The 57,671-nt window shown below is 53.0% G+C and carries 45 protein-coding genes and 2 pseudogenes (1 of these 47 only partly in view); 28 read left to right on the top strand and 19 right to left on the bottom strand.

What is annotated here, in order from left to right; all coding sequences use genetic code 11:
- The first annotated feature begins 62 nt into the window (after positions 1-62).
- Positions 63-551 carry a DUF1259 domain-containing protein gene (locus C7820_RS11815; protein WP_116231089.1) on the top strand — a complete coding sequence of 163 codons (489 nt, stop codon included), beginning with the start codon at positions 63-65 and terminating at the stop codon, positions 549-551.
- 10 nt (positions 552-561) lie between these two features.
- Here the strand turns inward: C7820_RS11815 and C7820_RS11810 are convergent, their stop codons facing one another.
- The 5 genes from C7820_RS11810 to C7820_RS11790 form a co-directional block, all read right to left on the bottom strand.
- The gene (locus tag C7820_RS11810) at positions 562-1,461 is read right to left on the bottom strand and encodes a hypothetical protein (RefSeq protein WP_116231088.1); all 900 of its coding nucleotides are present in this window, start codon (positions 1,459-1,461) and stop codon (positions 562-564) included.
- Between the two features lie 170 nt (positions 1,462-1,631).
- Entirely contained in the window at positions 1,632-2,144 is a 513-nt protein-coding gene (locus tag C7820_RS11805; protein ID WP_116231087.1) for a TetR/AcrR family transcriptional regulator, read from the bottom strand.
- Positions 2,145-2,391: 247 nt separating this feature from the next.
- Positions 2,392-3,726: a uracil-xanthine permease family protein gene (locus tag C7820_RS11800; RefSeq protein ID WP_116231743.1), complete on the bottom strand. Its 1,335-nt coding sequence runs from the start codon at positions 3,724-3,726 to the stop codon at positions 2,392-2,394.
- A gap of 127 nt (positions 3,727-3,853) precedes the next feature.
- Positions 3,854-5,218, bottom strand: a complete 1,365-nt coding sequence (gene guaD, locus C7820_RS11795; protein WP_116231086.1) for a guanine deaminase — start codon at positions 5,216-5,218, stop codon at positions 3,854-3,856.
- Between the two features lie 211 nt (positions 5,219-5,429).
- Positions 5,430-6,260, bottom strand: coding sequence for a protein-glutamine gamma-glutamyltransferase (locus C7820_RS11790; RefSeq protein ID WP_258875216.1), 831 nt, complete (start codon positions 6,258-6,260; stop codon positions 5,430-5,432).
- A gap of 216 nt (positions 6,261-6,476) precedes the next feature.
- Between C7820_RS11790 and C7820_RS11785 the strand changes: the two genes are divergently transcribed.
- The 4 genes from C7820_RS11785 to C7820_RS11770 all read left to right on the top strand — a co-directional run bounded on the left by C7820_RS11785 (position 6,477) and on the right by C7820_RS11770 (position 10,564).
- Positions 6,477-7,424, top strand: coding sequence for a radical SAM/SPASM domain-containing protein (locus tag C7820_RS11785; RefSeq protein WP_116231084.1), 948 nt, complete (start codon positions 6,477-6,479; stop codon positions 7,422-7,424).
- Positions 7,421-7,870 (top strand): OsmC family protein, encoded by a 450-nt coding sequence (locus C7820_RS11780; RefSeq protein WP_116231083.1) that lies wholly within the window; start codon positions 7,421-7,423, stop codon positions 7,868-7,870. The genes C7820_RS11785 and C7820_RS11780 overlap by 4 nt, the downstream gene beginning before the upstream one ends.
- Positions 7,871-8,186: 316 nt before the next feature.
- Complete coding sequence (locus C7820_RS11775) at positions 8,187-9,644, top strand: aminotransferase-like domain-containing protein (RefSeq protein WP_116231082.1); 1,458 nt, start codon at positions 8,187-8,189, stop codon at positions 9,642-9,644.
- Positions 9,638-10,564, top strand: a complete 927-nt coding sequence (locus tag C7820_RS11770; protein WP_116231081.1) for a D-alanine--D-alanine ligase — start codon at positions 9,638-9,640, stop codon at positions 10,562-10,564. Before C7820_RS11775 ends, C7820_RS11770 begins: the two co-directional genes overlap by 7 nt.
- Before the next feature lie 151 nt (positions 10,565-10,715).
- On the opposite strand, the gene C7820_RS11765 is transcribed toward C7820_RS11770, so the two are convergent.
- Positions 10,716-11,642, bottom strand: coding sequence for an aldo/keto reductase (locus tag C7820_RS11765; protein ID WP_116231080.1), 927 nt, complete (start codon positions 11,640-11,642; stop codon positions 10,716-10,718).
- Positions 11,643-11,913: 271 nt separating this feature from the next.
- Positions 11,914-13,983, bottom strand: coding sequence for an acyltransferase family protein (locus C7820_RS11760; RefSeq protein WP_258875215.1), 2,070 nt, complete (start codon positions 13,981-13,983; stop codon positions 11,914-11,916).
- Positions 13,984-14,284: 301 nt separating this feature from the next.
- On the opposite strand from C7820_RS11760, the gene C7820_RS11755 reads away from it, so the two are divergent.
- The 9 genes from C7820_RS11755 (at position 14,285) to C7820_RS11715 (ending at position 27,122) form a co-directional block, all read left to right on the top strand.
- Positions 14,285-15,175 (top strand): GNAT family N-acetyltransferase, encoded by an 891-nt coding sequence (locus C7820_RS11755; protein WP_116231078.1) that lies wholly within the window; start codon positions 14,285-14,287, stop codon positions 15,173-15,175.
- A gap of 298 nt (positions 15,176-15,473) precedes the next feature.
- The gene (locus C7820_RS11750) at positions 15,474-16,877 is read left to right on the top strand and encodes an NAD-dependent malic enzyme (protein WP_076167619.1); all 1,404 of its coding nucleotides are present in this window, start codon (positions 15,474-15,476) and stop codon (positions 16,875-16,877) included.
- Between the two features lie 261 nt (positions 16,878-17,138).
- Positions 17,139-18,158, top strand: coding sequence for a glycoside hydrolase family 130 protein (locus tag C7820_RS11745; protein ID WP_116231077.1), 1,020 nt, complete (start codon positions 17,139-17,141; stop codon positions 18,156-18,158).
- Between the two features lie 52 nt (positions 18,159-18,210).
- Positions 18,211-19,515: an ABC transporter substrate-binding protein gene (locus C7820_RS11740; RefSeq protein ID WP_116231076.1), complete on the top strand. Its 1,305-nt coding sequence runs from the start codon at positions 18,211-18,213 to the stop codon at positions 19,513-19,515.
- Positions 19,516-19,632: 117 nt separating this feature from the next.
- Complete coding sequence (locus tag C7820_RS11735; protein ID WP_116231075.1) at positions 19,633-20,508, top strand: carbohydrate ABC transporter permease; 876 nt, start codon at positions 19,633-19,635, stop codon at positions 20,506-20,508.
- A gap of 17 nt (positions 20,509-20,525) precedes the next feature.
- Positions 20,526-21,356, top strand: coding sequence for a carbohydrate ABC transporter permease (locus C7820_RS11730; RefSeq protein WP_116231074.1), 831 nt, complete (start codon positions 20,526-20,528; stop codon positions 21,354-21,356).
- A gap of 30 nt (positions 21,357-21,386) precedes the next feature.
- Positions 21,387-23,195, top strand: coding sequence for a cache domain-containing sensor histidine kinase (locus tag C7820_RS11725; protein WP_116231073.1), 1,809 nt, complete (start codon positions 21,387-21,389; stop codon positions 23,193-23,195).
- Positions 23,185-24,774, top strand: coding sequence for a response regulator (locus C7820_RS11720; RefSeq protein WP_181909004.1), 1,590 nt, complete (start codon positions 23,185-23,187; stop codon positions 24,772-24,774). Before C7820_RS11725 ends, C7820_RS11720 begins: the two co-directional genes overlap by 11 nt.
- 29 nt (positions 24,775-24,803) lie before the next feature.
- Entirely contained in the window at positions 24,804-27,122 is a 2,319-nt protein-coding gene (locus tag C7820_RS11715; protein WP_116231071.1) for a glycoside hydrolase family 3 N-terminal domain-containing protein, read from the top strand.
- Between the two features lie 108 nt (positions 27,123-27,230).
- On the opposite strand, the gene C7820_RS11710 is transcribed toward C7820_RS11715, so the two are convergent.
- The 5 genes from C7820_RS11710 to C7820_RS11690 form a co-directional block, all read right to left on the bottom strand.
- Positions 27,231-28,067 carry a 1,4-dihydroxy-6-naphtoate synthase gene (locus C7820_RS11710; protein ID WP_089546679.1) on the bottom strand — a complete coding sequence of 279 codons (837 nt, stop codon included), beginning with the start codon at positions 28,065-28,067 and terminating at the stop codon, positions 27,231-27,233.
- The gene (locus C7820_RS11705) at positions 28,064-28,732 is read right to left on the bottom strand and encodes a futalosine hydrolase (protein ID WP_116231070.1); all 669 of its coding nucleotides are present in this window, start codon (positions 28,730-28,732) and stop codon (positions 28,064-28,066) included. Before C7820_RS11705 ends, C7820_RS11710 begins: the two co-directional genes overlap by 4 nt.
- Before the next feature lie 179 nt (positions 28,733-28,911).
- Complete coding sequence (locus C7820_RS11700) at positions 28,912-30,054, bottom strand: Ger(x)C family spore germination protein (RefSeq protein ID WP_116231069.1); 1,143 nt, start codon at positions 30,052-30,054, stop codon at positions 28,912-28,914.
- Between the two features lie 3 nt (positions 30,055-30,057).
- Positions 30,058-31,542, bottom strand: a complete 1,485-nt coding sequence (locus C7820_RS11695) for a spore germination protein (protein WP_116231068.1) — start codon at positions 31,540-31,542, stop codon at positions 30,058-30,060.
- A complete protein-coding gene (locus C7820_RS11690) occupies positions 31,532-32,629 on the bottom strand; it encodes an endospore germination permease (RefSeq protein ID WP_116231067.1) in 1,098 nt (365 codons plus the stop codon). The genes C7820_RS11695 and C7820_RS11690 overlap by 11 nt, the downstream gene beginning before the upstream one ends.
- Positions 32,630-32,840: 211 nt before the next feature.
- Between C7820_RS11690 and C7820_RS11685 the strand changes: the two genes are divergently transcribed.
- Positions 32,841-33,863 (top strand): UDP-N-acetylmuramate dehydrogenase, encoded by a 1,023-nt coding sequence (locus C7820_RS11685; protein ID WP_258875214.1) that lies wholly within the window; start codon positions 32,841-32,843, stop codon positions 33,861-33,863.
- 196 nt (positions 33,864-34,059) lie between these two features.
- Positions 34,060-34,660, top strand: a pseudogene (locus C7820_RS11680) (nitroreductase family protein).
- A gap of 77 nt (positions 34,661-34,737) precedes the next feature.
- On the opposite strand, the gene C7820_RS11675 reads toward C7820_RS11680, so the two are convergent.
- The gene (locus C7820_RS11675; RefSeq protein WP_116231741.1) at positions 34,738-35,175 is read right to left on the bottom strand and encodes a MarR family winged helix-turn-helix transcriptional regulator; all 438 of its coding nucleotides are present in this window, start codon (positions 35,173-35,175) and stop codon (positions 34,738-34,740) included.
- A 173-nt stretch (positions 35,176-35,348) separates the two neighbouring features.
- Here C7820_RS11675 and C7820_RS11670 point away from each other — a divergent pair, with 173 nt between their 5' ends.
- Complete coding sequence (locus C7820_RS11670) at positions 35,349-36,893, top strand: MDR family MFS transporter (RefSeq protein WP_116231066.1); 1,545 nt, start codon at positions 35,349-35,351, stop codon at positions 36,891-36,893.
- Positions 36,894-37,017: 124 nt separating this feature from the next.
- On the opposite strand, the gene C7820_RS11665 is transcribed toward C7820_RS11670, so the two are convergent.
- Complete coding sequence (locus C7820_RS11665; RefSeq protein ID WP_116231065.1) at positions 37,018-38,136, bottom strand: sensor histidine kinase; 1,119 nt, start codon at positions 38,134-38,136, stop codon at positions 37,018-37,020.
- Positions 38,133-38,819 (bottom strand): response regulator transcription factor, encoded by a 687-nt coding sequence (locus C7820_RS11660; protein WP_105443474.1) that lies wholly within the window; start codon positions 38,817-38,819, stop codon positions 38,133-38,135. The genes C7820_RS11665 and C7820_RS11660 overlap by 4 nt, the downstream gene beginning before the upstream one ends.
- A gap of 366 nt (positions 38,820-39,185) precedes the next feature.
- Here C7820_RS11660 and C7820_RS11655 point away from each other — a divergent pair, with 366 nt between their 5' ends.
- The 4 genes from C7820_RS11655 to C7820_RS11640 all read left to right on the top strand — a co-directional run bounded on the left by C7820_RS11655 (position 39,186) and on the right by C7820_RS11640 (position 43,405).
- A complete protein-coding gene (locus C7820_RS11655; protein WP_116231064.1) occupies positions 39,186-39,593 on the top strand; it encodes a DUF6223 family protein in 408 nt (135 codons plus the stop codon).
- A 416-nt stretch (positions 39,594-40,009) separates the two neighbouring features.
- A complete protein-coding gene (locus C7820_RS11650) occupies positions 40,010-40,759 on the top strand; it encodes an SDR family NAD(P)-dependent oxidoreductase (RefSeq protein WP_181909003.1) in 750 nt (249 codons plus the stop codon).
- 102 nt (positions 40,760-40,861) lie between these two features.
- Positions 40,862-42,955, top strand: a complete 2,094-nt coding sequence (locus tag C7820_RS11645) for a multicopper oxidase domain-containing protein (protein WP_116231062.1) — start codon at positions 40,862-40,864, stop codon at positions 42,953-42,955.
- Positions 42,956-42,979: 24 nt separating this feature from the next.
- Complete coding sequence (locus tag C7820_RS11640) at positions 42,980-43,405, top strand: SgcJ/EcaC family oxidoreductase (protein WP_116231061.1); 426 nt, start codon at positions 42,980-42,982, stop codon at positions 43,403-43,405.
- Between the two features lie 119 nt (positions 43,406-43,524).
- Here the strand turns inward: C7820_RS11640 and C7820_RS11635 are convergent, their stop codons facing one another.
- Positions 43,525-44,421, bottom strand: coding sequence for an alpha/beta hydrolase (locus tag C7820_RS11635; RefSeq protein WP_116231060.1), 897 nt, complete (start codon positions 44,419-44,421; stop codon positions 43,525-43,527).
- 130 nt (positions 44,422-44,551) lie between these two features.
- Here C7820_RS11635 and C7820_RS11630 point away from each other — a divergent pair, with 130 nt between their 5' ends.
- Complete coding sequence (locus C7820_RS11630) at positions 44,552-45,517, top strand: helix-turn-helix transcriptional regulator (protein ID WP_116231059.1); 966 nt, start codon at positions 44,552-44,554, stop codon at positions 45,515-45,517.
- A gap of 215 nt (positions 45,518-45,732) precedes the next feature.
- On the top strand, positions 45,733-46,329 hold the full coding sequence (locus C7820_RS11625) for a TetR/AcrR family transcriptional regulator (RefSeq protein ID WP_116231058.1): 597 nt from the start codon (positions 45,733-45,735) through the stop codon (positions 46,327-46,329).
- Between the two features lie 201 nt (positions 46,330-46,530).
- On the opposite strand, the pseudogene C7820_RS11620 reads toward C7820_RS11625, so the two are convergent.
- Positions 46,531-46,761 (bottom strand): annotated as a pseudogene (locus C7820_RS11620) (ergot alkaloid biosynthesis protein); the annotation flags it as partial.
- Positions 46,762-46,990: 229 nt separating this feature from the next.
- Between C7820_RS11620 and C7820_RS11615 the strand changes: the two are divergent.
- The 5 genes from C7820_RS11615 (at position 46,991) to map (ending at position 57,159) form a co-directional block, all read left to right on the top strand.
- Positions 46,991-52,456 (top strand): HAMP domain-containing protein, encoded by a 5,466-nt coding sequence (locus C7820_RS11615; RefSeq protein WP_116231057.1) that lies wholly within the window; start codon positions 46,991-46,993, stop codon positions 52,454-52,456.
- 256 nt (positions 52,457-52,712) lie between these two features.
- Positions 52,713-53,051: a protein YmzB gene (gene ymzB, locus C7820_RS11610; protein WP_116231056.1), complete on the top strand. Its 339-nt coding sequence runs from the start codon at positions 52,713-52,715 to the stop codon at positions 53,049-53,051.
- A gap of 122 nt (positions 53,052-53,173) precedes the next feature.
- Positions 53,174-53,755 (top strand): TetR/AcrR family transcriptional regulator, encoded by a 582-nt coding sequence (locus C7820_RS11605; RefSeq protein ID WP_076167551.1) that lies wholly within the window; start codon positions 53,174-53,176, stop codon positions 53,753-53,755.
- 226 nt (positions 53,756-53,981) lie between these two features.
- Positions 53,982-56,246, top strand: a complete 2,265-nt coding sequence (locus tag C7820_RS11600; RefSeq protein WP_116231055.1) for a YhgE/Pip family protein — start codon at positions 53,982-53,984, stop codon at positions 56,244-56,246.
- 166 nt (positions 56,247-56,412) lie between these two features.
- Positions 56,413-57,159 (top strand): type I methionyl aminopeptidase, encoded by a 747-nt coding sequence (gene map / locus C7820_RS11595; protein ID WP_076169476.1) that lies wholly within the window; start codon positions 56,413-56,415, stop codon positions 57,157-57,159.
- Positions 57,160-57,240: 81 nt separating this feature from the next.
- On the opposite strand, the gene C7820_RS11590 is transcribed toward map, so the two are convergent.
- Together C7820_RS11590 and C7820_RS11585 are read right to left on the bottom strand one after the other, a co-directional pair.
- On the bottom strand, positions 57,241-57,441 hold the full coding sequence (locus tag C7820_RS11590; protein ID WP_089546697.1) for a hypothetical protein: 201 nt from the start codon (positions 57,439-57,441) through the stop codon (positions 57,241-57,243).
- A 78-nt stretch (positions 57,442-57,519) separates the two neighbouring features.
- Positions 57,520-57,671, bottom strand: partial view of a Ger(x)C family spore germination protein gene (locus C7820_RS11585; RefSeq protein ID WP_116231054.1) — the end only. Its footprint extends 994 nt past the window's final position; the window shows 152 of its 1,146 coding nt (coding positions 995-1,146); its start codon lies off the right edge, out of view — the gene reads right to left on this strand; it ends in the stop codon at positions 57,520-57,522.

Raw genomic sequence — 57,671 nt, 5'->3', positions numbered from 1 at the left:
TGAAAGTGGTTCCATGAAGCCATAATAAACCAAATAAGTGAATTGTCAGGAGGTAATTACCGATGCGTATAGTGTTGATGATTTGGATGATGGTTCTGGCGGCAGTGGCTGCTCCGGCAGGAGCTGCATCAGCAAAGCCAGCCGATGTTTGCAAAATCGAGAAGAGTCTTTTTAAATCAAACGTCCAACAGGAAGGAAACGTCTGCAACGTGCATATCAAACGCAGCGACCTGAAGGTGTCGCTTATGGGCCGTCACCTGTCGCCGGAGCTGATGGATCTTGCCCTGGGGGCCACTTTCGAGCACACGGACCCCCAAGGGGCAAAGGGAGTTGTGACCGGTGAATTCGCGCTGCTGGAAGACGAAGTCAATCCGGTCATAGATGCACTCCGCAAAGGCAAGATCAACATCTCAGCTGTGCATAATCATTGGATGCAGCAGGAGCCGGAGGTGCTGTACCTTCATTTTCAGGCGGAAGGAGACCTCGCCTCCCTCAGTCATACGGTATACCATGCCATGGAAGCGGTGAAACACCAAGGCACGGTCCATTAAAACTGTTTGTTTACCGCTCCAGATCAGTGAAGGACGGAACGGCAGGGGCGAAGCGCGGCTTTAACAACTCGGTGCCCGCCGCGGCTGCAATTGATGTCAGACAAAGAAGCAATCCGGCGGCCGCCACGACGGGCAGCGCTGACCACTCGAAAATGGTGCGGCCCGCAGCGGTCTGAATAGCGACCGCGGCAACGGATACGATCCATGCGGCGCTGCCTGTATGCAGAAGCAGCTGTGCGCGCCGGGCTTCGGCCCGTGAGCGCTCCAACAACCAGCCGAGCAGCGGCAGAACCTGCAGCGCATGAAAACCAAGGCCGTGCAGGACGATGATATTGCCGCCTGCTCCTGTAAAGCGCCCGTTCAGGGCGATCATCCACAAGCCGGCCGCAAAGCTAAGCGTCACCGACACAAATGAATAGCGGATGCCGAGGATCAGCAGCGGCCGTGCGGCCAAGAGCTTGCGGCGGAAAAAGGCAACGGCAACAACGGTTGTCACGATAATAAGGATGAAGGACGCAAGGCCAAACGCAGTTCCGGCGATCGTATCGATGATTGAACCGGATTGCGAGAACCGCGGGTTCACGCCCCGAAAATGCTGGATCGTCTCTACGGCGTAGGCATAGACGACGATCGGAACAAACACCCGGCGAATGGCCGTCCGCGCCCTTGCTTTAAAGCCGGACAGCGGCAGCAGCATGGCAATCGACAGCATAAATACGCCGATCGCCGCATTGAACGAAAAGGCACTGGCGACATTGCCCTCCGGCGGTACAACCGGGCCGAACATGCCGATATAGGCAGCGATGCCCGCGGCAAGGACAAACCCCACAACACCGAGCCAAGCAAGCAGCTTCTCCTCTGCAAAGAGGCGCCCGGCGCCCCGCAAAGCCATACGAATATAGTTTTCCATCAATCTTCAAACCTCCTGTTTTTTTATTTATTGATAAATAAATATATAGGCTACAAAAAAGGCAGTCCGTAACTGCCTTTTTGTATTCTCTGTTTTGCTCCAGACCAGCTGGAATTTGAACCTGCTAGAATCGTCTAGCGTTTAGTCTCCATGCTCAAATAGGTACCACTCTAACAATCCTTGAAGCAAAGCATCTGCGGTAAATCCAGCACTTCAGCCACCGTAATCAGGTACCCCATGCCCATAAACTGGCTTGCCGCGGCTTCAGGCTCCGGCAAACCGGCGGCGGTAAATTTCTCCAGCACCGAACTGAATATACTGGAAAAAAGCCCGCGCACATGCTCGCGAATCGCCGGTTCCGGGATCGTATGCGCCTGCATGACGAGCAGTGTTTCTGCCCGATAACTGCTCATCACGTCATCAAATACTTGCCCCATCGTTTCCATAAGCTGATCGGCGGGCGCTTCTACCTGTGAAAAAGCATCGGCGATCCGCCCGATAGCCCGGTCGATGACGGCGATAAACAGCTCTTCCTTGTTGCTGAAAAAATGAAACACATACGGCTGCGTAACGCCGGCTTCCTTGGCTACCCGCGCCGTTGTTGCTTTGTAATACCCGAGTTCGGCAAATACGTCGACTGCTTTGGCTAAAATTTGTTCTTTGCGATCCTGCCGGATGACCATCTTCGTTGCTCCCTTATTTATTGATAAATAAATAATAGCTCCACCATCATCCGCTGTCAACATTTTCTATATTCGGCTTGTCCTTGTGGAGTCCGGCCGGCTTTACGTGCGCAGGCCAAGGCGCAGACTGTTTAGCAGCATCCGGTAAAGGAACAGGGCTGACTGGAAGGCGCGCGATTTGCGTCCTTCCGGGTCAGCCCTGTCACGAGTTCCTTGCACTATTTATTGCAACCCGCATCTCCTTACTTTATTTTCTGCCGGGCAGCACCTTATTTAATACGATCGCTGCAATCGATGCAGCCAATATCGGCGATCCCAGCAAATATTGCACGAACGTAGGCAGCGAGTGCAGGAAATCCTGCGGGATCATGACTAAAGCCAAAGTCAGGATCATCGGGATCGCGATAATGTACATTTCTTTTTCGGCGATGCTGACGTTTTTCATCACCTGCACGCCGTTAATGGCGATGATGCCGCAGACGATGGTGAAGACGCCGCCGATGACAGCGGTGGGGATGGAAGAGATCAACGCGGCCAGTTTACCCGAGCAGCCGAAGATGACAAACCATACACCTACGGCCAGGAAGACGCGGCGGCTCGCGATGCCCGTGATGGAAATGATGCCTGCATTGGTGGAATAACCCGTAACCGGCGTCGAACCGAGCAAAGAAGCGATAAGACAGCTGATGCCTTCCCCGATGACACCCCGGTTTAAGTTTTTATCGGTTAACGGTTTATCGATGACGTTGCTGACCGCAAACCATGTGCCTGTCGTTTCGGCCAACAGGACGAAATAAATAATGACCATGGTAATGATCGCCGAAATGTTGAACGAAAAGCCGAAATCGGCAAACGGGAGCTGCGGCATACTGAACCATTTGGCATCGTTCACCGCAGAGAAATGAAGCACACCCATAAAATTCGCCGAAATACATCCGACGACCAACGCGACCATGACCGAAATGATGCGGAAGATGGAGCCTTTACCGCGGAACAAGGAGCCCAGGATGACAAAAATGATGAGTACAGCGCCCGATATGAGGGCCAGCAGCACGTTTTGGTTGATGGTCGCATCTGTCGCACCGTAGATATTATCCCGGATGGCCACAGGCAGTAAAGAAAGACCGACGATAAAAATGATCGTGCCGCCAACGATCGGCGGAATAAACGATTTTACGATTTTATTGAAAATGCCGGTAAAGCCCAAAACAATGACCAAAACCGCGCCAATCAAGCCCGCGCCTAACACGGAGTTCCAGCCTGACTGCCCGCCGCCGCTGGCGGCATAAATGCTGACGATGGCGCCAAGCGGAACGTAGGAAGGGCCTTGGGCGACAGGCAGCTTCATGCAAAAATACGTTTGTACGATCGTAGCCAGACCGGCCGCAATAAAGGTCGCTTGAATCAAAGCGCTGGACTGGCCGGACGATAAGCCGATCAGCATCGCGATCAGAAATGGCACGACGTAGACGTCCATGGCGACGACGTGCTGTAAGCCCAGAATGATCGATTTGTAGACCGGAATTTTATCGTCTGGTGAAACAGTCAATTGTGGAGCTTGTTCTTGAATCTCGGAATGCATAGCTGTTTGTGCCGCTGTTTGTGTGTTCACTCAGGAGTACACCTCGAATTTTTTTGGATTTTTTCTAGGGATAGCGAAATGTTTAAAGCAGAAAAAGAATGCCATTCATGGCACTGGGCTTTTACTTTTAACGGGAATGGACTTTTTCGCCCTGTACCCAAACTTCGCGGATGTTTTCGGGCCTGGTCAGGTACAACATTTTTTGGAACACGTCGTTCAAATCTTCATTCGGATCAAAGATCGGCAGTTTGGCGGATGGCAGCTTCGTATCGATGATCTGCACATCCCAGGCATAGTTTTCCTGGATGCGGCCGACCGGCAAGCTTAAGCTTTCGCCTCCACCGGCTGTAGCGAAGTAAAACGCCTCGTTGACCGTAATGCGCGATCCCGGCACACCGCGGTCTTCGGCAGGTAGGGCGGGGTTCACGCCATCCTCCAGCATTCTGGAGGACATGACGGCCTGTCTGATATTATCGAACAGGCTTGGAGAAAAACCTCCCGAAATGTCGGTCCCCAGGCCGATCTCTACTCCTTTTTCGTGGAGATGGGCGACGGGGATAACGCTGTTGGCAAAATAGGCGTTAGATATCGGGCAGTGGGCGACAGCCGTTCCGGTTTCGGCAAATAAGTCCGCGTCATCGTCACTCAGGAAATTGCAGTGGGCCATGACGGACTTGTCGCGCAGCAGCCCAAACTCATGCAGGGCATAGGCATCGTTTTTCCGGAACCGGTCCCGAACATAACCATGAGCCCAGTCACTTTCGCTGCAGTGCGATTGCACGTACGCGTCGTATTTTTCGGCCAGCTCTCCCAAACCTTGCAGCGCCTCATCCGTGCAGCTTGGAATAAACCTTGGCGTCACGACGGGAAATACGCCTTGTTTTACTGTTTTGGACAATGCTTTGACGGCGAGAATGAACTCTTCCGTGTCTGCAAGGGCCGCCTTGGTGTCCGCGTCGCGGTAATGTTCCGGATTTTGCTCCGGGTCATCCATGACGACTTTTCCGACGAGTCCGCGCTGGCCCCTTTCGGCGCAAATCCGGGCTAACAATAAACTGGATTCTTTATGTATGGTGGCAAAATATAGGGCCGTCGTCGTGCCGTTGGCGAGCAGGGTGCGGACCAAATCGTCGTAGACCTCATAGGCAAAATCGAGATCCGAGAACTTGGATTCCAGCGGGAAAGTATAGGTGTTGAGCCAATCATAGAGCGGGATGTCCAGTGCTGTTCCGGATTGGGCCCATTGCGGAGCGTGAACATGCAGATCGATGAATCCGGGCAGGATGTACTGGCCTTCGGCTAACGAATAAAAGTTGTCTTTTCCTTGATAAGCGTCCAGCAGAACCTGATAATCGGCATCCTCAGGAGCCACGATTTTTTCGATTTTCCCGTCATCATGGATACAAAAGAGATGGTCTTTTAGGATCTCAATTTCTTTGGATGACTTACTGGAAAATGCCGTTCCTCGGAATAATTGCTTATATTTACTCATAGTTACCGCCTTAATGTTCGTTATTTGATGACACTTTTGTTATTATATGCGCTGAAAAATGATTAGTCTATACTAAAAAGCGAATGATTGTGAAAGTATAAAACCGCCTTCTACGGAAGGCGGTTACCCATACTAACCTTAAATCATCATGTTCATGTCTAGACTTGATTCTGCCACAGTAGAGTCCAAGGGCCGTTGCGCCGCTGCAGACTTAATAGCGAAGATAGACCCGGCTGCCGATCCGGGAAGCGGTGATGCCGTTCTCCCTGTAGGGCTGCTGCTGCCAGTTGGCTGGGGCCGGTGGCCCGCCGGCGGCGAATCCCGACAAATACAGAAAATCCGGATGGATGATCTGGTCGGTTAAATAGGCGGAACGGCTGCTGCCCGGAATCCGGTACCGGTTAAGCGTACTGATGATTTCGCCTGAAGTGACAATACCGACTCCGTGACCGTAGTACAGGTCGTCGTCCATTTGGATCGTATTTTCACCCTGCCATTCGATCCGATGGGGATTGACATCCGGATTTTTAAAATACCGGACGTCGCCCGGATAGGAATCCCGGGAACCCGTTTTTTCAATCAATCCCAGGTCGCTGTCGTAATGCCAGTCGTACAGGAGCAGATTCGCGAACAGACGGTTGAAGTCTTCTTCCCGAATACAATCGAGCACACCCTTGTACAACACGATCACGATCCCCGTCGCGCATTCGAAGCCATACGCCCAGCCGTTCACGAAGATGTCCTGGATTCCCTGGGCAGGCGTAACATGGGGTTTGAGCTCGAAGCCGCCGCGCCGGTTCAAGTACCAGTACGCTTCGTTGCAGTGGGAATTTTTGAAGGTTTCAAACTGCACTCCGCTCCGGTTTAAGTCGGCTGCCGCTCTGACGATCGCTTCACGGAGCCTAAGCTCAAAGACCAGATGGGCCGGCGATTCGTAATGATATGCGGTCGTGCTCCTCATCTTCCTGTCGTAAATTTGCCTCCACAATTCCGGCCATCCTGACGGGTTCACCGTTTCCCCGCCGCTTCCAATCGTAATCACCCCGTTCATCCCTCCTTACCGTTTATTAAAGATCGAAAAAGTCCGCGGCATATATCAGCATATGAGCAGGCCGGGCCCGGAAATAACCCCGATTGTCAGATCCAAGCGATTCAGGCTGTCCTTTGTCAAAAATACGGTTTACGTTTGCTTCGGAAGAATGTTCTAATATAATAGGTTGAGAAGGTAACTTTTAAGGATCAGACTGGAGCTTCCATCATGAAAAAATTCAAAAAGTTTTACGTCGAACTGACGAGCAAATGCAATCTGGCCTGTACGTTTTGTCCGCCGACGCACCGGGCGACCAATTATATTACGACTGAGCAATTTACGCATATTCTGGATGAGATCAAACCCCACACGGAATATATTTATTTTCATGTCAAAGGCGAACCGCTGCTTCATCCGCATATCGACCAGCTGCTGGATATCGCCCATGAGAAAGGGTTTAAAGTGAACATCACGTCCAACGGCACGCTGCTGCATAAGGCAGGACGGAAGCTGCTGAACAAGCCGGCGCTGCGGCAGATGAATTTTTCCCTGCACAGCTTTGACGGGCATGTCGGTTCCCATGACAAGAACGGTTATATCTCCAAAGTGCTCACCTTTGTCAAAGAGGCGGTGTCCCAATCCGGCATGATCGTATCGCTGCGGCTGTGGAATCTCGACCCGGACAACGCAACGAACTTGGAGCGGAGCCGCAATCGGGAAATGCTGGAGTATATTGAGAAGGAGTTTAACCTGGATTACAAAATCGAGGAAAAAATCGTTCCCGGCAAAGGCATCAAAATTGCAGACCGGATCTACATCAATATGGACCATGAATTTAAATGGCCGGATCTGACGGAGGAGGAGGACCTCAGCCGGGGCTTCTGCCATGGACTTCGCAATCAGGCCGGCGTCCTGGTAGATGGAACGGTGATCCCCTGCTGCCTTGACGGGGAAGGTGTCATTAATCTCGGCAACATCCACAAGACCCCTTTTTCCGAAATTATCGAAAGCGAGCGGGCAAACCGGATCGTCGACGGTTTTTCCCGGCGCGAGGTCGTGGAGGAGCTGTGCAGAAAATGCGGCTACCGCCAGCGCTTTAACTATAAAGCGAACGGCATCGCTTCCGACGAACCGCAGCCTGCCCGCTCTGCATTACAGGAGGCGACAGGACTGTGAAACATTCATTTGTTTTAAAGGCCGGCTGGAACGGCGGACGGAACAGCGATGGGCAGATCGAAGCAGGCAATCTCCGTACGCAAATTTCCATCCCGAAAGAGATGGGAGGCCCGGGCGTCGGGACGAATCCCGACGAAATGCTGCTCGGCGCCGCCGCTACCTGCTACTTAATCACACTGGCGGCCATGCTGGAGCGTTCGCACCTTCCGGTTCACGAGCTTTCGCTGGAGTCCGAAGGCATCGTGGACGTGACGGACAACATTTTTACGTATGTCAGCATTACGCACAAGCCGCATATCGTGCTGGCCCGTGAGGCAACGGCCAAAGACATGGAGACGGCGGACAGGCTGGCGCATAAAGCGGAAGGCTCCTGCATGATTTCCCGGGCGGTATCCGGGAATGTGGCCCTCGCGACCGAGCCGAAGATCGAAACCGTTACGGAATAGCGGCGTTACAGCCTTGGTGAGAGGCGAGCGCCAAACCGCTGAATGTATGAACAGACCGCTTGGGCAGGCTGCCCGGCGGTCTTTCTGTTTGCTTGGACAAATTCAGGAAAGCACTCGGATCACAAAGGAATGAAAGCGGGTGAGTCGGCCTCCGGCTTTCGGGCATCCTGAGAAGGAGGACAGCCGAAGCGGTTCGGCGGGAGCCGGTATCATGGCCTGCGGACAAACTAAACCACGCCGGGCCGGAAAACGCCGTCCGGTGGATCTTTTATCAGGCAGCGGTTTGTGTGAAGATAGGTACGGGGGGAATAACGTCATGTTTACGGATTTTAAAATTACAGAAGGCCGGCCGCTGACGGTGCAGGTCAAAGAATACTTGAAGCAGTGGATCACCAAGGGCAAGGGAAGGGTGGACCAGAAGCTGCCGTCGACTCGGGAGCTCAGCACGATGCTGAATATCAGCCGCAACACACTGGTGGCGGTATACACCGAGCTCGAGGAGGAAGGGTACATTTATACCGTCCGCTCCAAAGGAACCTTCGTCTCCAAAGTGGGCATCGCTTCGGTACCTTCCTGGCATGTGGATTGGCAGCAGCATTTGAGCCCGGTGGCAGTAGCGGCCACAGATCTGGATTTGATGAAGCGCGACCTGCGCGGGGAGAAGGGGATGATTAACTTCGCGAGCATCGCCCCCGACGAGAAGCTCTTCGACCTGGCCAACGTGAAGCGCGCTTTTCTGGACCGGATGGCGATCGAAGGGGAGATTTTGCTCAACTACGGCTACGCCAAAGGATACAAACCGTTGATCGAGTATTTGACGGGTTATATGGAAACGAAAGGCGTCGACATGGACGGTAAAGATATTCTGATCACGAACGGGTTCACGGAAGCTTATGATATCATCCTGTCCTCGCTGAACGTGAAAGAAAAGCACATCTTGTGCGAAAACCCGACTCATCATACAGCCATCAAAATTTCCCGGCTTCAAGGATATGACATTACCGGGATCGGGATGGAGCAGGACGGGATCGATATCGGCGAGATGGAGCGGGCGCTGACCGAAAACTCCTTCGGTCTGGCGTTCCTCACCCCGTCGTATCACAACCCGACCGGGATCGTGATGTCTGCCGAGAAGCGGGTCGAGGTGCTCCGCCTGCTGGCAAAGCACCAGATTCCATTGATCGAGGACGGTTTCAATGAGGAGCTGCGCTATTCGGGCTCGCATATGGCCCCGCTGGCGGCTTTCGGCGGGGATGGAAACAGCGTCATTTACCTCGGGAGCTTTTCCAAAATATTGTTCCCGGGCATCCGCATCGGCTGGATCGCGGCGGACAGGGAGCTGATCGATGCGCTGGTCAGCGTCAAGCGGGCGAGAAACATTCACACCTCCACGCTGGATCAGGCGGTGCTGTATCAATATTTTCATAACGGCAATTTTGAAAAGTATTTGAAGCGGGCGAAATCTGAATATAAGCATAAGCATGAGCTGGCGGTAGAGTGCTGCCGCAAGTATATACCGCACAAAAGGTTAACCGGAACCGGCGGGCTCCATCTGTTCCTTGAGCTGCAGGACGGCATCCGCTCAAGGGATGTTCTGCGGGATTGTTACGAACAAGGCGTGGTGTTTAGCGCAGGAGATGTGTTCTATACGGACGGTCAGGGCGAGGGAACGCTGCGGATCGGTTTTTCACGGGTGAGCGATGAAGACCTTGTGCACGGCATCCAGGTGATCGGAAAGGCGGTCCAAAGACGAATGGAGGAGAACGGATGTTAAGAGTAGGCGTAATTATGGGCGGAGATTCCTCCGAACGGGAGGTGTCGCTGATGACGGGCAGGGAGATCATCTCGCATTTGGATCCCGCCAAATACGAAGTCCGGCCGATCGAAATTACGAGGAAACGGGATTTGCCGCAGCAGCTGGCCGGTATCGACATGGCTGTGATCGCCCTGCACGGCAAATACGGGGAAGACGGAACGATCCAGGGTACGCTAGAGACGCTTGGTGTTCCATACACCGGCAGCGGCGTTTTGGCGAGCAGCCTGTGCATGGACAAAAATACGGCAAAGAAGCTGCTCCGTTACGAGGGTGTAGAGACACCCGACTGGACGCTGCTGACGAGTCCGGATGAGCTGGAGAACGTGCTCGCCTCGGAACCGCTCTATCCGCTTGTCGTCAAACCGAACAGCGGCGGTTCCAGCGTCGGCGTTACGCTGGCGCGGGATGAGCAGAGCTTGCGGGAAGCGGTGGAGCGTGCTTTCCACTGGGACGATGAAGTGATCCTCGAGCAGTACATCGAAGGTGAGGAAATCACGTGCAGCCTGCTGAACGGCGAATACCTTCCGGTTCTGGCGATCAAGCCGAACGGGGAGTTTTTCGATTACACTTCCAAATACGAAGAAGGGGAGTGCGAAGAAGTCGTCGCGAGCCTGGATCCGGATACCGCCGAACGGGTCCGCCGGGCCGCCGAGCTCAGCTGCCGCGTGCTCAAATGCAGCGTGTACGCGAGGGTGGATGTCATGCTCCACCAGGGCATTCCTTACGTGATGGAGGTCAACACGCTGCCTGGTATGACCCGGACCAGTCTGCTGCCCAAGAGCGCGCAGGCCGCTGGGATGTCCTTCTCCGCCCTGCTGGACCGGATCATCGAGGGGTCATTAGCTGAACGGCGGCGGGAATACGGGCTCGTTGTGTAATTGATGGGAGACAGCAAAAGAGCTGCTTTTAGGGCGGATCGCCCTGAAAGCAGCTCCTTCTGTTGAAGAGAACAAAAAATATAAACATCCGAAGCCGGATAAGCCGCGTCCTTCTCGCAGTACCGGCTCATCCGCCGATGGTCCCCGCGGATTATTTAAAGATACTGCTGATCTCTTCGACTTCAGCATCCGTTAATTGAACGTCCAGTGTCTTCAGGTTTTCCTTCACCTGCTCCGGTTTTTTCGCTCCCGGAATCAGGGCGTCAATGGCCGGCTGTTTCAGGTACCAGGCCAGCACCACATGAGCCACTTCGACGTTCTTTTGCGAAGCGATCGGCCGCAGTCGATCCACCTTGTCCAGGTTCCGGGCGAAAGCTTCGCCTTGAAAGCGCGGATTGTTCGCGCGGAAATCGCTGAACGTGGTGTCCTTCGTATATTTGCCGCCTAGCAGGCCGGAAGCCAGCGGAAAATAAGGGACAAACGAGATGCCATTGGCTTCGCAGTATGGAAGCAGCTCCTTTTCCGCGTCCCGGGCAAAAAGGTTGTATTCCGATTGGAGCACATCCACATAGCCGTTCACGTTTGCCTCTTTCAGCTGGTCGATGCTGAAATTCGATACGCCGATGGCCCGGATTTTTCCCTGTTCCTTCAGCTTCTGCAGCGCTCCGACGGCTTCAGCCTTCGGCGTCTGCTCATCGGGAAAATGGATGTAGAACAGGTCGATGTAATCCGTCTGCAGGCGTTTTAGACTGTCTTCGACCGATTGCTGCAAAAAGGCGGGCGAATTGTCCATCACGACTTTGCCATCCACAAACTTGTGCGCGCCTTTGGTCGCGAGGACGGCTTTCGCTCTGCCTTTCTCCTTCAGCACCTCGCCGATCAGCTCTTCGGAGCGGCCGGGACCGTAGATGAACGCGGTATCCAGGAAATTCACCCCGAGGTCGAGGGCGGTCCGGACCACGTCCCTGCCTGTCTCTTCATTCAGATTCGGATACAGATTATGCCCGCCGACAGCGTTGGCTCCGAGCCCAATCGGATTAATGTGCAGATCGCTTTTGCCTAAACGAATCGTAGCCATGGTAATCTCTCCTTCTCTACATTCATTGATGGTAATCCTTCATTATCATATCAAATAGCGAACTGTTTATACAATATGTACAGTTAGACGGGGACGTGAGAGAGCCTGCTCCACTGAAAATGAATCGAAAAAAACCGGGCACGGATCATTTCCATTTCCATGCCCGGCTGTGCGGCAGTGCCTGCCGAACCACTAAAAGGTAACAGTCATGTATGAGTTCCAACCGTGTATATCTCAAAGGCTCTTAACACAAATGTTTTTATAAGCCCGGTCATTTGGCTCCGACGGCATTCGTGATCAGCGATGCCAGCAGTTTGGCTCCATCCGCCTTGAGATGAACCCCGTCGGGTGTAAAGAAGGACTGTCCGCTGCTCGCTTCGTACCAATCGAGCAGCGTCGTATTGTCATGGGCATCGGCTGCCTTGCGGAGCGCCGTATTGACCGTGCTTTCCCAGTTTCTCGGCACCCGGGTGTTCACGAGCACGACCTGCCGGACGTCCTTCAGCGAGTCGAGAAGCCGGGAAAGCTGCTTGGAGCTGAAAGCGCCGTTCGTTCCGAGCTCGAGCACCACGTAGTCGCCGAGCTTGCCTTCCGCCCGGAGCCGCTCCACGATGTCCGGCGCTTCGGACATTTGCCGGCCGATCTCGGCATCGACGACGATGCCGGGAAGGTACTGCTGCAAATATGGGGCGGCGTCCAGCAGGATGGAATCGCCGATGGCGCTCACCGCCAGATTCCGCTTGACCGGTGGAGGGGCGTTCGTTCCTGCTGCGCCGCCCCCTTGCCCGGACGCCTTGCCCGAATTCCCTCCCGGCTCGCCGGATTTGGCGGGAGGCGTGCCGGCCACGCCTACGGGATTCGCAGACGATGAAGCTTTGCCGCCGGCGGAAGGCGGGTCTTCGGCCTGGCCTGTAGTGCCCGAAGCTGTTTCATCCGCCTCCTGCTGGCCCTGGGCTGAAGGAGGCGTTGGCACATCGGCGTGACTGCCGGCGGAGGTCTTCGCCGGGCCGGCGTCGTGACGATCGCCGGCGGTTTGCTGGCCGGAGGCATTGGCATCGGCGTTTCCTGTACCGTCCCCGGCAGCGGAGACCTCCTGTGACACCGGGCTGGAGCCGTCATCTCCGGAAGCGACCGGGCCGAGCGCCTGGACGGTGGATGCCACCGCCGGTGTCCGGGCGATGCCTGTGCAGGAGATAATGACCAGCATCAGTAAGGTAGCCCCGGTAATCCAGCCCTTCAGCGGAATCTGATCTACGCCCAGTTTGCCGGTGCGCAGCTTCTTCCACCCTTTTCCCAATACCCCTTTGCGGATCGGTTCTTCGATCAATGTATACGACAGCGCAGCCAGCGCAATGCTGGCAGTCACCTGAAATACGGCTTTCAGGACGCTCACGTCTCCGGCTCCGTTTGTTGTGGATAAAATAATTACTGGATAATGCCATATGTATATGCCGTAGGAGCGAACGCCGAGCCATCGCAGCGGCTTGCAGCCAATCCATCGGCCGATCCGGCTTGCCGGATGGGCGAGCACGGCCACGGCGGCGGCTGCGGCCAGCGACAGAAGGACCAAGCCGCCGGGATACAGGAATGCGTCGTATTCGTTGGTGGTCCAGATCATGACCAGAATCGCTGCTAAGCTGAGTATGCCTATGCCGTCCAGCAAGCGCCTGGAGGACCGGTCGATCCGGGGAGACAGCTTGCGGCTGGGCCAAATAATGCTGAGCGCGGCACCGATCAGGAGCGAAAACGCCCGTGTATCCGTCCCGTAATAAACCCGGCTGGGATCCGTCCCCGGATCGTAGATGACCAGCATCGCCAGGGCGGACACCGCCGCGGCCGAGAGCATGAACAGAAACATTTTTCCCCGCCGCGGGGCGAGCTTCAGACCGATCAGCATAAGCAGCGGCCACAGCACGTAAAACTGCTCCTCAACCGATAACGACCACAGATGTCCGAGCGGCGAGACGGGCCCGAATTTTTCAAAGTACGAAACTTGGTGGTAGATCAGATACCAATTGTTGACATAAAAGAGTGACGAGATCGCGTCGCCCTTTAAAACCGGCATCGTAGACGGCCGCGCCAATGTCACCCAGGCGGTCACGGCAGCGAGCATGACGATCATGGCCGGAAGCAGCCTCCGGCACCGTCTGATCCAAAACTGCTTCAGATCAAGTGTTCCGCTCCTTCGCCACTCGGCGGTAAGAAGATCGGTGATCAAATATCCGGAAAGGACGAAAAATATGCTGACGCCAAGCAGTCCCCCCGGCGCCCAGCCGACGTTCAGATGGTACACAATGACAGCGAAAACAGCCAGGGTCCGGAGTCCGTCTAGTCCCGGCATATATCTTTTTTCATTCGGCGAGAGATGAATCATAGCGGCTTACCCGGCTTTCCAGGCAGGTGAGCGGCGCTGTTGTCAACGGTTATGTATAAGCTTCTCGGGATGTATGTGCTCATTCTTTAGCTGCCTCCAGACATGGATGATCGGTAATTCATAAGTTTACCATGTCATACTTTATCATAGGGCACCGGAGGGAAAGTTACAAAATGATTGCGTTCATTTCACATTTTATTCATTATGTATATAGATCGAATTAAAGCTTTGATGAACTTCCGTTAGATCTGTAGAAAGTGGGGAATGAATGAAAATGAATGTAATCATGAGAAGAATGAGTGAATTTTCGCCTGCCGAGCTTACGGATCTTTGGAACGAAGGGTTTAAGGGGTATTCGGTCCCCATCACGATGAGCATGGACGTGCTCCTCAAGAGAAGTGCAGATCAAGGATTGTCGCTCGCACAATCGATCGTCGGCTGCGTGGACGGTATTCCCGTCGGTTTTGTCATGAACGGTCTGCGGAATAACGGCGGCGTGAAGACCGCATGGAACGGGGGAACGGGGATCATCCCGGCGTATCGGGGCAAAGGCATCGGCAAGCTGCTGATCAAGGCCAGCCTTGAGCTGTACGAAGCGGAGGGTGCGGATGTCGCTCTGCTCGAAGCGCTGAGTGATAACAAGCCGGCGATATCGCTGTACGAGCGGATGGGATATGAGGTCATTGACGATCTCTTCTTCTATGAATGCAAAAGCCTGAAAGATAAAGCGCTGACAGGCGGAGGTTCCGGGAAGTACGAATTCCGCAGGGGCATTCCGCAGGATATCCAAAGGCTGCACGTGCCGGTCAGTAACCAGCCTTGGCAGACGCAATGGGAGAGCGTCGTGAACGGCGAATCGCTGATCGCGTTCGATCCGGAAGGCCAGCCTGCCGGTTACGCCCTGTATAAAAGGGGCTTCGATGATCAGGGGACGCATACCTCCACGTCGCTGTTTCAATGCAAGGTTCTGGGCGGGCAAAGCGAAGACGCTTTGGCGCTGATGAAGGGCCTCCTAAGCGAAGTGTTTGGGCCGTCCAGCCTTGGACTGACCCTGCGTACCGTCAATATTCCCGGGTCCGAAACGATGCTGACGGGCGTGCTGAAGGAAGCCGGTTTTGGCATATCGGTCAGCCAGGTACATATGAAACGCGGCGTGTAAGGGCGCAAGCGTTTATTAACTATACACGGGCCGAAGCTGCCGGTGGGAGCGCTGAGTTACTCCCGATCCTCATGGATACGACTGACGCTTGTGCAGTTTCGCGGTTATTGTTAAGATATGTTGCGGGCGGTTCCGATCCGAAAAGTCAAAACCGGACGAGCTTGTGGCCTGAATATGGATCAGCTTAAGATAGAATTGCAATCGGTTACAAGGCCGGGTCGTCAGACTTCGGACAAATGACAAATGGCTTTAACAGCACGGGTGACTATTTTTAAACCTTGAATCAGGAGGATGCATCATGGCGAATACAAGTATTATTCTTAGGGTTGAGCTGGATCACGGGAAGGTAACTTTTGGAGATGTTGCAGCCGCGATCAGTAAATCGGGAGGGGACATCACCTCCATCGACGTCATCCGCCCCGGGAAGGATTCTTCTGTGCGGGATATTACGGTTGAGGTGGCCGACACGCAGGAGGACCGCGTCGTTGAATCGCTGAAGCGGCATGACGGCATCAAGCTGATCAACGTGTCCGACCGGACCTTTCTCGTTCACTTGGGCGGCAAAATCAAGGTTCAGCCGACGCTGCCGATCAAAAACCGGGACGACTTGTCGCGTGTGTATACGCCGGGCGTGGCCAAGGTGTGCACTGCGATCCACGAAGACCAGGATAAGGCTTATTCGCTCACGATTAAACGCAATACGGTAGCGGTTATTACCGACGGTACAGCCGTTCTCGGGCTTGGGGATATCGGTCCGCATGCGGCGGCTCCTGTGATGGAAGGAAAGGCGATGCTGTTCAAGCAGCTTGCCGGCGTCGATGCGTTTCCGATCTGCCTGGATACGACGGACACGGAGGAAATTATCCGGACGATCAAGGCGATCAGCCCGATTTTCGGCGGCATCAACCTGGAGGACATCAGCTCTCCGCGCTGCTTCGAAATCGAGACGCGGCTGGCCCAGGAGCTGGATATGCCGATATTCCATGATGACCAGCATGGTACGGCCGTGGTCGTCATCGCCGGTCTCTTGAACGCCCTGAAGGTGGTCAACAAACGGATGGAGAATATCCGCGTCGTCGTGAACGGCATCGGTGCGGCGGGCGTATCCATTTGCAAAATGCTCCTCAGCGCCGGCGTAACGAAGCTGGTTCCGGTTGACCGGGAAGGCGCAATCGTCAGGGGAGGTACATACAGCCATCCGATGTGGCAGTGGCTGGCAGACCAGCCGCAGGTCGAAGCCAACGAAGGCTCGCTTAAAGAGGTGATCAAAGGGGCCGACGTATTCATCGGCGTATCGCGCGGCAATCTGCTGAACGGGGAGGATATCCGCAGCATGGGGCCGGATCCGATCGTCTTTGCGATGGCGAATCCAGAGCCGGAGGTGTCGCCGGAAGAGGCGATTCCGCATTCCCGGGTCTACGCGACCGGACGCAGCGATTATCCGAACCAGATCAACAACGTGCTTGTCTTTCCAGGCCTGTTTCGCGGAGCGCTTGACTGCAGGGCCCGCTGCATCAACGAACCGATGAAGCTGGCGGCGGCGCGGGCGATCGCTTCGGTCGTCTCGGGCGGGGAGCTGAACGAGCTGTACATCATCCCGAGTATTTTTAACGAGCAGGTTGTGATCGAAATCCGCAAAGCGGTGGTCCAGGCAGCGATCCTGACCGGGGTGGCGCGCAGAATTCCGAAGGACTTCAGATAAAACGCGGGGCTTCCCGGATTAGAGCAGCTGACTTGTTCTCGTGCATACAACAATAGCAAAACCGTCCCTTGTAAAGCGATGTCATCCGGACATTGCAGCAAGGGGCGGTTTTTGTTTGCTCTCTGTGATTTATAACGGACATAAGTAAAACGATCTGCATTATTCGGATGTTTTCGAAAGTTTATGGGATATTTTGTGTTTTGGCCGGGAGCTATAATAACCGTGACGAGAAAATAAAGGGCTTACAAGGAGGCTTTCCCCATGAAGATCACAAGACATCCGGAAAATCCGATCGTCGTTCCGGGCATATATAGTTGGAGAAAAGTAACCGTATTCAATCCGGCGGTAATTATGGATAACGGCAAATTCTACATGATAGAACGGACGGCGGAATCACTGACTCCGTGCAAAAACGTGCTGGGGCTTCTCGAAAGTGAGGACGGCGTCCATTTCACCCATGTCAAGGATGAACCGATTATCACACCGGACATGCTCGGTTTTCCTTACGGGAGTGTTCAGGATCCGCGGATTGTCAAGATTGAAGGCACGTACTATTTGAATTACGCGCTGCGCCCATGCGCGATGAGCTACTATCCGACCGGATCGGGTGTACCTGAGCGTTCCATACCTTCCTATCCGGACGGGTGGGGCGAAGAGGAGGGACACTGGCTAACCCGTTCTTCTATACTCAAGTCGGACAATCTCTTGGACTGGGAGTTTGTATCGGACACGACGCCGCTGGATATCAATGATCGCGACAATATTCTGTTCCCCGAAAAAATAAACGGGAAATACTACCTTCTTCGGCGTCCTGAAGAATATGTCGGGAAAGCTTGCGGCACGGAGAAAGCCGCGATGTGGATCACAAGCTCGGAAGACCTCATCCACTGGGACGAGCCTGTGCTCCTCGCCAAAGCCGAAAATCCGGAGTGGGAATCTAAAAAAATCGGCGGTTCGACCCCTCCGGTACGTACGGATCACGGCTGGCTGGTCCTTTACCATGGGGTGGACGAGGACACGGTATACCGCGTTGGAGCGATGCTGCTGGATTTGGAACAACCGGAAAAAGTCATCGCCCGGACGAAAAATTACATTATGGAGCCGGAGACGTATTACGAGAAATTTGGCTATCAAATCCCGAATGTCATTTTCCCGACGGGCAACGTGGTAAAAGACGGACTTCTCTATATTTATTACGGCGTGACGGATACGGCGATTGCGCTGGCTACCGTTCCGCTGGATGACCTGGTTCAGCATATTTTGAGCGATTCTTTGGTGTAGGACAGCTCCGGTATTCGAGAATACTACTTTATAGGAAAAGAAGGGGAAAGGTATGAAAAAATCACAGAATCGATTGAAATGGCTGATGACAGGATTGGTTGCCGTCATGATGGTGATTACTGCCGCATGCGGAAATAATCAGTCGGACGGAGGAGCAGATGCCAAGAACGGGAAAGTGACGCTGACCATGATGCATCCTTGGACATCGCCAAACGTGGACAATGATGTGTATAAGAAGCGGATCGAAGAGTTCGAAAAACAGCATCCCGATATCATCATTAAACAGGACGGAGTGCCTTCTGCCCAATACAAGACCAAGCTGCGTACCCTCGCTGCAGGCAACAATTTGGCCGACATCGACGTGTTATGGCCGGGAGCGGATCTGGCCCCGCTTGTAGACGGTAAACTGCTTGCACCGATTAATGACATGATGGACCAGTGGAACAGCATTCTTCCGGAAAGCGCGCTGGCCGGCTTTAAAGTCGGCGACCAGCAATACGCCATCCCTACCAAGCAGACATTCGTGGATATTATCTACTATAACAAAGAGATGTTGGCCAAAGTGGGCTACGACCAATTCCCGGATACCTATGAGAAGTTCATCGATGCGGTGAAAAAGCTGAAAGACGCGGGAATGACGCCGATTTCTTTAGGAAATAAAGAGCAGTGGCCGCTGCAATCCTCCTACCTGTCCATCATTGGTGACCGGTTTACGGGCAGCGACTTCTTGACGAAAGTGATGAACAAGGAAGCCAAATTTACCGACCCGGATTTCGTCAAGGCGATCTCCGTCATTGATGAGCTCAGCAAACTGAAAGCGTTTAATACTGACGCTAACAATATGGATACGGTGCAGGCCCAGGATTACTTTATCCAGGGAAAAGCGGCAATGCACATTTCCTCTTCGACCGTTGACGGCCGCATTCGTATCCAAAACGATGAAGGGGACAAGTTCGGAATCGCACTGTTCCCGAAAGTGGATGGCGGAAAAGGTGATCCTGCCAAGAGCGCCGGCGTCGTTCAATATGGCATCGGGATTAAAAGCGGACTGGACGAGAAAAAGCAGCAGGCCGCCGAGGAGTTTCTGAAGTTTTTTGTGAACGAGGATTTGTATAAACAACTTATTAGCAGCGGGGTCGTTGTTCCTGCAAAGGTGGACATTCCCTCAGATGCAAGCAAGTATTTGAAAGAAATGATGGAACTCACCAGTAAGGGAACCGCTCCGGTATTCGACAGTGTGATTCCGACACAGGTGGTTGACGTCATGCAAAACGGCCTGCAGGCGCTGACTGTTGGCCATGGGACTCCGGAGCAGGTAGCCAAGGATGTTCAGGAAGCTTTCGATAACATGAAATAGGATGGCACTGCAAGCCTGTCGTGTATGAAATGAAAAATGCGAAGGAAACCTGGGCTACCGGGTTTTCTTCCTTTTATCAGATCGCATGAGTGGGCTGAAGAAAAGGAGGGACCACATATGCACACCTTAAAAGGGACGAAGCTTGCCATCTTTCTTGGCTTGTTTCCTGCGCTTCTCATCTACCTGGGAATCGCCATCGTTCCGATCGGACTGTCGCTGTACTACTCGCTAATGGACTGGAACGGCATCGGCTCCATGAGCTTTGTCGGCTTGGATAACTACTTGGATATTTTGAAGGACGACATCTTTTGGCTGTCGGTAAAAAACAATCTCATCATCATGGTAACAGGGCTGGCAGGCCAGATTCCGCTCGGGCTGGTGCTCGCCCTTTTGCTTAACCGCAAGATGAAAGGATCCGGGTTCTTCCGGACAATAGGCTTCATGCCCGTCGTCATTTCTTCGGTCATGGTGTCCATGATCTGGGGTATGGTGTACAACACGGAATATGGAATGCTGAACAATGTACTCGGTTTATTCGGCGCAGAGAGCTGGAAGCAGAATTGGCTGGGCGATTCCCAATGGTCTATGCTGTCCATCAGCATCGCCTACATTTGGCAAAACTGCGGACTCTATATGGTTATCTTTCTGGCTGCATTGCAGAACATTCCGGACGAGGTTAACGAAGCGGCCGCACTGGACGGGGCGACCGGTCTAAAGCGTACGCTGCGCATAACGATTCCGATGATCCGCGGGACGATTATGGTGGGCGTTGTATACAGCATCAGTAACTCTTTCCGTGTATTTGATCTTATTCAGATCATGACCGGAGGCGGTCCTGCCCATCAGACCGAGGTCATGACGATTTACATGTACAACAGCGCCTTTATGAATATGCGCTACGGATATGGGAGTGCCGTTTCGATACTGATTCTACTGTTCAGTTTGATTGTCATAAGTCTGTTAAACCGACTCGGAAGAGAAAAGAACGCTTAAAGGAAGGAGGTTATCCCTTGGTCAGAAAGTCCAAACTGTTCCATTTAATTGCATACACTTTTTTGAGCCTGTTCGCTATTATAAATATAGTTCCGTTATTTTGGATGGTCGTCAATTCGTTTAAGGAAGAGCAGGAATATTCCAGAAGTCCGTTTTCGCTCCCGTCGCATTTGCAGTTTTCCAACTATGCCGGTGCCTGGAAAGTTGCCAATATGAACACGTACTTTTTGAACAGCATCATCATTACCTTCGTGTCGTTGGCCGTCACGGTGCTGCTCGGTTCGCTCGCCGCCTATTTTTTGTCGCGGTTTACGTTCAGGCTGCGGGGTACCGTGTATGGGTTGTTTCTGTTAGGCATGCTGGTGCCTATTCACGCGACACTCATTCCGATCTTCCTGATCATGCAAAAGGTACATTTGCTGGATACGCGGTTAGCATTGATTCTGCCATATACGGCGTTCCATCTTTCCTTGACGGTGTTTATTCTGGAAGGCTTCATGCGGGGATTTCCGAAGGATCTGGAAGAATCGGGGGTCATGGACGGTGCAGGAATTTATCGTATTTTCTGGTCGATCCTTCTTCCGATCACAAGACCAGCCCTGGCTACGGTCGTAATACTAAATTTCATTTATAACTGGAATGAATATTTGTTCGCCCTTGTACTCATTACTTCGGGTTCCCTGAAGACGCTGCCTCTGGGCCTTTCTAACTTTGCCGGCATCGAGACGGCCAGTATGACACTGCAGATGGCCGCGCTTACGATTGCCCTGATCCCGATTATTATCTTCTATCTGCTGCTGCAGAAGCAGCTGGTAAGCGGTATGACGGCAGGGGCGGTCAAAGGGTGATGCGCAGGGCAGCCTGAAGGAGAAGATCGCATGAAGACAAGCTTCAGAAGGCATCTAGGCAATTTCAGCTTGAAAAAGAAGGCGCTTGTCATATTTTTGCTGTTCGTCCTTTTGCCGACTCTCGGCGTTGGGGTCGTCGTTCAGCATAAATTTAATCAGATCCTGGAAGAGCGCTTTATCAACTCGACCAAACGCAATTTGGACAATGTAACGAACCAGCTTGAAGAACAGACCGCGATGGTGAAGGACATTGCCAATTATTTGATTCTCAGCCCGGATATGAGGACTTTTCTAAGAAGCAGCCCTCCGCTCACGAGCGATCAGAAGACGGATCTCAAGCGGAAGATTGAAGACTTTCTGACGTTCCAGCTGATGTCGAAGAGCTACATCCGTTCGATTGAAATTTCCGGATTGAACGGGAGTTTTATCGGCATGGGAGAACCGTTCTACGGGGACGAGTCGCGGTGGATGGAACTGGCCAGGCAGCGGAAGGGTGGGATCGTCTGGACGGAAGGATATGAGCTGAACAGCGGATGGAACGGACGTGTCCGCGTGCTGTCCTTGTTTCGTTTGCTTAATTCGTACAGCGAAATTACTAAACCTCTGGGCAGCCTGATCATTCGTCTGGATGAGGCGAGCATTGTGGAGCTTCTGGAAAAAGGGATTTTCGAGGAGGGAAGCGGCAGCGTGTTCATCGTTGGGGATCAGGGGCAGATGATTATGGAATCGAAGCATCATTTGCCGGATGCCTATGTGCCGGACAACGCGCTGATGAATGAGCTTGAGAGCAGCAAAGATGGCTTTATTACGGCGAAAATAGAGGACAAGCGGTATCTGACGCTTTATAACCGGATCGAAAATACGGACTGGACGATCATCTCGATGATTCCGGAAGTGAAGGTGAATCAGGAATTCCGGAGCGTCAAAATATTGATGATCTTCATTATCGCCGTGATACAGCTTCTCGGACTCACGGCGCTCATCGGGTTCCATTATACGATTATCCGTCCGATTCTCCGGCTGAAAAAGGAGACGAACCGCGTGACCTACGGCGATTATAACGCTCGGGTTCCGGTCAATTCCCATGACGAAATTGCTGAGCTCAACCGTAAATTCAATGAAATGGTGGTCACGATTAAGGAATTGATTGAGCATAAATATAAGCTCGAGCTTCGTCAGCGGGAGTCGGAATTAAAGCTTATGCAGAACCAGATGGACCCCCATTTTTTGTATAATACGCTTGATATGATCCGCTGGACGGCTAGGCTGGAAAAAGCGTCGAAATCGAGCCAGCTGATTGAGATGCTCTCGAAGTTTTTCCGCAGCAGCATCGACAACGGGAACTACGAGACGACCCTCTACAAAGAAATGGAGTTCGTGCGGTCGTATTTGTTTTTGCAGCAGAATCGCCTTGGTGACAAGCTTCAGTATGCGCTGTTCATGGAGGCTGGGATCGAGCAGGTGCCGATTCTGAAAGCGACCATTCAGCCCTTGGTGGAGAACTTTATCAAACACGGTTTGGACAAAAATAAGCCGCGGTATATCGTACATGTGAAATGCTACAAAAACGCCGGCGAAATCTGGATCGATGTCGTTGACAATGGGTCGGGAATGGAGCCGGAACGTAAAGAAGAAGTTCAGGCCGCGCTGGAACATGCGGGGGCGGACGTCAACAGGGGGGGCGCCATGATGAACATACACGATAGACTTTCGATCTATTTCGGTGAAGGGTTCGGGCTGCAAATCGTTCAGACTTCTACGGACGGGACTTGGGTGCGGCTCCGGATTCCCGATGCTGACATACGGCTTAGCCTGGCGGTGGATGAAAATGACGGTTAACCCGGAACAGTCCAGAAAAATCAGGATGCTCATCGTCGATGATGAAGCCGTGATTCGCGAAGGACTTCATCATACGATCGATTGGGCAGATTATGGCGTCGAAGTTGTCGGAGAAGCGGAAGATGGCAGAGAGGCGCTGCAGCGAATCGCCGAAAGCGGCGGCGTAGATCTCGTTCTTTCAGATATCCGCATGGACGGCATGGATGGGCTTCAGCTTGCTGAACGGTTGAAGGTCCTCTTTCCGGAGGTGTGCATGATTCTGGTCAGCGGCTATGAGGATTTTGATTACGCGCGCCAGGCGATGCGGCTCGGGGTGACGGATTATTTGCTGAAGCCGGTAGATATCGATGAGCTGACAGCCGTCGTGAAGGGAGTTGTCAGCCGGGTCGACCGACAGGAGGATATGGGACTGCAGGAAGCGAGACTTTGGTTTGCAGGTCTTGTCAGAAGCGGTTTAACATCCGGAAAAATACCCGCCTGCCTGCAGGGGACGGAGTATCGTATTGTCGCTTCGCAGATCGCCGATTATCATACCCGGTTTGGCGGAACGGCGTCAGATGAATTGGAAGCGCTCCAAAACCGGTGGATTAAGGCAATACATCGTCCGGTTGAAGACGATCATTGCCTGGAATCGGTATCCGTTCTGAAGAACGAAAATTTGATGATTTCGCTGATCGTGGTGAAACCCCCTCGGGAGCGTCCGATCTGGGATGAACTGCTAAGCGGTATGATTGCATGCCTTGAAGAAATAGGTACCGTTTACCTTGGCGTTTCGGCATCTTTTAATACGCTTGAGCTTGCTGCATCCGCTTGCACGGAAGCGGTCAGCCTGCTGCCGTATTATGTTCTGGAAGGACAGCAGCTGCTGCTTCCTGAATACCGGGAAGCCATGGAGATGCAGAGGGTGATTCCAAACTATGACACAGTGACGGCTGTCCGGGAGCTGGTCAGCAGGCTTTTTAAACAGGATCCTGAAGAACTGGGTGCATTTATCTCCGATATGTTTGCCGTTTTTCGGGAGAATGGACTTTTACTGGAGGATATCCTTCATATTTATGAAGAATTATGGGTACTGCTGCGCCAGCAGCTGCGCCGAAGCGGGATGCCGGATATGGATGCCGGGTTCAAGGCGGCTGCCGACTTGAGCATTTACAATTCTTATCATTCCCTTCGAAAGCTAGTGCTGGACGAGATGTTAGAACTGCAGCACCAAGTTAACGTAAGCGGACTTGATAAGTCTTACTGGATTATCGAGAAAGCGAAGAGGTACATGGATGATCAATTCAGGATGGATTTAAAGGCTTCTGAGGTTGCCTCCTGGCTGAAAATCACGCCAAGCCATTTCAGTTATATATTTAAGCAGAGTACGGGCAAGGGCTTCACCGAGTATATGAACGAGAAACGGATTAACCATGCCAAGAAGCTCCTTGCGACGACCCATGATAAAGTATTCGAGATTGCAGACCAGGCGGGGTACAAGGAGTATAAATATTTTGTATCGGTTTTCAAGACGTATACGGGAATGACTCCGAAGGAATACCGCGGGTTGATGGCCGGTAAAAAGGCTGAGGGAGAGTAGCGAAGGAGATATCGGAAGGAGACTTAAGGATGGAGAAATATAGGCAGCCCGGTTATTCGATCGAGGAAAGGGTCCAAGATTTGATCGAGCGGATGACGCTGCAGGAAAAAGTAGGGCAGCTGAATCAGCGGATGTATGGATGGGACGCTTATGTCCGGACAGGCGAAGAGATTACGCTGACCGATGCCTTTAAAGAGGAGGTCGCCCGCGGCGGAGGAATGGGTGCGCTGTACGGATTGTTCCGCAGCGATCCTTGGTCTGGCGTTCATTATGGGAACGGAATCCAGACAGAGAAAAGCGCGGAAGCCGCCAACAAGGTTCAGCGTTATGTCGTCGAAAATACGCGCCTCGGGATACCGGTACTGCTGACAGAAGAGTGCCCTCATGGGCACCAAGCATTGGACGGAACGCTGTTTCCGGTCAACCTGGGTGTAGGCGCTACCTGGAATCCGGATCTGATGCAGCGCGCCAGTTCATACATCGCGGCAGAGATCCGGAGCAGGGGAGCCCATATTGGACTTGTTTCGGCTCTTGACATATTGCATGACCCGCGCTGGGGGCGTTCCGAAGAATGCTTCAGTGAAGATCCTTATCTGGCTGCGCGGTTTACGGAATCGGCCGTACGGGGGATGCAGGGGACTACGCCCGAAATGCTGGCGAATTCAGACAAAGTGGCTGTCGTGCTTAAGCATCTCTGTGCCCAAGGGACTGCGCAAGGCGGGCGGAACGCCGGGCCTGCGGCGATCGGCGAACGGGAGCTGAGAGAGATTCATCTGCCTGGCGCCAATGCTGGGGCAAAGGCGGGAGCAGCGGGCTTTATGGCTGCCTATAATGAAATCGACGGGATTCCCTGTCATGCCAATCATGCCCTATTAACAGGCATCCTTCGGGAGGAATGGGGATTTGAAGGGATCGTCATGGCCGACGGCGTCGCCGTGGACAGGCTTGTAGCGTTGGCGGGGAGCCATGAGTCCGCTGCCGCCCTCGCATTGTCTGCAGGCGTTGATCTGAGCTTATGGGACACTGCTTTTTCCACTCTGGAAAAGGCGGTGAGCCAGGGGTTGGTGTCCGAACAAACCATCGATCGTGCAGTAAGCCGGGTGCTTCGCCTCAAGTTCCGGCTCGGACTGTTTGACCGCCCATATGCAGATGAGACCCGGGCTATTTCGGCAGTAGGCGCGCCGGCAGCGCGGGAAACCAATCTTCAGCTGGCACGGGAGTCCATCGTCCTGCTTAAAAATACAAATCAGCTGCTGCCGCTGAACATTCCGAAAGGGGAGAAGCGGAAAATCGCAGTCATCGGTCCAAACGCCGATCGCTTGTACAACCAATTGGGAGATTATACGAGCGTGCAGCGGGAAGGGAAAGGGACGACCGTTCTACAAGGCATTCGAACGGGCGCACCGGAAGGGACCGAAGTGGTCTTTGCGCTTGGCTGTGGAATCCGGGACGGATCAACAGCAGGCTTTAAGGAAGCTGTAGCCGCCGCCCGGGAGGCGGATGTTGCCGTGTTGGTGCTCGGTGGAAGCAGCGCCCGTCAGTTTAACGGGGCCTTTGACAGCAATGGTGAAGCCATCGTGGGAGAAGGAAGTCCCTCCGAAATGGACTGCGGCGAAGGCGTTGATTTGGCCAGTCTATCTCTTGGTGGCGTTCAGGAACAGTTGGTTGAGCGTATCGCCGCCACGGGCGTACCGATCGTTGCCGTCATGATTCAAGGCCGCCCTCATGCATTAACCGGTATTGAGGCGCACTGCGATGCGATATTATGCGGGTGGTATCCCGGAACGGAAGGGGGACAGGCGATTGCAGAGATTCTGTTCGGGAAGGTGAATCCAAGCGGAAAACTGCCGGTTTCGATGCCCCGTTCCGCGGATCAGCTGCCCGTTTACTATAATCAGAAGGACCCGGGAAGACCGCGTCATTACGTTGATATGCCTTCTTCTCCCCTATATCCTTTCGGTTATGGGCTTAGCTACACGACATTTGAATACGGGGATGTGGCCCTTTCCACCGACCGTATCAAGGTGAGCGAGTTGGAAGCTGGAGGACAGGTAAGCATAACAGTCGGGATTGTTAATGCCGGGCCACGCAGCGGCGCCGAAACGGTCCAATTATATATTCAAGTGCGGGAATCTGGAATTAGCCGGAGGATCGCCGAACTCAAGGGATTCCGGAAGGTCGAATTGGCATCAGGGGAACAGCAGAGCGTTGTCTTCAAACTTGGTCATGAGGAGTTGGCTTTTTGGAATCAGGACATGCAGTTTAAGGCACAGCCCTGCCGGGTGAGGATCATGGTCGGGGGAAGTTCTGTGGATACAGTCGCAACGGAATTATTGATCGTTCCTTAAAAAAAACAATTCGTTGTTTTTAAAATGCCTGACATAGATAAAACCCGCCTTCCAGAAGGCGGGTTTTTATGCTGTATGATTTGATAGGTTTTTGTTACGATCATCCGCTTATTTGCGCAGCGCTTCCGGATCAATCGGAGGAACCAGGCCTTCTCCGGCCGCCCGGGTCAGCAGCGAAGTGATCGCGGCGTATCCGTCGTCCCCGAGGTTGCGCGTAAAGTCGTTGACATACAGATCAATATGCTGCTGGGCAACGTCTGGATCCAGCTCCTGGGCATGGCTCAGCACGTATTCCCGGGAAGCTTCGGGATGCGCCCAGGCGTATTCGACGGACTGGCGGATCCAGTCTTCGATCGCATCCAGGTCGAGGGAGCGCTTGGCAATGATCGCGCCGAGCGGTATCGGCAGGCCGGTGTCGCTTTCCCACCAGCTGCCAAGATCCGTCATCAAGGATAAGCCGTAGGACGGATACGTGAATCTGGCTTCGTGAATGACCAGCCCCGCGTCAATCAAGCCGTCGCGGACGGCGGGCATGATTTGGTCGAACGGCATGACCACGATTTCGCCAATCCCTCCGGGTACGTTCTGGGCGGCCCACAGGCGGAAGAGCAGGTAGGCTGTCGATTTTTCACTCGGAACGGCAACCCGGCGTCCGCTAAGTTCCGAAGGGTCGGCTTGGCCGCCTTTGGTAAGTACAAGCGGTCCGCAGCCGCGGCCCAAGGCACCGCCGCATGGAATGAGGGCGTATTCGTCCAAAACCCATGGCAGGGCGGCATAAGAAATTTTAAGCACGTCCAGGTCGCTGCCCGGGTTCGATGCCAGGTTATTCGTAATATCAATATCCGCATAGGTGACTTCCAGCTCCGGTGCGGCGGGAATGAGGCCGTGCGCCGCAGCATGGAAGACAAAAGTGTCGTTGGGACAAGGGGAAAATGCAATTTTCATCGTTTTAATACCTCCACTAAGATTGAGCTTGCTGCTTCAAGTGCTTCGAAAGCTTCTTTCATCCGCCAGGCGGAACGGTCCCGGGGACCGATGGCATTCGATATCGTACGGATTTCCAGGCAGGGGAGTCCGAACAGCCGGGCGGCTTCAGCCACGCCGAAGCCTTCCATCGCTTCCGCGGCAGCGTCCTCGTACCGCTGCCTTAACGCGGCGGCGGTTCGCGCCGAGCCGGTCCCGGTCGTGACCGTCAGGACGGCACCGCTGCGAACCGCCAGTCCGGCGGTAGCCATGGCTTCCTCGAGGCGGCGGACGAGAGGAAGATCCGGCTCGAGGCGGGAAGAGCCGAACCCAAGCTCGTCCACGCTGAGAAAGCCGTCCGGCGTCTCCGCGCCAAGATCAGCCGCGATCAGCTGATCGGCAATGACGATCGAGCCGATGCCGGCCCGATCCGTAAACCCACCGCCGATGCCGGCGCTGATGACGAGGCCGTATTCATTACCGGCCAGAACGCGAGCCGTACGGGCGGCGGCGGAGGCCGGTCCGACGCCGGCCAGCTCGACATCGATAAAATCCGGGCTGCCGAGTCCGCGAAGAACCGCTTCCCGCTCGGCCTCGACGGCCGTCATGATCAGCACCCGGGAGTGATTGGTTGTTGGTGAATTCATGTGCGTACCTTCTTATCGTATAGTTTACAGGCCGTATATTGCAGCTTCAATATATAACCTTATCCTGATCGGAGCCGTGTGTAAAGTGGAGGGAAGCCGAGAGCCTGACCCTGATCCGATAAAAACACCGATCCCCCTACGCCTTCTTGATGCGCAGGGGGATCGGTGTACCATGTATTTCATCCGGTGATATAGGTGTTGGAATGCTTAATGATGACTTTTACGTTCACATCCTTAATATTTATTTTGGGAAGGATCGGTCCCCTGGAGACGTATCGTTTCCAGCTATCATGATGATGGCGGTATAACCACTCCTCAAGACCAAACAAGTCGATATTTTTATCTTTCGCATCTTTAAACTCCTTCATGATGTCCTTTTCCAAGATCGACTGGGCCATTTGCTCCATCTTATGTTCCGACATCCCTGCCTGGGTATGCGTTTCTAATACAGTGGCATTAAGCGTAAGGTTGATATTTATGTTTAAGCGGTCAGACGTATCTGAGGCCAACGAGATTTTCGTATGCGGCCCAGTCAAATTCAACGTGCTGTTCTGGCCGTGTTTTTCGGGAATGCTGAACGGATATCTTAACATATGGCTGTACCGGATCAATCTGGCGCCCATCATGTCCTCCTCTGCGACCCGTCCCTCATTCGCTCCTTTGTTGATGACATACACGCCTGTGAGCTCCATCATGGAGGGGGTTTTATCCTTTTGGTTGGCCATCCATTTCCGGTCCGTTACGGACAGGACGGGAAGCAGCACGCTGGTTGCAGGCTCCCGGATGCTGTTGACTAATTTTTGCAGCTGAATCGGCATGATCGCGGATCGCTGCTTATAGGTTTCCTTAGGTTCAAACATTTCGAGCATCAGCGGAGACTGATTCAGCGTCGTATCTGCCATGAATATCGACTCGATCGGTTTATCGGTTCCGTACACCCAGGATGTATACCGCAGTTCTCTGGAACGCAGGAGGCTGTCGAAAATATCCTCAAGCTTTCCCAGCGCGGATTTCGTCATAACGATCGCTTTAACATGCGTCCACAGCGTATGATGCTGGGCGGATCTGTAAATATCGTTGATGGCCAATAACACAGTGGGGCCTTCACCGATCCCGATCCAGGTAGATGCAGGTTTGGAATCCCCGCTGCCTTCCTTTGTTCCGACTGCGGAGAAATCGGTCAGCTTGACGTAGACGACATAATGGTCCTTTTTGTAATCGATGCCGAGCGCCGTCACGATATTCATATCCTGTACCGCCTTCAAGTCCCAGCAGCCGGTCAACAGCAGGGAACAGACCAGAACAACGATGATGGCTTTCATTCGTTAATCTCCCTTGCGCGTATCGTCCTGCGTCCGCAGCACCCGCGGACGGTACTTGAACAGCTTGACCGGCTTTCGGAACAGTCCTTCCCAGAAATCCTTGGCGATAAAGGGGGAAGCGGGAGCCAGATAAGGAACCCCGAAGTTTTCCAGCTTGGCCAAGTGAAGCAGGACGGAGAACATCGCGATAAAAAATCCGAACATGCCCAGGCAAGAAGAAAGCAGGAGAACATACAGCCTAATGATAGCCGTCGTTCCCGAAAGAATTTGATTGACCAGTGTAAAGGTAGCAATAATCGTTACGGCCACCGCCACAACCATCGTCGGAGACGTAACTCCTGCCCGGATTGCCGCATCGCCGACAATGAGACCCCCGACCACCGTTACGGTCTGGCCGACCGGTTTGGGGAGGCGGGTGCCCGCTTCATGGAACACCTGGAACAGGAACAGCATCAAAAAGCATTCCAGCGGAATCGAGAACGGAAGTCCGATTCTGGAATTCATAATGGTTGCCAGCAGCGGAGTGGGAATCTGCTCGAGGTTGAAGGTGGTCAGCGCCACGTAAAATCCAGGCAGGAACATCGCAATGAAGAGGCCCGAAATCCGCAAAAACCTTTGCACCGAGACGATGTGAAAGGGCATGTTGGAGTCTTCCGGCGATTTGATCAGGCTGAAGAGCGTGATGGGAGCGATAATTCCCATGGGAGAGCCGTCGAACATAATCACGAACCGGCCTGCCAAAAGGCTGGATGCGACATAGTCCGGCCTGCCGACATAATCGGTGAGCGGAAATACGCTTTTGAGCCGTCCCTGAACGAGGTCTTCGATTTGTGTGGTGCCGATGATCGCGTCCCCGTTGAAACTTTGAATCTTCTTCCTGATTTCATCCGCGATATCCTGGTTAATGATATCCCGGATGTACATCAACGCGATTTGTGTGTGGCCCCGCTCGGAAAGGACGAATTTTTCCACGCATAACGACTGGGTCCGAAGCCGCTTGCGGACAAGTGCGAGGTTCATGCTTAAATTTTCGGTAAATCCGTCCTGGGGCCCCTTAATGGAAGATTCCGTGGAAGACTCCTCCGGAGACCGGGAGGGGGTGCTGCTGACATTCAATTGGTAGAAGGTATTCATGTGCTGGAAGTACAGGATCATCATTCCCTGAAACACCTGGGTATCGAGTTCGGACAGTACATTTTGGGTCTTCATTTCCTTCAGCGGCAGCGATTGATAGGCCCGAATGCTGTCTTTGCTGACGAATCCTGTTTCCATGTACATCTGTTCAAGCCTAGGGAGCACGAACTGGTTGATTTGGACCTCGTCCGTCATGCCTTCACAATAAATCAGAAGGATGGACTGCTTCAGGTCTCCTTCCCCTACATAAAAGGGATGAAGGACCACATCGCCGCATGGCTCATAATACTTTTGGAGGAACGGGATATCGATATCTGCCAGGCTGACTTGAGGCTGCTCTGTACTAGTTGTCATGGTGTTCTTTTCCTTTCTTTCCGGATGAAATGAGAGCCAAAGCAAACAAGATCAGGATTAAAGCCCCCAGGAAGGCGGCAGAAAACGGGAAATAGAAACGTTTTAAAATTTTCAGGAAATTCGTATCGTTCAGTCCGGTCAGGCTTATAAGGAGAATCAAGCCAGCGACGGTAACGTATGCGCCAATTCGCGGTAGCTTTTCTTTAATGTTCCAAACATCAACGATAAAATACAGGGCTAGTGAAATCCGGATGAAGGCTCCCGACAGCCATTGATAGATGGAGAAAAAGTCGGTCTGAGCGACATATCTTCCAATGGTGGCCACGCGCCATTCCTCATACGCCGGATACATTTGCCTGGACGCCTCATACGGATCAAAGATCGTGATAGCGCCGATCAGCGGCCCCATGGTCAGCCCGGTCAGGGCCAAGGCAAGAACGTATAACTGCCAGGCTTTCGCGGCCTTCGCCAATTTTGGCTTGAGAAACAGGTACATGATTATTTCAAAGGAACCTGCACATGAATTGGCCAGTCCGGAAAATACAGGTCCCCAGCCTTTGGACAGAACCGGCAGCAGCTGGCTGTAATCCTTGGTTTGAAAATTGACCGTCATGATAAAAAATCCGAGTAGGACGACGAACGGCAGGAGAATTCCGGCGGAAATGGCAATGGGTTTAAATCCCATGATCGCGGCATATAGGCATAAAAGCAGCATAACTATGGTTGTTACAGATATCGGCGTTTCGGTCAAAAAGGTGATTTTGGCCCAAGTGGTCGTATCAAACAACGTATAGAAGCAAATCATGTATAAAAAAACGCTCATGATGATGCGCAGAAGAACGGCCGCTATTAGGCCGTACTCTTGACTCAGCCATTCGTGGATGGAGCGGTTTCCCATTCGTTTGGCTACATAATACGTCATAGCGGTCACGGCCGTCAGCGGCAGAATGGACAAGGAGACCGAGATCCACGCGTCTCTGCCTGAGCTCTGCAGCAGAAACGGAATGATAAACACATGGTTCATCATCCCGATGGACAGCAGGATCATCATGAAGCCTTGCGACAAGCGGGCTTTAAGTACTTTCATACAGTAACCTCCAAGTAAGGCGTGGATCTAGATCCATTATTAACCGGGAGGTTCCCCGCAATACTTCCTATATTTAAAATGACACATGGCGCGAAGACCGACGATATATTAGAATAGATAGGTCTGTATATTTAGTTAGGCTTCTTATGAGGCGCGGATTCCCGATCCAGGGACCGTGCAAAGACAAGAAAGTTGAAAGTGAGAATTTGCCATGATGATTAATAACCGGATGACATTTGAAAATCTGTGCTTGCGGAATGAACCGCTTGCGAACCACTCGTCTTATCAGATCGGCGGAGAAGCGAATTTCTTCGCCATGCCCGAAACGGCCGAAGAACTGATCACGCTGCTGCAGGGATGCAGAACCCACGGGCTGGACTATTTTTTCTGCGGGATGGGCTCTAATCTTCTGTTTCCCGACAACCCGCGCAAGGATACGCTGTACATTTCTTTGAAAAGGCTGGTTTATTGGGACATTACCCCGGACAAATGGTTTATTTCCTCGGGGATGCCGATGTCCATGCTGTCGATCGCAGGCCTGATGTATAACATCCCGGGTTACGAGTTTACCTACTTGCTGCCGGGCGGCCTGGGGGCCGGCATTTACATGAACGCCAAGTACAACCACCGGCAGATCAGCGACATTATCAAAACGGTGTATTATGTGGACCTGGAGGATCCTTCCTTGTCCGTTCAATCGATTGACGTCAGCCAGTGCAAATATGGCTATAAGCAGTCCATATTCCAGATGAATCCGTGGCTAATTTTGGGCGCGGATATGCTGGCCGTACCGGAGCAATTGGATCCGCAGCAGGCGAACCGTCTGCTGAGCCGCTGGAAGGACAAAGAGGGGATGTCGTCCCTGTCTTCGTTCTATTCGTATATGGCTGAAGAGGCAAAGGCGCTCCAAAGCCGGGGAATCCATCTGCCCGCCCCGATGACCCAGATTGAGGAGTACCGGAACGGCAAGCGCCATTTCGAGTATCCTTCCTGCGGATCCGTCTTTAAAAACAATTACGATTACGGCGTTCCCGTCGGCGCTTTGGTCGACCGGCTTGAATTGAAAGGGAAGGCATACGGCGGCGCCATGATTTCCCCTTTCCACGGGAACATGATCATCAACACGGACCATGCGACCGCCGAGCACATTAAATATTTGATGAATGTGATTATGGAGGGTGTCGACAAGGCATTCGGCTTCATTCCTGAACCCGAGGTCGTCGTCGTGGAGTAGTCTGTTTCAAATCCGAATATGTGAACATTATGTGACCGTAACCCGCCTTCACCCGCGATTGGCGGGTTATTTGTGTCACGTTCGTGACCGGGATGACAACCAAGTTAAAAATCTTTAAATTAAGGTATTGTAATTGGGCGAGGGTGTATGTATACTAAAAAAGTAAGTAAGTAACAAAAAGGAGGAAGATATAAAAATGTCTAAACAGTTTATTGATGCACTCAAGAACAGACGTTCCATATATGGAATCAGCAAGGAGCAGGTGATCTCCGACGAGAAAATTCAGGAAGATCGTCAACGACGCGGTGAAATACACGCCGTCTTCTTTCAACTCGCAAAGCACACGCGTTGTCGTTCTGCTTGGCGAGCAGCATGACAAGCTGTGGAATGTAACGGAGAACGTGCTGAAAGCCGTTGTTCCGGCTGACAGCTTTGCACCGACTGCTGAGAAAATGGCTGCTTTCCGCGCCGGATACGGCACGATCCTGTTCTTCGAAGATTATGAAGTCATTGAAGGACTGCAAGCAAGCTTCCCTTCTTATGCAGACAACTTCCCGGTATGGTCCCATCATACTTCGGCGATGCACCAATTGGTCATCTGGACCGCGCTTGAAGCCGAAGGTCTTGGCGCCAGCCTGCAGCACTACAACCCGCTGATCGACCAGAAGGTTGCCGCAGAGTGGAACATTCCTGCGAGCTGGAAACTGATCGCCCAAATGCCTTTCGGCAAACCGACAGTTCAGCCGGGCGAGAAAGAATTCAAGCCGCTTGAAGACCGCGTTAAAGTATTCAAATAAGCAGTACGGAATTTTTATACTTAATCAAAGAGAAGCACCTCACGTCTTAGGCGTGGGGTGCTTTTTTGCGTGCCATGCTATTCTGCAGCCGATTTGGAGCGTCCGCCGCCAAGCGTGCGAATCTGCTCCTCCATGATGCCGCTGACCTTGGCTGCAAAGTCAATGAGCAGCTCGATCTGCTCCGCCGTATAGGACGAGCCGAGCCGGACCACGGAATCGTGCAGCGGCTTGAAGGTCTCGCGAACTTCGTCCCTGGCAAAATAGTCGGGGACGATCATGACCCGGCGTCTGTCGGACGGGTCATGCTCTCTCCGCACGTAGCCCGCTTTCTCCAGACGGTCGATCAGGGCGGTGACGGTGCCGGTGGAGAGACCCGTAATTTTGGAGAGCTCTCCGGCCGTAATCGGACCGGTTTCCCACAATATATCTACGGATTTTAAATCGGTGTTGGATAAACCGAGGGAACTGGCGACATGCTGTTGGTACAGGACGGTCCTTGTTCCCAGCTTTCTCATTTGCGAAGCCAACCGTTCTTCAGGTGATGTGTTGTCCTCAGCATTTTGACTTGACAAAAGCAAGACCTCCTCTTAGAATCTGAATATCTTGATGATCGAGATACTTGAATTCCGAGATAATGACTTGGTTTCATTTTATCGGAAGGGACAATACATTGTAAAGGAGATAACCAATGGAAGCGACGAAAAGCAACATTAAAATGGTCGTAGCAGGGCTGCTGCTGGCCATTTTTATGTCTGCCATTGACAATACCATTGTCGCCACGGCCATGGGTACGATCGTATCCGATCTTGGGGGACTGGACAAATTCGTCTGGGTCACCTCGGCCTATATGGTGACGACGATGGCCGGCATGCCGATCTTCGGCAAGCTGTCGGACATGTACGGGAGGAAGCGTTTTTTCATTTTCGGCTTAACAGTGTTCTTGCTGGGATCCGCACTATGCGGGCTGGCCCAGACGATTGAACAGCTGAGCTTGTACCGGGCGATTCAGGGGATCGGGGGAGGCGCGCTCCTGCCGATTGCGTTTACGATTATTTTCGATATTTTTCCGCCGGAGAACCGGGGCAAAATGACCGGTCTGCTCGGAGCGGTGTTCGGATCGGCCAGCGTGGTGGGTCCGCTGCTCGGCGCGTATATCACCGAATACGCCGGCTGGGAGTGGGTATTCTACATCAACGTGCCGATCGGCATCGTGTCCCTGATTTTCATTTTGCGCAGTTACAAAGAGTCTCCATCCCATAACAAGCAAAAAATCGACTGGTGGGGCGCATCGACGCTCGTAATTGCCGTCATCAGCCTGATGTTCGCACTGGAGCTGGGCGGCAAGGAGTACGCGTGGGACTCCGCACCGATTATTGCCCTGTTTGCCAGCTTTGCGGTATTCTTCATCATCATCTTCTTCGTGGAGCTGAAAGCGAAGGAGCCGATATTGCCGTTCTTCCTGTTTAAACGCCGGCTGTTTGCGACATCGCAGCTGCTCGCGTTTTTGTACGGCGGAACCTTTATCATCATGACGGTATATATCCCGATCTTCGTTCAGGCGGTGTATGGCGGTTCGGCTACGAACGCCGGGTTGATCCTGACGCCGATGATGCTGGGATCGGTGGCCGGGAGCGCCATCGGCGGGATTTTCTCCACCAAGACAAGCTACCGGAACCTTATGATCATGTCGGTCATTTTCTATTTGGGCGGCATGTATCTGCTCAGCACGCTGACCCCCGATACCGCCCGGATATATCTGACGATCTTCATGATCATCGTCGGCTTCGGCATGGGCTTCTCGTTCTCGCTGCTGCCGACGGCATCCCAGCATAACCTGGAGCCTCGCTTCCGTGGTACCGCAAACTCGACCAACCAGTTTTTGCGGTCGCTCGGCATGACGATGGGGATCACGATTTTCGGCACCATTCAGAACAATTTGTTCACGAACCGGCTTGCCGAAAACTTCAAAGGCATGGGCGGCGGGGCCAATTCGGCCATAGCCAACGTCGGCAGTCCGCAGGAAATTTTCCAATCGGCCAACCGCGCCAAAATTCCGGCGGAAGTGCTCAACAACATTGTGGACGCCATGTCCCATTCGATTTCCCGCGTATTTCTGTTTGCGCTGATTCCGATCGCCATCGCCGCGGTCGTGGTGGCCAGCATGGGAAATGCCAGAGTCACCGTCAGCAAGGAACAAAAGGCAGCCTCGGCAAAACAGCAGAAAACGGTGTAAATCGGTTAAAAAAATGCAAGGGCTGTCCGTTCCCACGGGCAGCCCTTGCTGATTGAAGACAAACTTTTAATTACAACACGAATGTGGACACTATTTTGATATAGAACAAGAGCGATATATTTATTCAAGTATGCACAGGCAAAAAAACAATAAATGTCGTACCTTGACCGGGTTCACTCACAACGCGGATGAACCCGTCGTGGGCCCGGACTAAATGATGAGCAATCGATAATCCGAGGCCCGTTCCGCCTGTGTGCCGCGAACGGGCCTTTTCCACACGATAAAAACGATCGAACAGGTGAGCCAATTCATCGGCTGGAATACCGATACCGGAGTCTATCACCGAGACACATACATAAAGTGCATTCTGATCCCAAACTTGATCTTCAATGACAACCGAAATCTTTCCGCCTTCCGATGTGTAACGAACTGCATTCGTCAACAAATTGATGAACACCTGCGTCATTCGTCTCGCGTCTGCCATCACCGTTACCGGCCTTGTGTTTGAAGAGAAGCACATTTCCAGCCCGTTCTCCTCAGCCTCCACGTTCATATCGTCCACGATTTGTTCAAGTCTTGCTGAGAGATCGAGCGGTTTGCAATCCAGCGCCAATCGGCCCGCCTCAGCCAGCGACAAGACATGAAGATCTTCCACAAGCAGGCCTAAGCGGATCACTTCGTCATGGAGTCTAAGCAGCATTTCCGGGGGAACGGATTGACCGGCCTGCTGAGCATTTTCTAGCTTGAGCTGCATGATCGACAGCGGGGTCCGCAGCTCATGAGCGACATCCGCTACCAACCGCCTGCGGGCGTCCTCGGCTTCCCGGAGACGGAGCGTCATGTCATTGAATGTCCGGATGACTTTGCCGTATTCGTCCTTTGATTTTACAGGAACGTTCACGTGCAGATCTCCCTGCGCAACGCGTTCGATCGCGGCAACAAGCTTTCGAAGCGGGATCGTGAGCACCCCTGAAATCCATAAACTGGCGAACAGCCCGGTTGCGATGAAAAAGAACCAATTCCCAAGCTCGTATTTCCGCATTTTTGCTGAAACGTAAGTCTTCAAGTGCTCAATTTGTTCCCCGGGCGGTGCGTTCAAATAAGCTGTACTGATTTCTTCCTTGCGATATTGATCGAACAAAGACTCCATATAAGCCTGCTTGGTAACGGCATGAACACCTCCGATAATAAAAACGAGCAGTCCCATGCAGACAAATATTTTTTGGCGAACCGTGAGCGTCATGATTGTTCACCGAATCGGTAACCGAAACCGTAGACCGTTTGAATATAACGGGGATTGGCCGAATCGTCTCCCAGCTTGCGGCGAAGATTCCGGATGTGGGAATCCATCGTTCGCTCGTATCCCATATATTCATCCGCGAGGGCGGCTTTTAACAATTGCAGGCGGCTGAAAACCATTCCGGGACGCGCAGCCAATGTGAGCAAAATTTTGAATTCGGTCGGTGTCAGTTGAATCTCCTGGCCATCCTTGAATACCTGACATTTGGTCTCGGAAATGGTCAGGTTGTCTCTTTCAAGCAGTATTGGCTTGTCTTCAGGTCCACGCAAGCGGCGAAGCAACGCCCGGATTCGCGAAGACAGCTCGCGCAAGCTGAATGGTTTCGTCAAATAATCGTCCGCACCGATTTCAAGACCGACGATTTTATCCGTTTCATCCGAACGGGCCGTGACCATAATAATGCCGCAATTCGAGGTTTGTCTGATTTCACGGCACACGTCGATGCCGCTTTTCTCCGGAAGCATCCAATCAAGCACAATGAGATCTGGCCGTTCAGACCGGGCAATCATGAGCGCTTCTTTCCCGGTACGGGCGGTCAATACTCGAAACCCCTCACGATGCAAATAGGTCTGCATCTCCTCAAGCATGCCCGGTTCGTCCTCCACAAGCAACAACTTCGGTTCCATTCGAATCCCATCTTTCCAGTTTAGTCTGCTTCGAGTAGGTGAGCTCCATCACTTACCCCAAATTATACTGTGTTTTAACACGATCATGAATAAATCCATACAAACGGAGGCGGATCTGCATAAGTTCTCGACATTTATTGTTTACACTGACTGTGCAATGAGAGCGATAGTCGCATAAGAACAAAAATCTTAAATTAACGAAGGCGAGGATTCAAAGATGAGTAATCTACCCGTAAACCGCAGTGTACCTGAAGCCCTGCATCGTACGGTGGAAGCAGCCGATCTTTCACCACTCGCAGTTAGAACGCGTGTCGTGTACAAGGCAGTGGTGAAGAACGAATCAAAAACAAAAAGGAGCTTTGGTCAATGAAAATAAAAATGGTGATGTTCGCTATATTTTGTGTTTTTCTACTTGTTCCATCAGTTGTTTCCGCCGCAGCGGCCAATGGTAATGTCGGATACGGAGAAGCTACCCCTGGGCGAATCTGGGCTTCGTTAGATGCGATGTTGGGCTTGATCGGCGCGATCCTCGGCGGGCTTTCTTTGGCTCGCTCCGCAGGCCGATTCGGTAAGGGCAGTGGAAGGCGCGGGGCCATCGTATCCGCGGTGGTGGGGCTGATTGTTATAGCCTATGCCTTGCTGCATTTGACCATTTTTACCGGAGATTTCGGAACCGGCAGCGGGCGGGCCGGAGCCATCATTGCCATTGTAATGGGGCTGGTCAGCATCGTCCTTGCCGGGTTGACTTTGGCTAGATCCCGCCATTCGGGCTGATGCGTAATCGTTAAATAACTGATTTCGACCGACCTGGACCGCTGCAAGCGGTCTATTTTTATTGGGGATACGAATAAGAAGTTTTGCTGGCGCTATTTTGAAAAATTTTCTGTAAGGAATGGCTCGTTAAGACGGAATAAGGGAAAATTCGGATGAATTACCTCTTGACACAAAGGAACCTCCAAGATAATATGAATTTATCTTAATTATTTAAGATAAATAATAAAATAAGATAATTAACCGATTGAGATTAATGTTGACAGCGCTCCAGGATCAACAGAAATCCAAGATTTTCTCGAAAGGGGAGAGTGCCTATCGTATGAGCCGAATGGAATCGGCAGGACCGTTTCGATAAAAGGCTTGAAGATGGGGATGGGGTTACAAAAAAAGTCGTTTGATGATGGAGGATGTTAAGGATGGATTATGGTTTACAGGGGAAAGTGGCTGTGATAACGGGAGGTTCGCGTGGAATTGGCAGAGCGGCTGCAAAGAAGTTCGCTGCGGAGGGGGCTCATGTCTACATCACCTATTTAAGCAACCGAAGCGAGGCGGACCGAACTATCAGCGATATTCAGGCGTCAGGCGGTTCGGGTCAGGCCGTCCAAATGTCCTTAAATGACGAGCAGAGCATTTCCCAGGCCTTCAACCAAGTGAAGAAGGAGAGGGGGCGGTTGGATGTGCTCGTGAATAACGCCGTCTTTTGGGGAGAGGAAGCCGCGGTAGAGGCGAGCGCGACGGAGGAATGGTTTTCCGTTATCGATCAGACCGTCAAGGGAACGTATATGACAACGAAAGCGGCCGTTCCGCTTATGAAGCAGGGGGGATGGGGACGATTGATTCATGTCTCTTCCAGCCTGGTATACGCCGGGAAACCGAACGAAACCGCAAACCTGACGGCCAAAGCGGCTTTGCACGGATTCAGCCGTACCTTGGCGGCGGAGCTGGCTTCGGATGGAATTTACTCCAATGTTGTCATTCCTGAGCTCACGTTGTCGGAATGGGTCTCGCACGCATTCCCGCAACCGATGCTTGAAGATTATGCTCAATCGTTTCCGACGCGAAGGCTGGGCACTCCGGATGACGTTGCGAATTTGATCATTTATTTGGGATCAACGGCGAACAGCTTTGTCAATGGAGAAGAAATCCGCGTTACAGGCGGTAAATAACATGGGCAGAGCGCAGGTGCAGATCCATAAGAAGGCTGCTTCCCAACCCAATGTTGTGTGGTCAGACGTCAGGTTATTTACCGATGGAAAGGAAACAACGTAATGTTCGAAACGATTACAAGTATGATGTTAACCTACGCGGTGACGGCGCTATGGTTGATCGTCGGCACGGCGGCCGCGGGGCTTCCTTACGTAAAAGGTATTTTTCAACGGAAGGTCTGGAGAACGTTATTGCTTTGGATCAGTTATATTGGCCTTGCGTTAGCCTGTTTATGGTTCATTTTGATGATCAGCCTATGGGTTAGAAGCGGATGGTGGTTCGTTGAAGGCATTGTCAAGACGATACTGCCCATCATGTTGATTGGCTACGTTCCCTTGGTCCTGTATACACTTCCCTTATTAAGGAGACTACGGGTTTCCACTGCGGACGAATCGTCTTCAGATTCGATGATCACAACAACCGATCCGAGGCTGCTGATTCCGATCTATGCGGCCGCTCTTGCATCCGGCATTGCCGCCTTTCATACGATTTTCTCGCAGCCGACCCTTCCCGGCCTGCTGGAGACGGTGCTGATGATCACGTTATATCTCTTCGTTCTGGTTGTGCCATCCTTTATCGTCATCAGAAGATATCAGGCGATCATGAAAGGTACATTTACCGTGGCTCCTTTATGGAAAAGGTTGTTGAAATTCGCCTTAGCGGGATTCACGACGGCCATTATAGCAATCGGGGTGGTGGCCGTTCAGGCTTGGTCGGACTTTCACGCCTCGAAGCTTCCGGAAGCATCGGATATGATGAATCACCGCTGGCTCGACGAAGGAGGTGGCACTCCGACGATGATGACGGGTCATCAGGATCATGCTGATCATGCCAATATGGTGGAAGTAGCGAAACTGACGGGAGATATCTCCGCTCCTGCGGATATCCATTATGAGCTCGTTGCGCAGAAACGGGAAATTACGCTTGCGTCCGGTGCCAAGATCGAAGCTTGGACGTATAACGGCGAGGTCGCCCCCGAGCTGCGCGCAAGGCAAGGAGAGATGGTGGAAGTGAAGCTGATGAACCGGGATATCGACAAAGGTGTGACGATTCATTGGCATGGATACAACGTGCCGAACGCCATGGACGGCGTACCGGGCATGACCCAAAATGTCGTCAACCCGGGGGAATCGTTCACGTATAAGTTTCGAGCCGAGCAAGCAGGGACGTATTGGTTCCACTCTCACCAGCAGGCTGCAGAGCAAGTACGCAACGGCCTGTTCGGATCCTTTATCGTCGAACCATCAGAGGAGACGGCCAGCTACGATGAAGAAGTGACGCTTATTAATCATAATTGGAACACCGATCAGGGGGAGAAGACGGCTTTCAAGGACCAGGACCGTGTGCAAAAAATGAAGGTAAAGCCCGGAAAGACCGTATTACTAAGGCTCATTAACGCCAACAATCAATCCCAAAAGTACTTGCTCCAGGGGAGTGAATATAAGATCACGAGCATTGATGGCACTCCTATCCTGCAGCCGGATCGGTTATCGGATCAAACCGCATTCAGGCTTGCGGCGGGCGGGAGATACGACGTCACATTTACGATGCCGAATCATCCCGTACTGCTCAAATTAGGCGACTCCACTTATATGGAGGGACCGAGCGTCGTTTTTTACGGGAATTTACCGCCGGACCCCATAAGCTTTAAAGCGGAATCGAGCTTGTTTGACCCGTCTCAATACGGGAAACCGGCAGATTTAGAACTGACATCCGTGACCAGGTTCGATCGGGAATTTAGGATGGTATTGGGAAACAGGCTCGGATTTTATAACGGGAAAATGAATTACCTTTGGACCATTAACGGAGAAGTGTATCCCCATACGCCTACTTTGGTTGTCAAAGAAGGCGAGAAAATCAAAACGACGTTTATCAACAAAAGTCTCTCAGAGCATCCGATGCACCTCCACGGACATCAGATGACGGTTTTGAAGAAAAACGGCAAAAGAGTTCCAACACCGTGGGTTACCGATACATTGAACGTTAATCCGGACGAAATGTATGAAGTGGCCTTTATAGCCGACAATCCGGGCATGTGGATGGATCACTGCCATATTTTAGACCACGCGGCCGTCGGGATGACCCTGCATCTGATGTATGACCATGTCATGCCCTCCTTTGAAGCGGGAGTGAGATCGGGAAATATACCGGAATAAACAAATCGAAGGGAAAGATGATGAATGGAAAACCAAGCGAAAGATATTCAATTGATGAAGGAACTGTTTATGTCGTTGAGCGAGGCCTGGAACAAGGGGGATGGAGCGGCTTACGGCGATTGCTTTACGGATGACGCAGATTACGTGACATTTATGGGCCAGCACTTGAAAGGGAAAAAGGAGATTGCGGAGGTTCACCACATGCTGTTCCAGGGTCCGCTCAAAGGCACAACATTGGATTCCACGCTTACGGACGAAGTGCGGCCGCGTTTTTTAACGCCGGACATAGCGATTGTTCACGGGATCGGCGAGGTCAAATTGCCTAATCCAGCGCAGGACCCTAACGACAGAGGCTCAATTAATACGAATGTGGTGATCAGACAAAAAGAGGGATGGAAAATAGCGGCATTCCAAAACAGCCGGATCCAGTCGATGCCAGGCATGAATTAAGCAGGCTTACCCGTACCGCCTGTGATGGGGCCAACAAAAGAAATGCAATAAATAAAAAAATGCTCTCCTTATCGTATAAGGGAGCATTTTTTTATTAGCCAATCTTTAAACAAGTGTATTCAACATCTGAGATGCTGTGTGATGAACAGTGCAGCACGGTCCAGGGCTTGATCGGCTTCATCAAGAATACCTGTGAACGCCTGGAACACATGCGGGACGCCGGCGGTAACGTCAAGGATGACATCAACGCCTGCTGCACGTGCACGATCGACTAACTGCGTGGAATCGTCAAGAAGCAGCTCGTTGGTTCCGACCTGCAGCAGGATCGGTGGGAATCCGGTAAGATCGGCGAACCTGGCGGGGCTTATGAGTTCATGATTCGGATCCTGTCCTGCGAGGTACATCTCGTCCGTCAATGCAAAGCCCTCACGAGTGAAGAACGGATCGAGCCCCATTTTGCTATCCATACTTGCTCCGGAATGCGTCTTATCGAGCCCCGGCGAGAACGTCACTACCGCTGCTGGCATCGGCAGACCTGCGTCCCGTGCCATCAGGCAAGTCGAGACAGCAATACCGCCGCCGGCGGAGTCGCCGGCAAACGCAATAGACGATGCCTGGGCTCCATTGTCCAGAAGCTCACGATAGGCTGCGAGAGCATCCTCAAGAGCTGCAGGGAACGGATGTTCAGGGGCGAGGCGATAATCGAGTGAGACGGACCGGATACCGGTCTTGTCGACCAGGTTCGCGGTAAGGGACATAGCGGTGTAGGGGGAACCCATAATATACGAGCCGCCATGGAAATAAAGAATAATTCCTGGGCGGGTGTCCTGTGCAGGGTCAACGATCACACCGGGCCGATGACCAATGGTCGTCGGCGTGGTCCGCACGCCCGCAGGTACTAACATCGTTGCCATCATGGCAGCGAAGCTCGCGCGCATCTCCTCGACGGTTTGCGGCTTGGCGGGCTTAGGACGCCGCAGCATTTCATCCAATTTCTTACGTTGTTCTCTAGACATATGAACAATCTCCTTTTCTTTTTTTATATCGATTTCTACCGTAAATCTCTCCCAACGATCCGGCGTATTCATAGTGTATAATATGAATGTGACAGAACTTGTCACTATAATCTTTTGGGGGTGAATATTTATGGGGAAGTCGAGGCGCCTGATTGAATTGATGATGGCGGTCAATCGAAAGCGGAAATTCACCGTCAAAGAGCTTGCCGAAGAATTTGGTGTGTCTACCCGAACCATGCTGCGCGATTTGCAGGAGCTGAGTGGAATGGGAGTGCCTTTATACTCTCAAGTTGGTGCAGGAGGCGGATACCATGTTCTGACTGAGCGAAGCCTTCCACCGATCTCATTTACGGAAAATGAGGCATTCTCCATGTTTTTTGCTTCCCATGCCCTTCGACACTTCAGCTCGCTGCCTTTCGAGGCATCTGCAAAATCTGCACTTCGAAAATTTTACAGGTATTTACCGGAAGATGTGAAAAGTCAGATCGACGAGATGCGAAACCGAATTGACTTGTTTACGCATACACGCCCAGAACGTGCTGACTACCTTGAGTTATTGCTCCAAGCGTCCATTAGAAGGTTGCCCGTAACAATCAATTATGGAATTCGAAAGAATGGTACCCCTGAAAGAACGATTCAACCCATCGGTATATATGCCCATGAGGGATATTGGTTTTGCCCGGCTTACTGCTATTTCCGAAAAGCTTTCCGATTATTCCGGGTAGATCGGATAGGGTCAGCCGTCTTGGCGGATGCCGAAGCGTCATCGCCTACAGTGGATGTTTCAGAGTTGGATTTAACGAACTGGGGACCTCATTTCTACAGCACACGGGAAAGCGTAGATGTTAAAGTGAAACTAACGGCAAAAGGGATTGAGTTATTCCGAGAAAAGAGCTGGATTTTCCCTTGGGGAGAAGTACAAAGTTCCAAGGACGGCACAGGCATACTGGAAATGGGTATCTTTCCGTCCGAAATACCATTCTTTGCTGATTATTTTTTTTCGTTCGGTGCTGAAGCGGTCGTGCTCCAACCGGAAGAGCTAAGAGAAGCGGTCAGAACAAAGCTGGTCCGTGCTCTCGAAGAGTATAAAGTTTAAAACTGCCAGTCTGCCGATTTCACGTTTGTTGGTGGATCTAGATTTCTTTCGCAAGTTAGATGCGGAGAACATTCCGCATGTTTTCTACCCATATCTTCATGTCCACGGCAATCGATAGAGGTTTGTTGGCCGACTGTGCATATGGAAATCGTGAGGGTCCGCCCGCAATTATAGTATAATAACTTATATGAATAACTGGAGAAAGGGGGAGGACCGTGGCAAGAACGAAGGCTTTTGATACGAATGAGATCCTGCATAAGGCTATGAACATCTTTGGGAATCGCGGCTATGAAGGCACCTCGTTACCGGATTTAATCACTGGACTGGGCATTGCCCGTCAGAGTATATACGATACGTATGGAACGAAGTGGGAGTTGTTTTTCGCAGCAGTCAAGCACTATATGGATCAGAAGAATCAGGAGCTGAGGAAGCATTGTGAAGGGCCTGGAACGGTGGTTGACAAGGTGGAGCTCGTCTTCACTACCATCATTAAGGTCCTAGTGGACCCCGAACAGCGCCTGCAATGCTTCATTATTAGCAGCGCGATCGAGCAGGCCCCTCATAATGAGGAACTGGCTGCTTATTTGCAGGCGAATACCGAACTGTCGGAGCAGATCTTTTACACGATGCTGGAACAAGCGGTGACAGAAGGGGAAATAGGCACGGAGGTGAACATCCGAGACCTTGCCCGTTTCCTCGTGCATGAGCGGATCGCTCTGATAACGTCAGCCAAGCTCGGAATGGATGAGCCGAAGCTGCTTGGCATCATGCAAATGGTGCTGTCCGTCTTCCGGACGATGCAAGGCAGCTAAAAGGTAAGTCTCTTATAGAAGTGAATCCCTGAACCCAAAAGGCTCTCCTAGGGTCATCTTAAACGATGATGACAGGAGAGCCTTTTTTCTCAAAGTGCCTTTTGGTTTTCCATTGAAAACCATGCCTTGTTCGCGAAATGAATTGTTCAAGGGAACGCGGTTCTCGCCCGGTTACGCTTTGCGCAACTAGTATCCGTGCCCGTGTCGGGCATTCGTGAAGTTCTGCATGAAGTAGGAAGGGCGCAGTACGGCCCATTCGGGAGCGTGCTGACGAAGATAATGGTGAACGGCGCCGAAGACGGGTCCATTTTCCGGAATTGAGGCACTGGATAACAGGACGAAGCGCTTAACCGAGGCGTCAAGTGCTCTGCGGATAAAAGGAATCATGACCTCTGCAGGGTGCATACTTGCGGGTGCAACCAAATACACGGCATGAACGTCCTTATTTTTCTGACTGAACAGTCAAATATATTTCGGACCAATCGATCAAAAAGATCGATCTGGGCCATTGGGACGGTTTTTTGTGCTTTCGCTAAAGTGTAATTTTTAACTTTTAACTGGCAGAAAAATGACAGATTTTAATCGGCATAGTAGAATAATAGAGAAATCATGTTTACCAGCAATGAACGGTGTAAAATTATGTCGAGAGAGGGATTTGACCATGTCGGATCAGCATTTGAAACCGGATTCGCAAGAGAGCCAGGTTCAGTCCAAGGAACTGCTCGATGCGCTGATGGCTTTTAAAAAGGGAGATTTTACATACCGCATGCCATACGATCAGACGGGCATCGCCGGAAAAATCGCAGACACCTTTAATGAGATCATGGAAATGCAGGAGAGCCTTGTGTCCGAAATCGATACCGTTGCCAGGGTTGTCGGCAAAGAGGGCAAGCTGTCGCGCAGGTTTTCCCATAAAAATACCGGCGGGTCTTGGGAGGCGGCCGTAGAATCGTTAAACGGTCTTGTTAGTGACCTGATCCAGCCGACCAGCGAGATGGTGCGCGTGATCAACGCGGTTGCCCAGGGCGATTTGCGGCAAAAGGTGGATCTGGAGTTTGAAGGGCGGCCGCTGACCGGCGAGTTCAAAAAGTCCGCAAACAACATCAACAAGATGGTCAACCAGCTGAGCAAGTTTGCTTCCGAAGTGACCCGCGTAGCCAAAGAGGTGGGGACCGAAGGCATTTTGGGCGGTCAAGCCGATGTTGAAGGCGTCTCGGGGACATGGAAGGATCTGACCGACAGCGTGAACGGCATGGCGGCCAATCTGACGAGCCAGGTCCGCAGCATCGCCGAAGTGACGACGGCAGTGGCCAAGGGCGATCTCACCAAGCAGATCACGGTCAATGCCAGCGGCGAAATTTTGGAATTGAAAAATACGATTAATACGATGGTGGAACAGCTGTCGACTTTTGCGTCCGAGGTCACCCGAATGGCCCGTGAGGTCGGCACGGAAGGGAAACTCGGCGGGCAGGCGAACGTCAAAGGCGTGTCCGGCACGTGGAGAGATTTGACGGAGAGCGTCAACGACATGGCCACGAATTTGACGGATCAGGTCCGCAATATTGCGGTCGTTACGACGGCTGTTGCCAACGGGGATTTATCGAAAAAAATTACGGCCAACGTTCAGGGTGAAATCCTGGAACTTAAAAATACGATCAACACGATGGTGGACCAGCTGTCCATGTTCGCTTCCGAAGTGACGAAGATCGCCCGCGAAGTCGGCACCGAGGGCATATTGGGCGGGCAGGCGGAGGTCAGCGGCGTAGCGGGAACATGGCGTGATCTGACCGAAAGCGTCAACTCCATGGCCAGCAATCTGACCAATCAGGTCCGCAACATCGCCGAAGTGACGACAGCGGTGGCGAAGGGCGACTTGTCCAAGCACATTACGGTTAACGCCAAGGGTGAAATTCTCGAGCTGAAAAATACGATCAACACGATGGTGGATCAGCTCAGCACGTTTGCGTCCGAGGTTACCCGCGTGGCCCGCGAGGTCGGAACGCTCGGCATGCTTGGCGGTCAGGCGCAGGTTAAGGGCGTGGCCGGCACGTGGCGCGATTTGACCGAGAACGTCAACTACATGGCCTCGAACCTGACGAACCAGGTGCGCAATATCGCCGTCGTTACGACGGCGGTGGCGAACGGGGACCTGTCGAAGAAGATCACCGCGGACGTTCAGGGCGAAATCCTTGAGCTGAAAAACACGATCAATACGATGGTGGATCAGCTCAGCACGTTTGCATCCGAGGTTACCCGCGTCGCCCGCGAGGTCGGCACCGAAGGGAAGCTCGGCGGGCAGGCCGAGGTCCGGGGCGTCGGCGGCACGTGGAAGGATTTGACCGAAGGCGTCAACAACATGGCCCGCAATCTGACGAATCAGGTGCGGAACATCGCCGAAGTGACGACGGCGGTAGCGAAGGGCGATTTGTCCAAGAAGATTACGGTCGACGTCAAGGGCGAACTGCTCGAGCTGAAGAACACAATGAACACGATGGTGGACCAGCTCAGCAATTTCGCGTCGGAAGTAACGCGGGTGGCCAGCGAGGTCGGAACAGAAGGCAAGCTCGGCGCCCAGGCGAACGTCAAGGATGTGTCGGGTACCTGGAAGGACCTGACCGATACGGTGAACAACATGACGCGCAACCTGACGATCCAGATGCGGAACATTGCCGGTGTGACCACAGCGGTCGCCAACGGAGATCTGTCCAAGAAAATTACGGTCGACGTCAGCGGCGAGCTGCTGGAGCTGAAAAATACAGTCAATACGATGGTGGACCAGCTGAACTCGTTTGCCTCCGAGGTCACGCGCGTCGCCCGCGAAGTCGGAACGGACGGCAAGCTGGGCGGACAGGCACAGGTAAGCGGGGTCGGCGGCATCTGGAAGGATTTGACCGACAACGTTAACATTATGGCGAACAATCTGACGGATCAGGTCCGCGGCATCGCCAAGGTCGTGACCGCCGTGGCGAACGGGAACCTGAAGCAGAAGCTGAACGTGGATGCGAAAGGCGAAATTGCCGAATTGGCCGATACGATCAACAATATGACCGAAACGCTGGATACGTTCGCCGATCAGGTCATTACCGTCGCCCGTGAGGTCGGCGCAGAAGGAAAGCTGGGCGGTCAGGCAAGCGTTCCGGGAGCCGCCGGCACCTGGCGGGATTTGACCGACAATGTCAACTATATGGCGAGCACTTTGACCACGCAGGTCCGTGCAATCACCAATGTGGCCACGGCGGTTGCCAAAGGGGATCTGTCCCGGACGATCGATGTCGCAGCGGCCGGCGAAGTTGCCGCACTGAAGGACAATGTGAACGAAATGATCCGGAACTTGAAAGAGACGACCCGCATCAATACCGAGCAGGACTGGCTGAAGACCAATCTCGCCAAGTTTTCGAGATTGCTGCAGGGACAGCGCGACCTGTATGCCATCAGCCGCATGATTCTGTCGGAGCTGGCGCCGCTCGTGTCGATTCAGCATGGCGTCTTCTATATCAACGAGCCGGAGAACGACGAACCGGTGCTGACGCTGTTTGCCAGCTACGCCTACCAGAACCGGAAGCATCTGTCGAACCGCTTCCGTGCCGGCGAAGGACTGGTCGGCCAGTGCCTCGTGGAGAAGCAGCGTATCCTGCTGACGAATGTGCCGCATGATTATGTCATGATATCTTCGGGACTCGGCGAAGCCGTGCCGCTTAATATCGTGCTGCTGCCGATTATATTCGAGGAGCATGTGCTTGGCGTGCTGGAGCTGGCGTCCTTCCGGGCCTTTACCGAGATCGATCTGGCTTTCCTGGATCAGCTGACCGAATCGATCGGCATCGTTGTAAATACGATGCAGGCCAACCGCCGGACGGAGGAGCTGCTCATGCAGTCGCAATCGCTGACGGAGGAGCTGCAGAAGCAGCAGATGGAGCTTCAGCATACGAATGAGGAGCTGGAGGACAAGGCGAAGCTGCTCGTCCTGCAAAAGGCCGAGGTCGAGAGCAAAAACCAGGAGGTCGAGGTTGCGAAGCAGTTCCTCGAGGAGAAGGCGGAGCAGCTTGCGTTGACCTCACGCTACAAATCGGAGTTTTTGGCCAATATGTCGCATGAATTAAGAACGCCGCTCAATTCCCTCCTCCTTCTTGCCGAACAGCTTGCAGATAACCCGGATCAGAACTTGACCGAACATCAGGTCAAATTCGCCAAAACGATCCAGGATTCAGGGCTGGAGCTGCTGAACCTGATCAATGAAATTTTGGATCTGTCCAAAATTGAATCGGGCACCGTAACGCCGGACTTCAGCGAAGTGTCCCTCAAAGCGCTGACGGACAGCCTCGACCGGTCGTTCCGCCCGATGGTGGATAACAGCCTGCTCGAGTTCAGCATCAAGGTGGATCCGAACGTGCCGGATACGGTGGTTACCGATCAGAAGCGGCTGCAGCAGGTGCTCAAAAACCTCCTGTCGAACGCCTTTAAGTTCACGGAGAAGGGCCAGGTTACTTTGGCCCTGCGGCGGGCCAGCGAAGGCTGGAGCAGGGATAACGAATCGCTGAACCAAGCGCCGAACGTGCTGTGCTTCTCGGTCAGCGACACCGGAATCGGCATTCCGGAGGACAAGCAGCAGATCATTTTCGAAGCGTTCCAGCAGGCGGACGGCAGCACGAACCGGGTGTATGGCGGCACGGGGCTCGGATTGGCCATTTCCCGTGAGATCGCCCAATTGCTTGGCGGGGAACTGACGCTGTACAGCGTCGTCGGCAAAGGCAGCATTTTCAACCTCTACCTGCCGGTCGACACTGAAATGGGGCCGCAGGAGGAAACGCCGAAATACGTACCGGAAATCATCGACGTCACGCCGCCGGAGCAGAAGCTGACCTTCAGCCGCAAGGCGGATGACGTGAACGACGACCGGGAGCGGATCGAGCCGGGAGATCGTGTCTTTCTCATCATTGAAGACGACGTGAAGTTTAACGAAATCCTGCTGGAACTGCTGCACCGGAAGAATATCAAGGCGGTCATCACGACAAAAGGATCCGGCGCACTCGAGCTGGCGAGAAAATACCAGCCGGAGGCGATTACGCTCGATCTGCGCCTCGGCGATATGGACGGTTGGATGGTCATTGAGCACTTGAAGAACGACTTGGCAACCCGGCATATTCCGGTCTGCGTCATCACCGTCGAAGAGGATGAAGTTGAACTGCTCCGCAAGGGAGTCTATGAGTATGTCTGCAAGCCGGTCACCAACGAAGACCTCGAGAAGGCGCTGGATCAGCTGAGCCGGTTTGCCGCTGAACATAGCCGCAGCCTGCTGCTGGCCGCAACGGAAGATGAGCGCTGCCAGGAATGGGCAGCTCTTCTGGGCAGCGAGGACGTGCGGATCGTCATGGCGCAGACTGCCCGGGAAGCGCTCGAGATCTTGAAGAATGAGCATTTTGACTGCGTGCTCGCGGATAACGATTTAGAGGATATGAACGTCCTGCAGTTCGTCCGGGAAATGCAGAAAAATCCAAAAAACAAGCACATGCCATTGGTCTTGAACCGGAGCGTCAAATGGAACCATGAGCAGGAGGAGGAACTGGAAGAGCTGACCAAATCCGCGGTCATCAAAGAGGTCAAGACGCCGGCCCAGATGATCGACGAGACGAGCCTGTTCCTGCACCGCAAGCTGGATGACCTGCCAGAACAGGCGGGAGAGCTCGTGCGCAAGCTGTATCAATCCGACGAGATGATTCAGTATAAAAAGGTTCTGGTCGTGGACGACGACATCCGCAACATTTTTGCCTTGACTACCATCCTGGAGCGTCATCAGATGATGGTCGTTCCTGCTGAAAACGGACACGAGGCCATTCAAATTCTGGAGCAGACGCCGGATATCGAGATCGTGCTGATGGACATCATGATGCCGGTTATGGACGGCTACGAAACGACGCGGGCGATCCGCAGCAAGCCGCAGTTCAAGGATCTCCCGATCATTGCTCTGACCGCCAAGGCGATGAAAGGCGACCGGGAGGAATGCCTGGAAGCCGGAGCATCCGACTACATTACCAAGCCGGTGAACAGCGCGCAGCTGTTGTCGATGATCCGCAGCTGGCTCGGAACGACGGCACCTGAGGAAGATGCTGGGCCGGACCAGGAGGAGTAGAAGGAACGGACATTTTAGAGATGTTTCCCGCTGTTTGTGGTGGGAGGCATCTCTTTTTCTATTCTCGGCAATGTCCCTATCACAATAAGCCCCTGTTCTTTGATCCAGTTTGGCGGAGAGATCGTGATTTCCAGGGATGTTTTGCCTTTCGGCGGAATGGTTAGACTCTTTATAGACGGGCCGCGGCCGCTTCATCGGCACCAACCGTACCCGGAGATGAAGGCAATGACTACTATGCAGAAAGAAGGGCTTTTTAATGAACGAATCTCTCAAATCCGTAACCGACTGGCTGAACGCGCATAAACAGCAGACTGTTATGATCCGCAAACAGGAGCTTGAGGACATCGACCAGACACGAATCACGCTGGAGGATGTGGAATACAAGCCGAGCACACCGACGATTGACGAATATACCGAAGGGGATTCGCTGATCCTCCACGGCAGCGGAGCTGTGGTGAACGAGCAGGGAGATATCCCGCTTCCGCAGAGCACATACCAAATTTACGTTGATGGATTGAAGTACACGAATGTGCAGGACCAGCAGCTTTCCATGGAAACGGAACGGGCAAAATATGAAATTTTCATACAATCGTGAAAAATTTCAATAAGTATCTTTGCATATTCCAATAAATGTGGTAAAGTAAAAACTGACCTTATGACTGAAATTGAAAATTGGTCAGTTTTTGCTGATACGCGTTTAGATGGGAGGAGAACATCATAGGATCGGTCGACCGGAAGAAACAGGTGCTGGGCGCGGCTGCCCAGTCCTTTTCCTTGTTCGGGTACAAGGCGACAACGATGGAGCAGGTAGCGAAGATCGCTAATGTGGGAAAAGGAACGATTTATACGTTTTTTGATACGAAGGAACAGCTGTTTGACGAAATTCTGCACGGCGTCATCTCCGAAATGAAAACGATCATTGAGCGGGAAGTGGATCACCGGAAGCCGTTTTTCGATAACCTGTTCCGGGTTCTGGATTCCCTTCTGGAATTCCGGGGGGAACATGAGCTGCTGATCAAGCTCTCACAGGAGGTCAGAGACTTCGGGACACCACAGTCCCAGGAGGCGATGAGCCGGGTGGAGGGTGTCATCCTCGGCTATATGGAGAAGGAAGTCCGGTTCGCGGTGGAGCAGCACGAAATCCGGGAATGCGATCCGTCCGTCGTCGCTTTTCTCATGCTGAAAATGTATGTCGCCTTGACGTCCGAATGGAACAAACAGCATCAAGCAACGTTAACCAAGGCGGAAATCAGACAGCACTTCCGGCTGTTTCTGGAAGAAGGGCTGTCTGTGAAATAACCGGGCATGCATTATATCCCTTTATAACTGCAGGGACCGCTGCGGCTTTTATCAGGCGCCACGGCGAAGTACCCGAGTACGTCTCGGAGCAATGGCCCCACGTTGTGGGGTTCTTTTGTCCGGAGTATTTCCGTATGCGCAAAACTGACCAATTGAAGAAATCAGTCAATGATACTCGGGAGTGTCTGAGTCATACTAAATCACGTAAAGGGGGAAGCCCGGGAACATGAAATCAATAGCCGTGTTTTTTAAAGATTTGGCGGCGGCCGTAAAAAATCCGAAAGTGCTCATTCCTGTCATTGCCGTCATGTTTATTCCGATTTTGTACAGCGGCGTATATCTGGCGGCCTTTTGGGACCCCTACGGTCATCTGGACCAACTGCCGGTAGCGGTGGTCAACAAGGATAAGGGCGCCGAATTCAAAGGCAAGCAGCTCCACATCGGAGACGATTTGGTGGACGAACTGAAGAAAGGCAAGGACTTTGACTGGGAATTCGTCAGTGAAAAAGAAGCTGAGCAGGGAATCAAGGATAACCGCTATTATATGAAAATTACGATCCCCGAGGATTTTTCCAGCAAAGCGACGACGCTGATGGATGAAAATCCGCAGCCGGCCAGCATCGAATACGAGCCGAACGGAGACTACAACTTTGTGGCCTCCCAGATCGGCAATACGGCCGTAAAAGATATCAAGTCCAAAGTATCCGCGAAGGTAACGGAATCGTATACCGACAGCCTGCTGGACAATTTTACAGAGGTATCGGACGGTTTGGCCGAAGCCGGTGAAGGCGCGGGCAAGCTGCATAACGGCACCAATGATCTGGATGAAGGAGCCGTCAAGCTGAAGGAAAACCTCGGCAAGCTGGCCGCAGGCACACTTGAAGCGAAGGACGGCATGGGTCCGCTGGCCAAAGGGGCAAGCGACCTGACCAAAGGTGTAGGCGACCTGGAAGGGGGCGCCAAGAAGCTTGCCGGCGGGCTCAGCCAGCTGAGCAGCGCGCAGGGTCAGCTGACCGCAGGGGCCGTGTCGGCCCAGAAGGGCGGCGAGCAGCTGTATCAAGGGCTGCAGTCCTCGCTCAAGGGCGCCCAAGACCTGAATGCCGGTCTGAAGAGCGCCGATGAGGGCGCAGCCGGACTGGAATCCGGCCTGAAGGCGTCGGAGAAGGGAAGCTCCGATCTGGCGAGCGGCCTTGAATCTTCCGCAGGCAGCGCTCAGAAGGTCGCCGACGGCGCCAAAGGCGTGGCCGACGGCCTGCAGCAGCTGGCCAAAGCGAGCCCTGAGCTCGCGGCAAACCCTGAGCTGCAGAAGCTGATCGCAGCCAGCCAGGCGGTAGCCGACGGCAGCGCCCAGCTCGCACAGGGTCAGCAGCAGCTGCTCAGCGGGGCGAACTCGCTGCATGACGGCCAGAAGAAGCTGGCCAGCGGCGCGGCCCAGCTGCATGCAGGCACGCAGCAGCTCACCGCAGGCAGCGGACAGCTCGTACAAGGCCAGCAGCAGCTCGTGGCCGGCGCATCCAAGCTGAATGCCGGCCAGCAGCAGCTTACGGCCGGCCTGCAAACGTTCGGCCAGAAGCTGTCCGAAGCGGCCGGCGGCAGCCAGAGCCTGGTGGGGGGCGCCCAGCAGCTCCTGGCAGGATCCAGCCAGCTGCAGGGCGGCGTGAACAAGCTCGCCAGCGGGCTCGGAACACTTGCCGACGGTTCGCAGCAGCTGAACAACGGCGCAGGTGACCTGAAGAGCGGCATCAGCAAGCTGGAGGACGGTTCGAAGGAGCTGCAGACGAAGCTGACGGATGCGGCGGATAAAACCTCCGAGCTCAAGAAGACCGATGCGCTTGTGGAAATGTTCGCTTCCCCGGTTGATACGAAGGAAATCGATGACCGCAAGGTGCCGAACTACGGCACAGGCCTGACGCCGTACTTCATGTCGCTCGGCCTGTTCGTCGGAGCGCTCATTTCGACGTTGGTCATTTCGCTCAAAGGAACGACGGTTCCTGGAGCTTCCGGCTTCAGCCGGTTCGTCAGCCGCTCGCTTTCCTTCGCGGGCATGAGCTTGTTCCAGTCCGTGGTCGCGGCAGCGATCATTTTGTACGGACTGGGGCTGGAGGTTCGAAGCGTACCGCTCTTCTTCCTCTTCTCCTTTATTACGAGCTTGACGTTTATGTTTATCGTGCAGGCGTTTGTCACCTGGCTGGATATGCCAGGACGCTTCCTGATCATCATCCTGCTGATTCTGCAGCTGGCAACCAGCGCCGGAACGTTCCCGCTGGAGCTGATTCCGGATTGGCTGAAGCCGCTGAATCCTTGGCTTCCGATGTCTCACAGCGTGCTCGGATACAAGGCGATTATCGCCAGCGGAGATTTTGATCTGGTGTGGAAGCAGGCAGGCATACTGGGGATCGACGCCGTGATTTTCCTAGCTTTGACCCTTGTCTACTTCCTGATTAAGGGCCGCAAGGCGAAGGAAGTTTCTGCAGAGCCGCAAACGGCTTAATTGAACTCGCGATAACCCTCCATTCACAGGAGTTCCGGTTCTTCCAATCGAAGGACCGGAGCTCCTTTTCGCCTTATCACGCATAAGATGATACGGGTAGATTTCGGACATTGACGATATTGGGTATAATAAGAAGATACAGACAGGAATGAGGGTAGATAAAAAGATGATAATTCTGAAGACGAAAGACCAGATCAAGTACATGAAAGAAGCGGGCGAAATTTTGGCTGCCTGCCACCGTGAGATCCGCAAGATGATCGCTCCCGGCATCACCACTATAGAGATTGACCGTTTCGCAGAACAATTCATCCGCAAGCATGGGGCTACACCCGAGCAGAAAGGATACAACGGTTTTCCTTATGCGACCTGCACTTCGGTAAACGACGTGATCTGCCATGGCTTTCCGGGCAAAACGGTGCTGAAGGACGGGGATATCATTACCGTGGATATGGTGGTCAACCTGAAAGGCTGGCTGGCCGACTCTGCATGGTCCTATCCGGTCGGAAACATTTCCGAGCAGGCGCAGCGCCTGCTGGACGTGACGCATGAATCCCTGTACAAAGGAATCGAGAAGGCGGTCATTGGCAACCGGATCGGCGACATTTCGCATGCGATCCAGGTTTATGCCGAAGGTGAAGGCTTCTCGGTCGTACGCGATTTCATCGGCCACGGCATCGGGGAGGAAATGCACGAAGCGCCGCAGGTTCCCCACTACGGGCCGGCGAATGTGGGTCCGCGGCTGAAGGAGGGCATGGTGATTACGATCGAGCCGATGCTGAATACCGGCACTTACCGGAGCAAGATGGACAGCGACGGCTGGACTGCCAGAACGCTGGACGGCGGACTTTCGGCGCAGTACGAGCACACTCTCGCGATTACGGCGAACGGACCGGAAATTTTGACGGCACAGTAATCGAACTCCCTAGACGGCCTTCAGAAATACAAAAAGAGAAGCATCCTTGTGGTGCTTCTCTTTTTGTATGTGGAGCGCAAGCTATCTCAAATACACCGCAACGCAGATGATGATCGCGAGGACCACGGTCACCACGTACATGGAAGTCAGCTTGGACAGATTCTTCTTCGTGCGATGCTCGTATTCCGGGTTACGCTTCTTATTTTCTGCGGAAAAACCGACCCAGAACGTCCCGACAGCAGCCAGCAGGGCGATGCCGATCACGACGATGTAAATCCACATATACAATCACCTTCCTTGATCCCTGGCTGTGCATGACAGGAACGCATTCTTTGCTTCATCATACCATGCACCGGTGGATCAGTGAACCCTTTGCTTGTACTTTCCGGAGTTCACCATCGTAATGGTGACGTCCACGTTTTTCAGCATATCCTCGGTCAAAATAAAATCGGACTGCTTGCTGAGCTCCCTCCATTTGTCAGGGTATTTCCGGTACAGCTTGTCCTCCAGCA

The sequence above is a fragment of the Paenibacillus sp. VMFN-D1 genome, assembly GCF_003386155.1.
Lineage (GTDB): Bacteria > Bacillota > Bacilli > Paenibacillales > Paenibacillaceae > Paenibacillus_AQ > Paenibacillus_AQ favisporus.
Note: the sequence above shows the minus strand (reverse complement) of the source record. Positions and strands in the feature narration are given on the sequence as shown.

Excerpts from the sequence above, each read along its gene's own strand:
- C7820_RS11815 (WP_116231089.1), top strand. The coding sequence starts at position 63 with ATGCGTATAGTGTTGATGATTTGGATGATGGTTCTGGCGGCAGTGGCT.
- C7820_RS11810 (WP_116231088.1), bottom strand. The coding sequence starts at position 1,461 with ATGGAAAACTATATTCGTATGGCTTTGCGGGGCGCCGGGCGCCTCTTT.
- C7820_RS11805 (WP_116231087.1), bottom strand. The coding sequence starts at position 2,144 with ATGGTCATCCGGCAGGATCGCAAAGAACAAATTTTAGCCAAAGCAGTC.
- C7820_RS11800 (WP_116231743.1), bottom strand. The coding sequence starts at position 3,726 with ATGCATTCCGAGATTCAAGAACAAGCTCCACAATTGACTGTTTCACCA.
- guaD (WP_116231086.1), bottom strand. The coding sequence starts at position 5,218 with ATGAGTAAATATAAGCAATTATTCCGAGGAACGGCATTTTCCAGTAAG.
- C7820_RS11785 (WP_116231084.1), top strand. The coding sequence starts at position 6,477 with ATGAAAAAATTCAAAAAGTTTTACGTCGAACTGACGAGCAAATGCAAT.
- C7820_RS11775 (WP_116231082.1), top strand. The coding sequence starts at position 8,187 with ATGTTTACGGATTTTAAAATTACAGAAGGCCGGCCGCTGACGGTGCAG.
- C7820_RS11770 (WP_116231081.1), top strand. The coding sequence starts at position 9,638 with ATGTTAAGAGTAGGCGTAATTATGGGCGGAGATTCCTCCGAACGGGAG.
- C7820_RS11765 (WP_116231080.1), bottom strand. The coding sequence starts at position 11,642 with ATGGCTACGATTCGTTTAGGCAAAAGCGATCTGCACATTAATCCGATT.
- C7820_RS11760 (WP_258875215.1), bottom strand. The coding sequence starts at position 13,983 with ATGCCGGGACTAGACGGACTCCGGACCCTGGCTGTTTTCGCTGTCATT.
- C7820_RS11755 (WP_116231078.1), top strand. The coding sequence starts at position 14,285 with ATGAAAATGAATGTAATCATGAGAAGAATGAGTGAATTTTCGCCTGCC.
- C7820_RS11750 (WP_076167619.1), top strand. The coding sequence starts at position 15,474 with ATGGCGAATACAAGTATTATTCTTAGGGTTGAGCTGGATCACGGGAAG.
- C7820_RS11745 (WP_116231077.1), top strand. The coding sequence starts at position 17,139 with ATGAAGATCACAAGACATCCGGAAAATCCGATCGTCGTTCCGGGCATA.
- C7820_RS11740 (WP_116231076.1), top strand. The coding sequence starts at position 18,211 with ATGAAAAAATCACAGAATCGATTGAAATGGCTGATGACAGGATTGGTT.
- C7820_RS11735 (WP_116231075.1), top strand. The coding sequence starts at position 19,633 with ATGCACACCTTAAAAGGGACGAAGCTTGCCATCTTTCTTGGCTTGTTT.
- C7820_RS11725 (WP_116231073.1), top strand. The coding sequence starts at position 21,387 with ATGAAGACAAGCTTCAGAAGGCATCTAGGCAATTTCAGCTTGAAAAAG.
- C7820_RS11720 (WP_181909004.1), top strand. The coding sequence starts at position 23,185 with ATGACGGTTAACCCGGAACAGTCCAGAAAAATCAGGATGCTCATCGTC.
- C7820_RS11715 (WP_116231071.1), top strand. The coding sequence starts at position 24,804 with ATGGAGAAATATAGGCAGCCCGGTTATTCGATCGAGGAAAGGGTCCAA.
- C7820_RS11710 (WP_089546679.1), bottom strand. The coding sequence starts at position 28,067 with ATGAAAATTGCATTTTCCCCTTGTCCCAACGACACTTTTGTCTTCCAT.
- C7820_RS11705 (WP_116231070.1), bottom strand. The coding sequence starts at position 28,732 with ATGAATTCACCAACAACCAATCACTCCCGGGTGCTGATCATGACGGCC.
- C7820_RS11700 (WP_116231069.1), bottom strand. The coding sequence starts at position 30,054 with ATGAAAGCCATCATCGTTGTTCTGGTCTGTTCCCTGCTGTTGACCGGC.
- C7820_RS11695 (WP_116231068.1), bottom strand. The coding sequence starts at position 31,542 with ATGACAACTAGTACAGAGCAGCCTCAAGTCAGCCTGGCAGATATCGAT.
- C7820_RS11690 (WP_116231067.1), bottom strand. The coding sequence starts at position 32,629 with ATGAAAGTACTTAAAGCCCGCTTGTCGCAAGGCTTCATGATGATCCTG.
- C7820_RS11685 (WP_258875214.1), top strand. The coding sequence starts at position 32,841 with ATGATGATTAATAACCGGATGACATTTGAAAATCTGTGCTTGCGGAAT.
- C7820_RS11675 (WP_116231741.1), bottom strand. The coding sequence starts at position 35,175 with ATGAGAAAGCTGGGAACAAGGACCGTCCTGTACCAACAGCATGTCGCC.
- C7820_RS11670 (WP_116231066.1), top strand. The coding sequence starts at position 35,349 with ATGGAAGCGACGAAAAGCAACATTAAAATGGTCGTAGCAGGGCTGCTG.
- C7820_RS11665 (WP_116231065.1), bottom strand. The coding sequence starts at position 38,136 with ATGACGCTCACGGTTCGCCAAAAAATATTTGTCTGCATGGGACTGCTC.
- C7820_RS11660 (WP_105443474.1), bottom strand. The coding sequence starts at position 38,819 with ATGGAACCGAAGTTGTTGCTTGTGGAGGACGAACCGGGCATGCTTGAG.
- C7820_RS11655 (WP_116231064.1), top strand. The coding sequence starts at position 39,186 with ATGAAAATAAAAATGGTGATGTTCGCTATATTTTGTGTTTTTCTACTT.
- C7820_RS11650 (WP_181909003.1), top strand. The coding sequence starts at position 40,010 with ATGGATTATGGTTTACAGGGGAAAGTGGCTGTGATAACGGGAGGTTCG.
- C7820_RS11645 (WP_116231062.1), top strand. The coding sequence starts at position 40,862 with ATGTTCGAAACGATTACAAGTATGATGTTAACCTACGCGGTGACGGCG.
- C7820_RS11640 (WP_116231061.1), top strand. The coding sequence starts at position 42,980 with ATGGAAAACCAAGCGAAAGATATTCAATTGATGAAGGAACTGTTTATG.
- C7820_RS11635 (WP_116231060.1), bottom strand. The coding sequence starts at position 44,421 with ATGTCTAGAGAACAACGTAAGAAATTGGATGAAATGCTGCGGCGTCCT.
- C7820_RS11630 (WP_116231059.1), top strand. The coding sequence starts at position 44,552 with ATGGGGAAGTCGAGGCGCCTGATTGAATTGATGATGGCGGTCAATCGA.
- C7820_RS11615 (WP_116231057.1), top strand. The coding sequence starts at position 46,991 with ATGTCGGATCAGCATTTGAAACCGGATTCGCAAGAGAGCCAGGTTCAG.
- ymzB (WP_116231056.1), top strand. The coding sequence starts at position 52,713 with ATGAACGAATCTCTCAAATCCGTAACCGACTGGCTGAACGCGCATAAA.
- C7820_RS11600 (WP_116231055.1), top strand. The coding sequence starts at position 53,982 with ATGAAATCAATAGCCGTGTTTTTTAAAGATTTGGCGGCGGCCGTAAAA.
- map (WP_076169476.1), top strand. The coding sequence starts at position 56,413 with ATGATAATTCTGAAGACGAAAGACCAGATCAAGTACATGAAAGAAGCG.
- C7820_RS11590 (WP_089546697.1), bottom strand. The coding sequence starts at position 57,441 with ATGTGGATTTACATCGTCGTGATCGGCATCGCCCTGCTGGCTGCTGTC.